Here is a 57,671-nt window from a genome sequence, read left to right as displayed (position 1 = left end):
AATCTCAGGTTTGCAGCATTAATGAATAATTTCATTGTCTGTTAATGTGTTTTTCATACGTGGCGTTGCGCTGCTGCTAATTATTCCGGTTCCTCATAATCCTGCTGCCACCGGGCGCCACATTTGATACTTTGATGGAATTGTCTATTGTATTCTTATTTCCGATCAGCTCATTATCCTGTATGTCCAGGTCTTTCAGCTGATTGTTATAACCGGGGCTTGTTTTATCATCTTCTCCTACCAGATTGATCACATTGGTGGATGTACCATAAAATTTGTTATTGGCAATACGGATGTTTTCTCCTGTCGGGATATTCCTGAACCGTTTCAGAAAACCATTGGAGGAATAGGCTGGTCTGCCGGTGTTACCGAATTGTCCGCGGATAGCCAGTTTTGCGATATCCCTGAACTCATTGCCTTCGATCACGTTTCCATTGGTATTTCTCATATAAATACCTGACTCTTTCACGCCGAGGATCTTATTATTCCTGATTGCCGTATCGAAACCATAAATACAGACGATACCATATCTGTTGGAATTGACGATGGTGTTATCCTCTACCGTACAACCCACGCCCCCACTTACCGTAATAGCGCCTCTTCCCAGCGTTTCTGTATTGTCTGAATTGATCAGTGTATTCGTCACTTTATTCCCCTTCACGATCGCACCGTGCGTTTTCATGACATAAATACCCATTCCCATGTTATTAGTAGTACCGTCTTTTGCGCCGATATTGCTGATCGTGTTATTGATAATAGAAGTCGTGAATAAAGTGGAATCTTCATAACTGGTTTCGTAAGAAATGATCCCATAGCGCAGACAGTTACTGATGGTGTTACCAATGATCTTATTCCCGGAGCCATGGGTCATTACGGCAATACCATGTCCCAGTGTCTGTGCGCCGTCAATGTTATTATTACTGACCTCATTATCTGTATGCGCATATCCTGTTCCGGAATACCCGATCATAATACCGCTTCCATCATACCCTTTGGGGAGTGATAATGCAGGCGACTTAATGGTATTTCCTGTAATTACGCATTGGTTACATCCCTTATTGGCGTTTCTGTTCAGGAAAATATTAAAGCCGCTGATACCGGTAAAAATGCAGTTCTTCACCGTACTTCCTGATACGCCATACAATGAAATACCATATCCCTGATACAGATCAGGGGCAGACTGACCATTTCCCTGTAAAGTGGCATTTTCAACACTACAGTTATCATTCACTATAACAATACCCCCATTGGTGTTATTGGCCAGTTTCAATGATGCGCCTTTTGCAAATACCATCCGTGTACCAGCAACAGCCGTCCTAAGCGTCCTGCTGATCAGATATTGTCCTGCGGGGAATGACACGATCTTGTCACTTGCTGTCGCTGCCTGATTCAATGCCTGCTGAATCGCTTTTGTATCATCTGTCGTACCATCACCTTTTGCGCCAAGTGCCTTCACGTCAATTGCAACGGGTTTATAGACTGATAATGCGTACGTTTTACCGGCGTCTGAAGTACATACGAGAGAAAAAAATAGCAAAAACGCCACCTGCACGATCCTGATAGTCATGATATTATCATTTAAATTGAGTATAAATAGATATCATCTTTACCAATGCAAGTTTGAGGCCTATTCCAGATAACGCTCTGCAATACTCTTCCAGGACATCTCGTTCATGATGAGCTCCCTGCTGCGCTGACCCATTGCCTTTCTTTCCGCTTCATTATTGATCAGGAAATCATAAGCATTAATGAGGTCCTGCATATTATCTTCCTTAATGGCGATACCGTTATTGTTCTTATAACGCTCTGTCAGGAAGTCACAGCAAACGATGGGTACGCCGCAGCTACAAGCCTCGATCATCGACATAGACCCCTGTCTTGGCCAGGAAGCAATATCACTGGCGGAATAGATCGCCACCAGCTCTTTATTGGTCACAGCAGGCAGCATGATCACTTTTACCCTGTCTGCTACCTTGGCGGCATGTAACTCCAGCTCTTCGCGATAATTAGCCTCCATGTTACCTACATAAAGGGCAACGATCTTCTTATCGCCCAGCTTGTCTCTTAACTGATCCAGCGCGACCAGTGTATAATGCGGTGCTTTTTTGAAGGTATGTTTACCGGTGTAGGTAATCACGATCGCGTCCTCATCTATCCCATTACGCTTTCTGAAGGCAGCAGCCTGTTCCTTTTCAAAACGGAAGAGGTTTGTATCTGCGCCCAGTGGTATCATCTCTACCCTGGATTTAGGATAGCGGTAAAAGTCAACGATATACTGTACGCACTCATCTGCTACACCCACGATCCTGTCGGCGCTTTTGTATACTTTCTGGAAATTGAAGGTCTTGTAGTAAAGTTTTCCGAGGATCGAACGGTTGACTTCAGACATCAGCATATGGTCATCTACCAATAGCTTAAAGCCCATGGTTTTCTTCCAGCTTGACACGCGCAGCGCGTTGAAGTTGCCGATACCATGACACACCACCAGGTCTGGCCGGAGTCTTCTCAGGACCCTTTCCAGCCCTTTTAACCATACGCGTTTGCTGACTTCGAACGCGACAGGCAGTTTGATCACCCGGTAACCTTCCAGGTCATATTCACCTGGCTCATGGATCCTGTTACCGAGCACTGGTTTTGTCGTATTCTCATAGTCAGGGAAGGGAAAATATCGCTCGGAGGTCACCACCGTTACTTCGTGACCCATCTTGGCATGTTCAATTGCTAAAAAATATTCCTGATAGCCAAGTTCCGGCTGGAAGTAATTGCATAAGTGTACGATCCTCATATGTTCAGTATTATGTGACTTAATAATTAATTAAACAATCCGGCTACGATCTTTTCGGAAGCGTCGCCATTACCATACAGGTCGAGGGAAAAGTCATTGTCTTTGTGCAACAGCGCATGATAGGCTTCCAGGATCTTACAGGTATCGCTGCCTACGCATACCGCAAATCCATTGTCCACCAGTTCTACCCATTCCGTCTCATCCCGGAGTGTTACACAGTTCTTTTTAAAGTAAAAGGCTTCTTTCTGTAATCCGCCACTGTCTGTCATCACCAGACTACAATGGGTGATCAGATTCAGCATATCAAAGTATCCTACCGGATCGATCATATCAAAGTTGACAGTGATAGCATGCTTAGCCAGTATATTACGGGTACGTGGGTGAATCGGTACCACGACCCTGATACTACCTGCTATCTCATTAATAGCGTTTACGATGGAGCGTAATCTGTTGAGATCATCTGTATTCTCTGCACGATGAATAGTGCAGAGTATAAATTTGTCCAGTCCGAGTGTGTCAATAATGGCCGATCTTTCTTTTGCTTTCTGCGAATAGAACAATGCCGCATCCAGCATCACATCGCCGGTTTTATGGATCTGTCCGTCCAGTGCCGCATAGCCTTCCCGTAAGAGATTATCGACGGCTGTCTGCGTCGGACAATACAACTTATCAGAGATCCTGTCTGTCAGGATCCGGTTCACCTCTTCCGGCATCCGGATATTGAAACTGCGGAGTCCTGCTTCTACATGCGCCACTTTTATATGGATCTTTTTAGCGGCCAATGCACCGGCAATAGTGGAATTCGTATCACCATAGACCATCACATAGTCCGGCTTTTCATTCAGCAGAATGCTTTCAATCCCTTTCAGCATTTCACCCGTCATAGCGCCATGCGACAAACCATTTATGTTCAGATTATAATCAGGCGACGGAATCTCCATTTCTTCAAAAAAGATCTCCGACATATTTTTATCGTAATGCTGCCCCGTGTGGATGATCACTTCCCGGATACCCGCATTTTTCAGCATTTCCCTGCTCACAACGGCGGCCTTTACGAACTGCGGTCTGGCCCCTAAAATGGTAACGATCTTCATTATATAACTTTAAACTGTTCGGTATACTCAAAGTCAGACGGGCCTATATAAATCCTGCGACGTCTTCTGTCGCGCAGGAAATAAGCCAGTATCGGCAAAGTAATCAGACCAAATCCTATCAGCGATGTGATCAGCCCCGAATTGATCATGGAGAAGATCCCGATCAGCAGTGCCGCCATCAGTGCTTTCTGCAGGTAATTATTTTTGCGGTATAACAGGAAGTCGAGGTACGACAGCAGATACCCTACAAAGATGGATTGTATCACTACACCGAAATAGGAGAAGTCTACATACGCATCTGCAATAAACATCGCATTGAAGGAGGCATGTTCCAGTCCGCCGGTAACTGCCACGTGTGCCGGCACATAGTTATCAGACGAAAAGAAATCATGTACCAGGCGGATGTTCATGCCATTGGTAAATGGTAAAATATCCGGATAAAACCTGGGATAAAGCTGCAATACGCGAATCGGTTCTACAAAGATCCTGTGTCCGATCAGGTCCAGTGCCGTACCGGCATCACCTGCGTTGGTCGCTACCAGGTAAACACCTATCAGCAGTGGAATAATGAGCGAAACATACAGTAAGGACTTTTTGAAGTTGATCCGCACGTTAAAGAACAGCATCATGAAAAATAACAACTGGCAATAAAATACAACGAATGACGACTTACTCATGTTGGCCAGATAGGAAATACTCAGTAATACGGCAAAAGCAAATGCGGCAAATACCAATATGGGATTTTTCTTTTGCAGTGCCAGTCCGATAAACACGAAAGCCAGCAACCTGCCAATTCCGGAGGTAGTATACACATAAAAAGGCGCGATCCAGCCGGTTACACCTGCGTCCTGTCTCAGCTGCTTGATCAGCTCAGCATCCGCCAACGGGTTACTCATCAGGGTACCCAGTGAAGAAATGCCGCCATACAAAAAGAGACCAGCAAAGATGATTGCTGCACTAATCAGCAGCAGACCGTAAAGCAGTCCCTGTTTTATCTTCACTTTTTCCTCTGGCAGATAATCAGTCCAGTTACTGTAGTTGGTGTATGCTACGCGCCTTTTACCCTTTATTTCCCGGAATAAAAGCTTCCCTATGAAAAATCCGATAACAAAGCAGCTGAGCATATTCACGGATGTAATGGCATAATTCTTTTCAAATAGCTTCTCCGAAGCATTGTATATAAAGAATGCCGGACCGTAGAAGAGTAAGAATAATCCGAAGTAGATATTGAACAAAGAGAATCTGACCCCTGCTTTAGTGTAAGCGAGGATTACAAAAGATAATATGACACCGTATATATAAAACGCCATAGCGCTATCAGATTTTATACTGCTCTTTCGAGTACTGATAAGTGATGTAGATGGACACCAGACTGAATACACAATTGCTCAGTGTAAACAGGCTGATAGACATATACGCATCGTTAAAGAACTTCGCTCCTGCCCATAGTGCGCCTACACCGATCACGGTATTGCACAGTTGCAGCCGCATGTATGCTTTCTGCCGGCCGATCACATTGAACAAAGTGCTCAATGGCGTTGCAATGAAATCAAGCGCCAGCATGATACAGATGATCCTGGCGAAATAACCGGAAGATTCCCAGTCCTTGCCAAAGAAGATCACGAACAAAAAAGGCGATACGATCCAGAGCACGAGGTAAATAGGCACCGACAGTAAGGTCAGCTTACGCAGCGTGGCCTTAAATAGCTGGTCACAACTCCCTTTATCCCGGATACTGTCGATGGCATCATTCCTGAACACATTTCCGATGGAGGTGGTCAGTACGATATTGGGCACCCGCAGCATCCTGTTGGCCAGGGAGAAGAAACCGACTACGATTGCATTGAAAAGGAAAGAAAAGATGATCGGTACGACCTGTTGAGATGTAGTCAGCAGCACGCCTGAAAATGTCATGTACTTCGGAAAGTTGACAAAGCGTACCGCTACTTCTTTGATCCTGGCTGCCTTTACTCCCCGGAAACTTTTTTCCCGGATCATACCAAACAGCAAAAAGGTATTTGCGCCCAATTGTCCCATCAGCAATCCTGCTATCAGTCCCCAGGCACTCAAACCGATCAGGCCAAGAACGATATTGATCACAGTTGCTACCACTGCCTGTGTCACCAGTGAGGTAGAGATCTCCTTATAGGACTTCCGCCGCTGATTCCAGTAGGTCTGTGATGAATAAGCGGCCGTCATAAAGGTGTAGACCGGCACCAGGAAGATGACAGGCTGGTGTAACAACGAGGAGGACTGTAATACGGACCAGCTGCTCTGCCTTAACACCAGGATCAGCAGGACGTAAAACATCGCCATGATGAATGAATTCAGCACGGTCAGCGCTACTACATTGATCGCTTCTTCATCCTGCTCCGGCAGGCCGATTGCCAGCTCATACCTGCCGGTACTGAGGATGGCAGCCAGCATACTGACGCTGGTAAACAGCGCCAGTACACCAAAATCTACCGGGCTATAGATCCTTGTCAGAAAAGGAGATGCTCCGAAAATGATCAGCTGACTCAAGACCGTGCCTGCTGCCAGTGTAGAGACATTCCTTAAGAAAACCGAATTCCTGACCCGGGATATATAACCGTTTAATGACACACTTTTCAAGTCCTTTTTGTTTTTAACACCCTGTTAGCATTGCTGCGCTGCTGCATAGATCCGTTCGATGATATCCACTACTTTCAACCCTTCCAGCGCGTTGGTCGTAATAGCAGCCCGCTCTTTCATCACATCCACCACATTTTCTATGATGTAATGGTGATTGGCAGCAGAACCTTTATAGGAACCGTAATCATTACCCGGATTGGTTGGCGGCAGCGTTGGCATGGTATAGTCCCTCACCTTGCAGATCTCGACTTTATCCATGTACTGCCCACCGATCTTGATAGAACCTTTCTCCGCGATCACTGTCAGTGAACTTTCCAGGTTCTCATTCCAGATGGAAGTGGAATAGTTCAGCGATCCCATACCACCGTTCACGAAGTTGAAGTTCACAAATCCGCTGTCTTCAAAATCGATCACACCTCTGTGACTGAAATTGGCGCATTTGGCTTTGATGTTCTCAATGTCTCCGAACAGCCAGTACATGATATCGATGAAGTGAGAGAACTGTGTGAACAGCGTACCGCCATCCAGTTCTTTGGTACCATGCCAGTTGTTCGGCGTATAATAACGGGAATCCCTGTTCCAGTAACAGTTGATCTGTACCATGTAAATTTTACCCAGGACGCCCTGTTCGATAACCTGTTTCATCCATACTGTTGGCGGGGAATAACGGTTCTGCATTACGGCAAACAGGTGCTTGTGTACATGCAGTGCTTTGAAGATGACACTTTCTGCATCTTTCCTGTTCAGCGCCATTGGTTTTTCAACGACGATGTTCTTTTTAGCTTCCAGACATTGCAGGGCCTGTCTGGCGTGATAGCCATTGGGGGTGGCTATGTTGATTACATCGAGACCTTCTGCTACTTCAGAGTACAGCAGATCGTCCAGTGAGGAGAAAAATGGGACCTGATACTTCTCGATGCCCAGCGTGTGTCTGGGACTGTTATCGACTAAAGCGACGAGTTCAGCTTCCTCATTCCGGAAGATCATCTCTGCATGTCGCTTGCCGATGTGACCACAGCCGATTACGGCAAATTTTACTTTGTCACTCATTTTATTTTATCCTTTTTATGGCATTGTTGACTAGCTCATATTGTTGTCCGCTTTCCGGGCAGACCGCAATACTTTGCTCATTAAAAGCGAGCCGGTGACCGTATTCGCTGATCCAGCCGACCTGTCTCGCCGGATTACCTACTACCAGTGCATAGGGTAATACTGTCTTTGTAACCACTGCACCAGCTCCAATGAAGGCATATTCACCGATATCATGTCCGCATACGATCGTGGCATTGGCTCCTATTGAAGCACCTTTACCGACGTGTGTTTTACGAAACTCTGATTTGCGAACAATAGCACTCCGGGGGTTGATCACGTTGGTGAAAACCATGGAAGGCCCCAGAAAAACATCATCTTCACAGATGACTCCTTCGTAGATCGATACATTGTTCTGCACTTTTACATTCCTGCCCAGTACGACATGCGGAGAAACCACTACATTCTGTCCGATGTTACAGTTCTCCCCTATCTTACAGTTTGGCATCACATGCGAGAAATGCCAGATCTTTGTACCGTCTCCGATCTCACAGCCTTCGTCGATAACGGCTGTTTCGTGTGAAAAAAATCCCATCTTATAATTTATCGTTTGAAAAAATCCTTTATCGTATTCGTAATGGTCAGCTGTACTTCTTGCGTCAGTTCCGTGTGCATGGGTAAAGACAGGATATCGCTGCACAACTGTTCTGTCAGTTCCAGTGTACCGATCCTTCTTCCTACGCCTTTAAAGGCCTCCTGCTGATGTAAAGGCACCGGGTAATAGATCATGGCCGGAATACCGTTGCTTTTCAGATAAGCCTGCAGTTCATCTCTCCTGCCATCTTTCACACGCATGGTATACTGATGGAACACGTGGGTGGAAGAGGGGTTCCGGTAAGGCAGTATCAGTCCTTCCACATCTGCCAGTAATGCATCGTAGAAGTTAGCGGCTTTGTTCCTGGCGTCGTTGTACTCATCCAGGTAGTCCAGTTTCACACCCAGTACTGCTGCCTGGATTGTATCCAGCCGGGAGTTACAGCCGATATAAGTATGATAGTATCTTTTCTTTTGTCCATGGTTGGCGATCATATGCGCTTTTTCTGCCAGTGCAGGATCATTCGTGAACATCGCACCGCCATCTCCGTAACATCCCAGGTTTTTTGAAGGGAAGAAGGAGGTACAGCCGAAAGTACCGATGGTACCCGCTTTACTACGGCTGCCATCTGCATGGATATATTCCGCACCGATTGCCTGGGCAGTATCTTCCACTACATGCAGACCATGTTTTTCCGCGATGGCCATGATGGTGTCCATGTCAGCACATTGTCCGTAAATGTGTACCGGTACGATCGCTTTTGTTTTTGGAGTAATTGCTTTTTCTATTTCAGCCGGATCAACGGTGAAGGTCTGCGGATTGACCTCTACCATTACAGGTGTCAGTCGCAGGAGACCGATCACTTCTGCGGTGGCGACATAGGTGAATGCAGGTACGATCACTTCATCACCTGGTTCAAGACCGAGGGTCATCAGGGCGATCTGTAATGCATCTGTACCGTTACCGCAGGTCACCACTTTTTCAACGTCCAGGTACTGTTGCAGTTTGGTGGCGAAGGCACTCACCTGCGGACCGTTAATAAAGGCAGTGGTATCTATGCACTCCTGGATGGCTTTATCTACATCTGACTTGATCTTCAGATATTGTCCTTTCAGATCTACCATCTGAATGGGTTCCTGTATGATATCAGCTTTTAACATATTCTGCAGTTTATTTTATTTGTTGAATGCTTACCGGTTATAGCCTGGCATCTACCAGATTCCTGTCCAGACAGGAGCGTGTATCGAAAATGACGGCGTTATCGCTTTTGATCTTCCCGTAGTCCAGCGTCAGAAACTCATCATGTGCAACCGCTACGATGATGGCGTCATAGCTCACCGTCTGATCCAGTTCGTTCTGCACATCCACTTCATAGACGTTTCTGACCTCTTCCACATCTGCCCAGGGATCGTAGATATCTACTTCGAGCCCGAACTGTATCAATTCTCCGTAGATATCGACCACGCGGGTATTGCGTACATCCGGACAATTCTCCTTAAAGGTGATGCCCATGATCAGGGCCCGGGAGCCTTTGATCTTATGGTCTTTCTCTATCATCAGTTTCACCACCTTATTGGCCACAAAATTCCCTACGGTGTCGTTCACCCTGCGGCCTGAGAGGATCACCTGCGGATTATAACCAAGTGCCTGTGCTTTATGCGCCAGGTAGTAAGGATCAACGCCGATGCAGTGACCACCTACCAGTCCGGGTTTATACCTGAGGAAGTTCCACTTGGTACCTGCCGCTTCGATGACATCGCTGGTGTCGATTCCTATGCGGTCGAAGATGAGTGCCAGTTCGTTGACAAAAGAGATGTTAACGTCGCGCTGGGCATTTTCGATGGCTTTGGAAGCCTCTGCCACTTTGATAGAGGATGCCTTGTGCGTGCCGGCTTCAATGATGGAGCGATACAATGCATCTACTTTATCTGCGATTTCCGGCGTAGACCCGCTGGTCACTTTTTTGATGCGGGTCAGGGTATTCACCTTATCGCCCGGATTGATCCTTTCCGGCGAATAACCGGCGAAGAAGTCCTTATTGAATGTCAATCCGGAGGTTTTCTCCAGTACCGGCACACAATCTTCTTCTGTGCAACCAGGGTATACAGTGGACTCATAGATCACGATATCGCCCGGTTTCAGCACGTTACCCAGCATTTCAGACGCTTTTAACAGCGGACCCAGGTCGGGCGCTTTAAACGCATCTATCGGTGTCGGGACGGTGACGATGAAAATGTTGCAGGCATGCAGGTCATTCTTTACAGCAGACAGTGTCAGTCCTGTTCCTGATGATCCGGCAGCAGCAGCGGTTACCCGCTTCAGTTCCTCTATATTGGCTTCTCTCGTCCTGTCTTTACCCACTGTCAGTTCCCGTACTCTCACTTCGTTGATATCAAAACCGAGTGTGCGGTACTTTTTTGCAAATTCGATCGCCAGGGGCAAACCGACATACCCCAGGCCTATGACGGCTATACTGGCGCTGGCTACCGTATCTGATTTTTCGTTTTGACTTATCCCTGATGACATTTTCTACATTCCGTTATTAGTGTAAGCAGTGCAGCTGCAGCTCCGATTATTTTGTAACCGGCTTTCTGACTCTCCTGAAAATCCCTTTGCCCGGCTGATCGTTACCATATCCATAACCGTATCCATAGCCATATCCGTAACCATAACCGTATCCGGCGCCGGTTTTCACGTCATTCACGATCAGATTGATCTTTGGCATTTTCCTATGCTGATACAGGTCTTTGGTAATAGTAAGCTGTTGTTTGTAGGTGAAACCCTGTCTTACGAGATAGAGGGTAGCATCTGCAAAACGTCCGAGCAGCTGTGCGTCTGTTACGAGACCGATCGGCGCGGTATCCACGATGATATAATCAAAGAGGGTACGCAGGTGACTGAACAGCTTCTGTGTTTTATCCATGAGCAGCAGTTCTGCCGGGTTGGGTGGTATGGGACCGGAAGGGATCAGCCAGAGTTTATCACTGACGCCTGAAGGCTTGATGATCTCTTCGAGGGTACTTTTACCGATCACGTAGGTGCTGAAACCAATAGAATTATTATTATTCAGCATCTGCGAGATCTTGGGTTTGCGGAGGTCCATTTCCATGAGCAGTACTTTTTTGCCTGATAAGGACAGTACGGCTGCCAGGTTGGTCGCTACGAATGATTTACCTTCACCGCTCATGCTGGAGGTCAGCATGACCACTTTATCCCCTTCATTGGAAAGAATAAACTGGAGGTTGGTTCGGATAGCCCTGAACTGCTCTGCGATCGGCGTTCTGGATTCGCGGCCCACCACGATGATGTCTTTGTCCCTGTTATGCCCGATTTCCGCCAGAATAGGCACCGGCGTATTGTTGAGGATATCCTGTTTATTGCTGATACGGCGTCCCAGCAGGCCCTGGAGGTAGATCCACAGTGTTGGCGCCACCAGACCGGCAATAAAGCCAATGATGTAAATAACAGAGCCTTTCGGTTTAAAGGGCACAGGATCGCTTTTACCGGCATCTATTACTCTCGCGACTGCTATATTGGAAGACTTAGAGATCGCCGATTCTTCGCGCTTTTTAAGCAGAAACAGATAGAGCTCCTGTTTTACTGCCTGCTGACGGGAATAATCGAGGAAGATGCGTTCTTTACCAGGTACCTCCCGGATTTTCTGGCTGATTTGGCCATTATTGCGTTCCAGTTGGTCGATACTGACCTGTATCCCCTGTTTAAGGGAAGCAAGGTTGTTCCGCAGGTCTGCCCGCAGACCGCTCAGCTGCAGGTCCATATTCTTCACAACGGGGTTGGACTCTGTATTGGACATCAGCATTCTTTCCCTTTCGAGAAGCAGTGCGTTATATTTTTCTACGATACCCAGGAAGGTAGGATCCTGTACGATGAGAGAGGACGGTACGACCCTTCTGGCATTCTGTTCGTCCCGCATGTATTGTTCCAGCGACTCAACCACATTCATTCTTACCTGCTGTTCGGTGAGCTGTTTCATGTAGTCGCCTGTATTGGAAACAAGCAGTTTGGATTGTTCATCCAGGTTGGCCAACTGATTGGATTGTTTAAACTGTTCAATATCCTTTTCAACGCTGGACAGTTCACGGGTGACGATCCCAAGTCTGTTATCGATGAAAGAGATGGTACTGTCCACGATCCTGTTCTTGTCTTCAACGCTGGCGCTGAGGTAAGTCTGGAGCAGTTTATTGAGTATCAGTTCACCTTTTTCCGGGATGGCATTCGTCAGTACCAGGTTGATGGTGCTGGCCTGTTTATTTGGGATGCTGATGTCCAGCAATTTCTGGTAAAGGCCGACAGCATAATCGAAGGAAGTGACTCTGATCTGATATTCCTTATTCTGGATGGGATAGAATTCATTGCGTTCCAGTTTCACGATGCCTTCCGGTAGGTGGAAGGTATCATTCCAGGCAGCTTCCCTGTGAATTCCTTTGGTGGTGAGGCTGAGTTTATTATTGTCAAGTATTTTGACTACATAACTCGACTGTTCCAGGGTATCTTTGAGGTATAGCCATTTAAACTTGAATGGCAGGCGGAGGAACTGTTCTGTTTTCTTGACGCGGCCTTCTACGAAGTAGCTAACGTTCAGGTCGAGGTCGCGGACTACTTTTTCCATAAGCGAGCGGGACTTGAGGATTTCGACTTCATTGTCCACGTTACTTTTACTGGAAAACATTTCCAGCTGTTCCAGAATTTCGGCGCCGGGCACATTACCGTTCTTTTTATCATCCTGTACAAGTACTTTGGCGCTGATCTTATAGCTTGGTGTAGCGTAGCGCATATAGAGGACAGCGCATGCGATACCGGCTATGATACAGATCACGAAGAGGTACCAGTATCTGATCATCTTATCGACTACCTTTCTGAGGTCGAGACCTTCTTCTTCGTTCTCGAACTCAGCTGATGATGCTTGATTATTTCTGAAGGCTCCGTTTTTATGAATATCGTTCATCATATGAAACAGTGATAAAAATTTAGAAATTGATCCTTGAAATCACAACTACCAGCAGCGTCAGTACTGACGTGATAACGGCGATCCGTTTCACCGAATTCGTATCTGTCCCTGACACCTTGTTCTTATCTGGCTCAACGTATACAACATCTCCCTGCCGCAGATAGAAATAGGGGGAAGTAAATATTCTGCTGTCGTTCAGGTTGAAGCGAACGAACTCCTTTTTGGCGCCCGCATCTCTGATGAGCATCACATTTTCTCTTTTACCGTAAATGGTGAGGTCGCCTGCCATACCGATCGCATCGAGCAGGGTGACTTTCTCATTAGGCACGATGTACGTGGAGGGGCGTGTTACCTCTCCCAGTACGGTGATCTTAAAGTTTGCAAACCGAACATTCACAACAGGATCTTTATAGTATTCCGAGGCTTTTGCGCGGATATCATCTCTTACTTTATCAGTGGTTTTTCCTTTCACGAGAACCTTTCCGATGAGGGGCAGTACGACGTACCCATCTTTATCTACCAGGAAACCGCTTACATTGGAAGCCGCTGTATTACTAGCTGGTTGCGTTCCGCTGGTTCCGGTAACAGGCCAGGAGGCGGTATTTGTCTGATTCAGCATGGCAGTTGACGCCGGATCGAGGGTCTGGATAGTTACCTGCAGGATATCATCTACCTGTATTTCGGGCGTATAATAAGGCGCCTGGTCAATGGATCTTCTCAGCACCGTATCAGGAATGTCTCTGAAGTAGGTCACATTCTTTGGTGTTGAGCACGACATAAACGTAAACAGGGAGATAGCTGATACAAACAAGCGTAACAGAAAAAAGGGATTACTGAAATTGATTTCGCAATTACTGAGTCTCATTAGAAAAATATCTGTTTAAATAACGTACCTCCACGCTCATAGTATAATCTATGTCGCAGGCGCTTTTGTTTATAGATGGATTACAACTTGATTATATCCTTGTCCAACTGTTCGTATGCAGAATTTTTACTAATGAATTCCGGCACCAATTGTTTCATCAACACAACGGTTGGGGTGATGTAGTGCTTCTGGGCAGAAGCGATCAGTTTTTCAATATGGTCGTTTACCTCAACAAAATCATATTCACGTACCCTTGCAATCAGTATCTTTTCATGGTAGGTACTCAGCGTATTTTCTGCTGTATTGAGCAGTTCTTCATACAGTTTCTCACCTGGCCGCAGACCTGTATATACGATCTGTATGTCTATGCCAGGTTCTCTGCCGCTCATGCGGATCATCTTACACGCCAGTTCGGCGATCTTCACCGGTTGTCCCATATCGAAGACAAAGATCTCCCCTCCCTGTCCCATGGCGCCGGCTTCCAGTACCAGCTGACAAGCTTCGGGGATTGTCATGAAGTAACGGGTGATATCCGGATGGGTAACGGTAAGCGGACCACCTTTCTCCAACTGATGTTTGAAGCGGGGGATCACGGAGCCGTTTGAACCCAGCACGTTTCCAAACCTGGTGGTGATGAACCGGGTGGGTGCGGGATTATATCCGGAGTTAGATTTTTTATACTGACGATTGACGTGTGTATTATAAGATTGTGTGAAGATCTCAGCGATTCGTTTAGAGGCGCCCATCACGTTGGTGGGGTTGACCGCTTTATCGGTGGAGATCATTACAAATTTTTCGACGCCAAACTCCACAGACAACTCAGCGAGCAGCTTGGTGCCCAGTACATTGTTCAACACGGCTACGGAAGGATTTTTCTCCATCATTGGCACATGTTTATAGGCAGCGGCGTGATAGACAACAGAGGGTTCGTATACTTCAAACAGTTGCTGCATACGGATTCTGTCGCATATATTGGCGATGTAGGGTACGATGGTTGTTGCAGGACACAGCTCAGCCATTTCCAGTTCAAGTTCATGGAGTGGCGATTCTGCCTTATCACAGAGCAGGATAACGGAAGGTTCGAGTTTAGCGAGTTGTCTTACGAGTTCGCTACCGATGGAACCAGCGGCGCCGGTGACGAGTATAGACTTCCCTTTATTCTCCCGTGATACCTGTTCATTGTTAATACTGATCACTGATCTGTCGAGGAGGTCTTCGATCCTGATGTCCTGTAGTTTTGCGGGGCTCCAGCCTGCATTGATCCATTTATCGACCGGCAGCACCTTTTGTACTTTTATATTTAAGGCAAAGCAATTGTCAACGAGCTCGTTCAGGATCTGCGTATCGGGTGTTTCATCAGCCACGATGAGCAGCTTGATTTTCTCCTGTTTGACAAGTCTTTCGAGTGATCTTCTGGAAGTGGCGAAGATGGGTAATCCATCCAGGCGTTTGCCCGCGCGGGTTAATTTATCATCCATGAATCCGGCGATGCGTATACTACCTGTCTGATCTTCGTTAATGGCTTTACGAACGACGAGTCCGGAATGACCTGCATTATATATAACAGCCTTTGTTTTATTAATGACACCATATCTGCTATAGTAGCGGAAGGCCCATTTGACAAAGAGTCTGTAGGAAAGGAGGAAACAGGTATTGATAAAGAAGTTGATAGCAATGACAGAGAGCGGGAACATGTTTTCTGTCGTATAAGCGACGGCAGCGACGTTGATATAATAGTATATCACAGCGCTGATAAGGCTCACACAAGAGATGCGGCCTATATCAGCCATACTTGTATAACGTACGATACCGGTGTATGTACGAAACAGTAGTGACAGTAATAAGTTCACACTCACAACAACAATAACAATATCCTGCATGGGGTATCGACCAAAGTCTTCGAGGTTGAAGTTAAGCCTTAGTAAAAAAGATAAGCTCATTGCAACAATCGAACACCCGAGGTCTAATAACAAAATCAGCCAGGACGGGGTAATCCATGATCTCTTAGTCATCAGTTTAATTAGATAAGGTTAAAACTTGTATCAATGTTTTTCAACAACTTTCGGAATCTCTAAACAATATGTTTTTCAGTGGATTATGTCTTAACCTGCGTGCAAAATAAATACATAAGTTTAAATTTTATCCAATTTACAGATGAGTTTAACCAATGTTTTTATCTCTAATATCAATATTCCATCATATTAGAACTGCCTTGTTTTTCATAATTCTTCTATACTGTGTATCTCCAAGCTTTTGGTGGTATAACTATTTTTCAAATTTCGTGGAAGCAACAAATAAGCATAATCTAACATTGCGTATAAGTACGCAGCATTACATTATCATATCACAAAACACATATATCCAAACACATCGTTATGGTGGAATGATGACAGCCTTTAACGTGGGCTCTTCTTAGAAACATAAAAGTATTAACATGATGCAAAGCGTCTTTCATGGCATGTCAGTTGACCTGTTTGGTATTACTCTAAAGATGTTTTTAAAAGACTTTAAAGTTATGCTTGCGATCCTGATGTTCAGTGAAGACAGTTGAAACAAACACTATACCAAAGTCGGGCGACACCATTTTTCCTATTCCACTGCATTTGATAACAAATAGGAAGATACGTTTGTTTTAAAATTCTGAAATGGGGAAGCTCAGCCATTATATTTAAAGGAAAAGGAGTAACAAATATGAAATTATACAAATTCGATTTTCTGTAATTATGAATCGTACAGATAATCTGAAAAAAAAATACCCGATGCCGTTAATCGCATCGGGTAATCTTTACTACAAAAAAATATATGTTTTTACGTTATTCCACAGTTAGTGTGCCGGTATGGCCACAGGTTTGGGTCTTACGATTGGTCTAGGTGTTTCAACACGTACCTGTTGTTTCTTAGGACTGTGTAATACATAGGTTGTCTTCAGACAAGAGTAACACATGTACTTACGCAGCGGTAAAAATCCCAGGACATATTTAGCGAAGAAACCACGAGGCAATCTATCTTCCAGTGACCCGTGTTTACATTTAGGGCAGTCATGCAACTCTATTTTTTCAATCTTGGAGTTGGAAGTACCCTGCATCAGGATATAACTCATAGGTAAAATCAATTAGTTTTTAGGGATGTTAAGTCCGACCTACAGACTCAGCTATAAAGGTACGAATATTCTTTTTATTGTATGAGTAATTTTTCGTGTTTGTTTAATCTGTAATGTGCAGATGATTTGGAATCAGGCTCCTGGTGGGAAAAGCAAAATGCCCGGGACAAAAAATCCGGACATTTTCACTAACGATTCAGTGGAGAAATTTACTTATATAAGTAAGAAATCGCGGGTAATCTGATTGCCTGGAATATCGTTGGCGGCGATCACGATACGGGTACCTGGCAGACTGCTGTTAGCGGCTTTGCAGGTGTATGCCCATTCGGTGCTTTGAGCGATCGCCCTTCCTGTTTCCAGCACGGTATTATCTGTTGCGATGATCACTACTTCCACTGAATCGAGTTGCACAACATCTCTTGCCTGTATGTAGATAACATTTCCCACTTCTCCTTTATAATGGTTAGTAAAAATGTCCCGGATCTCGGGGATTGAATGTGCGTCTTTACACAACAGGGCATAGGCGTTCTTTTTACGTTTCTTTGCGATCTCCTGGTAGATGCCTTTCTTCTCCGGATTTTTCCATGTAGCTGTCGCCAGTTTTGTTGCAATTCTGAAGCGTTCCAATACGGCTGTTTGTTTTCGGGTAGGCGGTGTCGTACTCTTCCCTCTTTTCCTTCCTACAATTGTCTTACCGTTTACCTGGCGGATGGTCAGCTGATCACCGATAGAGCCGCTTAAGCCCATCAGGAGTATGTTGTTGTTATTAATTGCCATGATAATTGTTTTTAGGTTTTTAAGAGCATCCCGGCTCATTACCGGGATGCTGTTTACTGATTTAAGAAATAGTGATCTCGCGGGAGCCTTTGTTGCCCGGAACATCAGTTGCTTCTACACGAATGACGGTACCTGTCAATGCAGCATTGGCTGCTGTTACGGTATACTTCCAGTAACGTTTATGGTCATCCGGTAATGCGTCACCGTTTTCCAATTCGACGCCGGCCTGTGATAAAACCGTCACCTTCACTCCCACCGGTGGTAACACATCGTGTGCGTTGATGGTGATGATATCGCCTGTCTGTCCCTTATATGCGCTGGTGTCGATCAGCTTTATTACCGGTGGTAAAGCAGCATCTCTCAACGCAGCATTATAGGCAGACTGTCCCCCTTTCGCGGCTTTTTGATAAGCCGCTTTCAACACGGGATCCTGTATGGCGTTCTTTGCGAACGTTGCTGCGTCTGTAAATTTGTTCTGTACTGCCAGTTGTTCTTCTGTAGGCGGCAGACTGTTTGGTCCGCGTTTGACACCTACAATCGTTTTTCCTCTACGTATACGCAGTGTCATTTTCTTTCCGATGGTACCGGATACACCGCTGGTGAAAATGTTATCCTTTACGATTGCCATTGTTTTACATTTTTAGATAAAAAATAGATTGTCCTTTGCAACCCCGATCATTGGTCGCAACCGGAGGCGCCCCTCTCCTGTTGCAGGCGCAGTACCGTTGATTGCGATTGCTGAGACAATATTAGCAAGGATTCCGGCTCACTTTCGGGCAATGTATACGGACGCAGGGAAAGTTTTCACGAGCGTCTGCATTCCTGTTATGAGCGTATGGTCATAATTGCTTAAAACAGGCGAAAACGTCTTTTTTACGGCGTTCGCTTAAAGGCACGACATCACCATTCTTCATAGTAATCTCCCCTTCTTTCGTTTTCACGCCATCTATTTCAACAGAAATATCCCTTCCAACACTGTCAATGTGCTGGATAGAGACGATGTAATTCCTGTGTGTACGGATGAAATCTTGAGAAGGAAGGTGTTCTTTGAATTCGGTAAGACTGTATCGGGCAGGTATAGTGCGGTTGTTAACAAGCTTCAGTTTTATATAATTAGCGTCGACCGTGACATAAACGATCTCCCTGGGGGAAACCACCTTCCGGCTGCCGTCCTTTGTGATAATTAAAAAAGGTTGTTCCATGGGATATAGCAAATCGGTTAACTAAAATGAATGAATGAATGGAATAATGCAGTGTGAGTGGTAGTAAGCCACTAAGTCGGGCTGGTAGGACCTGGAGTAGGGAGAGAAGGGATAGGAGAAATTGGGTAGTAACGGGACTAATAACAATGGTCTTGGTAGGGAAGTTTTTCATATAATTTTTGATTTAAAAATGAATGTGTACCATATGTGGTAACTGTAGATTAACAGTATACAAGTTAATGAAAAATAGGCGTTTAGCCAAGAGGTTTCCGTATGAAAAGAGTCCGGATATACTTAGTCTGCGTTAGTGTTACGATGGCAAGGCAGCACTAAGGTATAGTAAGTATTACCTGACTATCAAGTGGATAACATAAGGGGAAATGTACTGTACTGCGTAGGGTCTTCAGTGGGATATTGACTATAATAGCCGGGGAAATTTCAGGAAAGAGTGGTTGGGGTGGGATATCATGAGCAGGGGGCGCACCTGCTACATGAAATGGATTATTGCTGCATATAATCCTTAATAGCGCTGTGGTAAACGGAGGAACCCGGATGTGCTTTATAAGCGGCTTTACGTACGGGGTCCTTTACAATTTCCTGCGCATACTTCACGGCCTGAGCAAAGCGAGATTTTCCCTGCATTTGCAGCGGCGATGGTTTGACATTGCTCATGTCGGGGTACTTGCTTAAGAAGTATTTACCCTTTCTTCTTCTGATGACAAATTTCTTGTCAGATAATTGTTTGCTCACCTTTATCCCGGTGAATAAGGGATTGTTTGTTTCTGCCATAGTGTTTTTTTGGCAAAATTAGGAGATTTGGGGTTGCGGGTTTTACGTGAATTTTATTACTAAGCTTTCCTTTTCGACTTACTTTTCTGTGCCTTGCGGAAGAACGCGATCATTACATCAAAATCAACTTTAAAAAGAGATGCTAAAAAATCTATTTCTTCAAGGGTGAACGTTCCGGGGCTTGCGACTTTTTTGGGGAATGCATAAAATGATGTACCTAGAAGTATTTGAATTGTACTTTTGGGAATAATGGCAAACAGCTGGTCAAAATTATCTAAAGTACCGCCTAAAAGCGCATTGTGTATTACGGTGAGTTTATGCTTACCTTCTTCTGTTTTAGTTAATTCGCTATATAGCTGTTCGTAAGTCTTTGCCATCGGATCTATTTAATCTTCGAAAAGATAGAAGAAACATCATAGATGTCAATGAAATACTAATTATTCAAATATTTATACTTAGATTTCAAATACGAAAACTTTGTTTTCAAATATTTTGATTATATTTGAGTATGATTCGGTCATTCACACCGATTATCTACATCTCTTTCCCCGCACAGTTTTTTTACTCCCTAAATAATATGCTTATGGCGCTTCAGGCGTCGCAAAAGCCAGTGACTATTGGAATTAAACATTCATTCGTAAAAAATAGATTTAGGGTATGGGTAAGCACACTGTAATGCAAAATTTTAACTATCTGGAAGTAAGTAGCGACAACAGCAACTTATTGAAAACGGTTCACCCGTTAATGACGCATTTACCTATCATCATACGTGATCGTATCTGCCAGGAATGCAACTGGAGTACGCCTACGTTTTATAGAAAGATCAGGTATGATAAGGTAGGTTCTAGTTCTATCAGTAATGCTGAAAAGGAGAAAATTATGGAAATTGTTTATCAGGAGTTAACTGCGCAGGCGGAGCGGTTTAAGCCAGGGAGGTGAGTGTGATGCTCGTTATTGGTAAGAGGTCGTAACGATGGTTATACGGCCTCTTATTTTTTTATAAAGGCTACTTTGGAAATTACCGCAAACGGCTGTATCTATTATGATACAGCCGTCTATTATTCGTAAAATCTCTATTGTCCATCTTAAATAAATACTCTTTTGATTCATTTAACTATAGCATTTAGATAATATATAAAGCCCATTTATTTCGCAGCGGCAACTATCACCTCCGTTACCTTTTTAGGTTGAGAAAGCATAATGGCATGGCTACCTGCGATATGATATGTTTTAGCATTTATTCTCTTCGCCATATAAGCTTCAATCTGCGGAGGTATTATCTGATCCGCATCTGCAACAATATAATAACAAGGCTTATTTTTCCAGGCAAGGTTTGATACAGTTGCAGTGATGGTACTTACATGGAACCTACCTTGCGTAGCCGCAATCAACTTAGCCTCTGAAGCCGGCAGGTCCTGTGCAAAATATTTCAAAACTGTAGCCTCTTTCAACCGGATAAAACCATCACTGACAATCCGGTCATTATCCTTCACAGGTGATTGTGGGTACTTTTTAAGCTCATAGCCGTCTTTGCTGATACTGGCGATACTTTCCCCCAGATCCGGCGCGAATGCGGCCACATAGACCAGCGCTTTTACTTTAGGGTCATTTCCCATTTCAGTGATCACGGTACCAGCCCAGGAATGTCCTACAAGTATCACATCTCCGGACACTTCTGCCAAAACACGTTTTACGGCTGCGACATCATCTGCCAGAGAGGTTAGCGGATTCTGGACGGCGATAGTTTCATAACCTTGTTTTTGCAGGATTGGTATAACCTTATTCCATGATGAACCATCAGCCCAGGCACCATGCACCAATACAATCGTTGGTTTGGGATGAGTTGGTTGCAATGAAGCATTCTGGCCGCGACTGGTAAAAGCGGTAAGTATAAGTACGAGAAGCATCGTTACGCTAACCGCAACATTCTTGAAAGAAGCATTATTTGTTTTCATTTGTTTGGATTATAGAGTTGAATTTTTTTTATTGGATAATGTTTGTGAGTTTAAAAGACATTCAGTATACCAGGGTAAAATGCATTTATAGTAAGGTATATTTAGTATGACTGCTTAACTATCTCCAGCACATCCGCCGGAGTTATATTATTTCTTTCACCAAGAGCGGTCCATCCTCTCTGCTCAAAGGTTTCTGCAATAGTTGCTGCCGTAGCCTGATAGTCTGATGTGTACATTGATAATTGTGTCTGGATATCAAGGGAATGAAAAAAGGCCACTGTATGTTCTATTGCCTCTGAAGCCATTTCCTCTATCGTTCCCTGTCTGACATGCCATACACTTGCTGCATATTGGGCAAGCTTTTCTTTCTTCGCTTCAAAAGTGTAGCGATAATAGCTACCAGCTAAAATAGCCAGTGTCCGTGCATGATCGATATGATGGATCGCAGTCAATTCGTGACCGATCTTATGGATGGTCCAGTCGGAAGGCACTCCCTGTGCAATCAGATCATTTAATGCCAGGGTACTGCTCCAGATAAAATCGCACGCAGCCTCATAATTGGATGCATCTGACATGATCTGCGGAGCAACATTTATTATTGTCTGGAGAATACTTTCAGCAAACCGGTCCTGCAGTAAGGCCCCGACGGGATAAGTTAAATACTGCTCAAGTACATGCATAAATGAATCCGCCAGACCATTGGCCAGCTGATTTCTGGGCACAGAGCGAATGACGGAAGGATCGAGTATGGAAAAAACAGGAAAGAGATGATCGTCCTTTATGGAAAGCTTTTCATGGGTTTCGGATCGGGTGATGACTGCTCTTGGATTCATTTCTGAGCCTGTACCTGGCAGGGTCAGGACAGTTCCAAAAGGTATGTTACGTTCCGGTACTAGTTTTTTAGATAAAATATCCCATGGGTTTGTTCCCTCATAGCAGCTGGCTATTGACAGGAACTTGGTCCCATCTATTACTGATCCGCCGCCTACACCAAGTAGATAGGTGATCTTTTCGGACTTAATAATATCAACTGCCTTTAGTAATACTTCATATTCGGGATTGGCAGTAATACCTCCGAACTCAATTACAGTATGACCGGATAATGCATTTTTAACCGAATCGTATATTCCATTTCTGAAGATACTCCCTCCACCGTAAATCATCAGGACCTTCGCGGCAGCAGGTATCAGCTGTGCAAGATTTGACAACTGCCCTTTGCCAAACAATATTTTGGTAGGATTCTTAAACTGAAAGTTTAGCATAGCATGCACATTTATGTTTGCTCATTGATTTTCTTATGCAAACATAAATGACCCTTTAGCGAGAAAAATTGATCTATGGTAAGAAGTGAAAGCTCGCTGTGCCTACTGAAAACTGATGAATGTCTGACTAGTGTCCAGATAGTAAGCACCACTAATTTGTAATGACAAGTACAGCATCTAAAAGATATGTTTCAAGGTCCTGAGCAAGATACTCCTCACCTTCCCTGCATTTATGAAAGCGAATCGTACAGGTTTCTTCGTCGTATGAGAGAATCACGTTAAATTCCCCTTCATTTAGTTGCGCTAGCTTTTTTGATAGATGTTTAGCATATGAGATCCCATAATCTAGCAGCTTGTCAGAATCACGTTCATCCAAATAGTCCTCTATGTGTATTTTATTAAAAAAACATTCATTCCCTGTGGCATCTATGAAATAGTCAGAATATGCAATATCGTTTACTAACGACTCATAAAAGTAACAATTGTCAAAGAGAACGATCGACTGACCTAAGAGAGAAATTGGCAGTTTACATTCTTCCTCTCTTTCCAGCTGATAATCGCCACCAAACTCGACAAACTTTTTATTGAACCTATATTCCATTTTCATTTTTCTGGGGATCATCCCTACTTCACTTCCAGCCAATAATGATAAAACTCCATAGCAGTCCGAATTCCGGATGCATTTGACGAATTATTTATGATACTAAGCAAAATCGAAAAATACTCATCTAAAGCTATTCCAGCCGATGATTTCCATACATCCTTATTAATTATTATCTCTTCAAAAAAGCGTTCACCTCTTCGTCTTGAATTAAATGTATCACTTCGTTTATAACTAATCGAAAAATCCTCTCTACTCAAATTTTTGAGGTGTAGCACATTTCCTCCAGTGGTTTTAACTATTACATCATCAGGGTGATTTTCGTCAATAGGAAATATTCCGGATGCATCCTTCCCATGGACCAAGAAGAGGCTGTGAAGCAAAAAGTTAATGCATTTAAATAAATAGTGAAAGTCCACTGAATCAAAAATAACACAATAACCGTCAAGCACTATTCGTATCCCACCTGATGAACCCCAAAATCTATCTATTTCATAGTCTTCAATATCCATCATATTTCTATCCTCGATCAAATCAATGAGAGGGACTACGGCACCACCCATCTTTTCATATAAAACGAAAATCTCCAACTCTTTCATATATTATTTCATCTTTTTAAATGTTGTGTCATAAGATGTCTTAGTGGTTTCTTTTCATTAGCGCTGCGTTTCGACGCTTTCATATCCTTTGGACAAACCAGCAATCTTTGAAGTTACTTTAAACATTCTCATCGATGACTTTCTACAGATACAAATACAAGGACTGAATGCAGCTATTCCTTCGTAGGCGCTTCTGAAAAACTCCTCTGCCATTTAAGCCAATATTCCCATTGCTCATCAATAGTTGCTATCATGTTCAGATCATCGGTTGGATCAAAAATCAAACATAAATCTTCTCTGGCACCTGGTTTTCCCATCACTAGTTTATATGCTTTAAAACTGTACGCCATGAAACTTGAAGGATAAACATCTAACCTGGAGCCCTTACACAAAATCTTAATCCCTTGTGGCTCAAGTATGCGCCTTAAGGCTGTCAGTGCAAAAAACGGGTAGTCTTCTTCAAGCTCAATATGAATTTCCTGTGTATCGAATTTCAATTGAATTTTTCCATGCCCTGTAACGATCGAGATAATAGCATCTAAATAAACCCAACCGTTATGACACTTAAGCGGATAATGCTTCATTTTCTTTTGTTTTTAATATGTCTCTGCCTTTCCAATCTACCCTCATCGCTTAAAGCCGGCTTTTTTAGAAAAGAAGACAGGGTTACAGCTTCACTTCTATTCGATATTATCATTTCAGGTGTTTCTGGTTAATTTTTTGTCAACTCAACAGCATTATAAGGGTGTGCGATCGCGGAACATTTGGGCATTCAGTACAGAAATTGATTAACCAGGAGTCTCCATAGCGTATAAATTTTCTGATTTAGACTAATAGCATTGAATAACTTCTCCCCTGATATTTACCATCTCATCAACATCTTCCGGCAATTTAAAACCCGTTGCCAATCTAATGTATAACAACTTAGTCAGCAAATATTGCGTATACTTCCTTTCTATCAGGCTTAAGCCCAAAGGCTTATCTTTATTCAACTTTACATGTTGTATAAATTCATCCGGGATAGTTAACCGGGGGTATTTCTTTAAATAAACGCTATAGTAGGAAGGCCATATCCAAAGACCATCTGAATAGATAATATTAGGTCCAATTCTTTCGCCTTCCTCATACAAATCAGATATAAGACTAATGACAGGCACACCTTTCTCCAAATAACTTACGATCATAGACAACTCAACTTCGTTTATTGCTTCATTGGAGAAAAAATCGTTAATATCCTTGGAACATTTAACATCAGGATGATGTGTTTTAAAAAACCCGACAGCATTCATCTATTATTTACTTTAATATTAAGACAACAGTTTACCAATTGCTTTAGAACAGGTATATATATTCGTCGTTAACAACTATATTATACATGATTTTGACGGATTTCTCCCTCGAGAAGCGCGATCCTCATGATACGTCCCGTTTCAAGGTCAAATAAAACATCACTCCCCTCTTCCACACCAATCGAAACATAGTCAAGATGATTATCCCGGTATTTTGAAGACCAACGCAGACCAGCATAATTTAAGATATGTATAAACTGATTCATCTTCATCTCTCTATCAACATGTTTAAGATCCTCCAGTCCTTCTATCTCAATTTTAAAATGGGGATCTTTGTCAAATGTTATAGCGACTTCATCGATGTAGTCACCAAAGTATCCTATTCTTATATCGCTATACCTTAAATATCCTGCATTCGAATCTCCAATTACTTCATCCGCAAACCCGTATATGTTCTGTAATTCCTTAAGTAACATTCCAATTGAAATATCTAAACAGGCTAATCCATGTTTGAAAACATGTAAAATTTCATTTATTTTAAATTTCACAGTTGGTTTATTGATGCTTTCGCTACGTGTAATGCTGAGTATCCATATTTATCTTTCTCATTAATATTATGTCCGTCACCTATTAGATCTTTAACCAGACTAAGGTTATTTGCCTCTACAACACTACTTAATAACTCATCTTATTTCATGTTATTATTATTGCTTATCAAGGTGAAGTATCAACAGAATATCGTTAAGGAATAAGCGACGAAAACAATAAGCCCTCATCATACCAAACGTCCTCATATTGCTTGTCATCAAACAAAAACCGCCATCCAGGCGGCAAGCCTAAATAGCGCAGTGCCTGAGGGCATAGCTCCAATAAATGGCTGGTATGCACTGGCTTAAAAAAATCATTTACTTCTGAGTATTCGCCGCCCCATATGTACCAATTGGTTGATTGAACAGACTCAATAGGATGTCTTAATCCATTTATAGGCATTTTCGCTCTATTACCTAAAGTTTCTATTGCCACACCGATTATTTTATCAAAGGATGACGGCACATATAAAGCTCCATATTGTTCACAAATAATCTTCTGTTTTATTATTATCTCATTTTCAATCTCCTGCAGTTGATTTTCCATCTAATACAGTGTTTATCGGTTAAGTACTCTCTATTCTCAATTTTTGTTTTTAGTATTTAGTATATCTTATCTTCTTCAACGCCTTATCTAATAATTTATAGTTATCAGTTGACACTTTCCCTTCCACAACTTTGTCCATCCATTTATCATAGACTGTTTTTATAGGTAAATATCCTTCTTGTGTTAAATCTGACACCATTATCTAGTATCCGATGTAATCTCTGTACTTCCACCATTTAATGGTTTAGTCGCCAGCCCATTCATTTTTAAATATTTAATTATGCATTAAAAAAACCTGTAGAAAAAACTGGCATCGAACTCGTAATCTCCAGGCATTCAAGTATGCTTTATGTTTATACATGCCCATGACGACCGATAGCCTGGACATGGGTTCGATTCCCTCCGACTCCATAAGCAGATCCCCATGAGCTAAATACGTTATTTAAGGCTGTAGGTAAGTAACTACCAAAAGTATTTCTCAATAGATAAAAATCCAGCCTTAGTAACTAGAGATTTATTGCATTAAAAACTTTGCACCTAAAATAAAATTAAAACCTTATGCGTCATCTCTTCCATATGTCAATAACACATTAGCTATTTGGATATCAGTCAACGTTTTATTCTCACTATTTTTTGACTCTTCAATCGTATCTAAAAAATAATAAAAATCAAACAGATTAAAATATTTCATCTCTTTAAAATGGTATTCAACCTTGCCTTCTGTTTTCTCAATTTCAAAAAAAGCAATCTCCTTATTTAAATCAAATGGCTTTTCCATATACACTTCTATAACTTCTGATTCTAATTCCAGTGATTGAGAACGACAAAACTCCTCATAAGAACCATCATTTTTAAAATAATGAACCAAATCCACAAGTTTCATAATTTATAATTTATTTACCGCATATTGAATACCTTACCGACTGAAGTCTAACCGCTACATATATTTTAGGCTCTTTTACCTTCTAGATAATCTTGCTGACTCGCCCCTCCCTTCACCTCATTATCATTCTCCTTACCATTGAACCCATAACGATAATCCCAACCTTTGCCTCTGCATCAAGGACATCTCTTCCGATCTACAATACCTCAAATAAGCTATTATATACTAATCTTTATCTATCAATACTAGCGACAACGAGTAAATCATCTCTCTATAGCTTAAAAAAACAAGAAGCCGCCTCAAAAAATTGGGGACGGCTTCGTTTTATGTAAAATTTGAGACAGATTATTAGAAAACTAGATAATCATATTTTCAATCAAAAGTGCTTGGGCAAAATCCGATTACTATATGTAAATTTTGACTTAAGTACCGTACGCTTAACTCTGTCATAATTTATTTCAATTGTTAATATACCATACCCATATACTAGTGGAACTGCTATCTTTTCTCCGTTGAAAATAATTTTATATTGCCTATTTTTTCTTCTCCCAATAACCAATCTAAAATCTTTACATTTTGCGAAAGGCTCATTTATAAACTCATCACTAAAAGTAGTCGCAATACACGAAGAAATCTTAACACTTCCTCTATACAACTCAACTTTATCATTATTATAGAAACCAACCATATATATGTTAACTCTATAATCATCATCCCCTACTTCTTGAAAAGAAGTAGTATCTACCACCAAATTTACCATGCTTGAATCAACCAATTTACGGGGCACTTGACAATACGAGAATTGTACTCCTAAAATCAAGATAAACGACAAAAAAATTATACGACTCATATCTTCTTCTGTTCAAATTTAATTACTTTATGAAACCATCCATTCTGTCCAGGTGTCATTTCTTTAATATCTGAGAGATTTGAAGGTGGTAAAGCTATATTTTCTCCTGTATTCATGAAATTTCGTTTTATTGTTTCATCGGGAACACTGCTCCTTTGAGGAACGCCTTTCTCATCTTTTAAAATCTTGCCATTCACATCAGTAAGATATTGTGCTATATCAGGGATTCGCTCAGAAAACGGATGGCTCAGTCTAGCTCCATGCCCTAATTCATGGTTCACAATTAAAGACAACAGATTATTAGAGATTTGAGAAAAATTAAGTTTTCCTGCTTTGACGTCAATACTTATTAGGTCAAACGTGCTAATCTCAATTAGCCCTTTTTGTGTATCTGACTTATTGTTCCCTAGTGTAATCTGTTGTCCAGACTTCCACTGAGCAATATTCTTTGCACGAAAATCACCGAAATCAATCACTAGGCTCTTCTCTTTCTCTGTCTCTATACTTGTCTTTTCAATTAATGTATATTCATAGGAAACGTCATACATAGTGTTCAAGCCACCAGATGCAGTCAAGGCAGACTTCATATAATTCTGTGCATCTCGAACAATAGTATTGACATCATCATCGGATAAAATACCTTTGGAGATTTTTAAAGTTAAGTGATAATTTATTGTTGTTATACCTGTATTTGCGTCAAAAATTTCCGTAGTACTCCATTCTTTTCCATCCTTATCTATTCCGTCGATAGGTCTATTACTTGCAAACTGATACGGCGTTAACTCAGGATATTTTCCAGTCAACGGATCCACACTCAAGAACTTCCCAACTCTCGGATCATACACCCGCATTCCATAATCCTGCTGATTCCCCTCACCCTTCACCTCATTATCATTCTCCTTCCCATTAAACCCATAACGATAACCCCCTGCTCTAAACCCTCTCCCCGGCATCAACATCCCAAAAGGATAATACTCCTGCGCCGAAACCACATCCGCGACCGCGTTCCCCGACTGCCACCATCTCTTATCACTTACCGTAGCCAGTACGTTCCCAAGATGGTTCGTTAATTCAAAGATCTTTCCTCCTCTCGTGAAATTAGTATAAAATCCTGAACCTAACCCAACAATCGTCTCAGCATTCACCGCTGCACTATCCTGAATATTGACACTCAATAAATTAAGCCCTAAACGACTTGATCCATAAAGATCAGATTCTATCTTAGTCAGCTTACCGGCATTAACCCCGGCATCTCCCTGGGTATAAACAGCCATCACATTACCACTCGCATCACGGACATACCATGTATACACGCCATTGGCATATTTACTCACCCTGTTACCACTGGCGTCATAAGCATATCTGATGACGGAACCATCCTCTTTAGTGATGCTGCTTATTTTTCCATAAACAGTCCATTGAATATCAGCAATTTTTGCTGTACTATCCTTGATAAGATTACCTATACTGTCATACCGGTAGTTACCCGCAAACTGACGATCGATATCAACATCATAATAAGTAGAATCGACGCTATCATGAATGTAGTCAAGCTTATTGGTACCCGTCTTATAATGATAAGTCAGATCATCCATCTCCAGGTGCTTCTTCGCAAATGTGGTATCTCCCTTACGGTTGTAAGTCAGGATATTACCATTCGCGTCATAAGTCACCTGTTCTCTGAAGTCCGGTAACTGAACTGCATTCCAGGTATTCGTAGCAGAATCAAGCCCTTTATAAGCAACCATTCCATGTAACCTGTTCAATACGTCATAGCTATACCTGTATTGCAGGGAAGCACCTACTGACGGAATTGACTGACTGATCGCCGCTATGTTCCCATTATATAACGGACTAAACCCGGTACCAGTTGCCGACGCAAACGGACGGCTAAGACCTATCGGCTTGTAGTCACTGTTTCCATAGTAATGTAAAGCAAAGCCATACACGTCTTTTGCCGCTGAATGCCCATCAACGCCCATATCAAAGTCACTACCCGCAGAAGTGCTATTCACACCCTTCAACCAACCTTGTAATGTATAGGCATAATCTGTACCCTGCACCTGCTGCTGACCCAGAATAGTACGTGCCAGCGGACCGTGTTTATAGTACTGGTAAAACGCATCGTTCTCCCAGTACACACTATCCGTACTCGTTTCCACACTTATCAGCCTGTTCTCCGCGTCATAACCATAACGATGATATACCGCATCTGAATACCCCGGCTGATAAGCCACATGGTTCACCTTACCGCTGATCAGGTCATATTTGTAAACAACCTTCTTCCAACGGCTCTGCAAATTCTGCAGCACACCTTTCTTATAGTCCTGCATGAGGGTATCCACATTACCATGAATGTCATAGCTATAGAAAGTACCAACTGCATAATCACCCGTTAACTGTTCTGGTGAAGAATCAAACAATGCCGTCCATGCCACACGATTCCTCAGATTTTTTGCAAAGAACAATTCCGGTGCAAAGAAGTCAACGCGTGTATCGTAATAAGTATGTGTGATCTGTGTACGACTGTTATTGGCATTGACAAACCAGCTCTGTAAACTGGCAGCGCTCCGGCTGATCGTATTGCTCATAGCAGCACTACTGCCGATCTCTCCCACTTCCGTCGTTCTTCCTAACAAGTCATACTGCGTATAACTATACCTTGCCAGGGGTTGCTGTTTTGCATTCTGGGAAACAGACAACCTTCCCAGCCGGTCATACCAGAAATTGCTGACACCCGCATCAGGCGTATGTTGCGCAATTACCTGATTCAGGGTATTGTACCGGTAATTAGTGACCAGCGTATGTGCTGGTTTGAGGGACTGTTTAGCCGCTCTTGCCATTCTTACCCGATAGAGCCAGGAAGCAGAACGATCAACCACCACGCCGGCAGGAGGCACTGTTTTCACCAGATTACCGGCCTGGTCATAGTAATAAAGCGTATAATGATACTCACTGAGTTTATAAGCTACCGTATAGATCTCACGCTGCCCCGCCTGCATACAGCTATCTGCATACGCATTACCAAAGCTGTTCTTAACAGAATCTACATAAGCGTTATACAAATCAGTTCCCTTGCTGACAGCAAAGTATTCGTTATCAGAACAATTATCGATATTATCAGTAACTGGTCTGAATATCGGATTGACATTACCACATAAAAGCGGTCCACCGCGGATCTTGTAACAACTGTCAATACCGCCACAGAAGATAGGAACACGTGACAGTCCAGTGTTAAGCGCTGTAATCGTAATGGGCAATACCACAGAATCTGCCCCACGTATAATATTGATCGGCAAAGGACTGTTCCTGTTAGGTGTCACCCTCAGAAAGATCAGACTATTTGCTATCTCCGTATTCTTACAATTTACTCTTCCCGAAGGAGGCGTCATCATCAATAAACCATCTCTTCCATAACTACCCACACCGACAAATCCACCACTGGCGCTTTGAACAATACTGTTCAGGGAAGCAGAACTATCCAGCATGATCATATCAGACCACGCGATCGTACTATCACGGGTGATCCTGTTTAGTATCAGACTGGTACGTGGCGACGTCAATGCATTTTGTGCGATGACAAGTCCCAGATCACTGGTGATCGCCATCGGCATTTTCTCGGCAACAATGGTATCCTTCCTGACGGCAAATTGTTTCGAAGCGAGGATAGTACCAGTATTGGATATCCAGGCGATAGAGTTCACCGCCCTCCTTCCAAAACCATTAGTAGCACTGAACACATACCCTTCAGGTGTTTTCTCAATAACACCCGGATAACTGTCACTCGTGATCGGGGCGCTTCCGAAGTCATACCGGAACACCCTGTTCGTCACACCAGTGTATTTATTGAGTTTCGCAATGATCAGGTCATAGTCATGGTACACCCCCGTATGTTCCATCAGGAGATTTCCCATTACCACCAGCGTATCATGGTCCTCCAGCATTGAATAGGTCGCATCGATATTCGAACTACCCATCTGCCGGATCCATCCGCCCATACCAACTGTATCAAGTGTACCTACGATCCAGTCACCGGTACTGTCAACGTTATTGATATTAGACCTGCCGGAAAAGGCGAAGTTCCCGTCACTCAATTCCAGGATATCCACCCCGGTATCTCCATTCTGTGTATTAAAACCGATTTTACGGCTCCATTTTACATCACCGATCGCATTCGTCTTTGTAATCAGAATTTCAGAACTGTCATGTCCTATTCCCCATACAGCACCGATCGCAATGATGCCTCCGTCACGGGTAGGCTTCACACGGGCAAAATAATCCCTTGTTCCTACCGGATACTGCTTCGACCATTCAATCGCACCGTGTGCGTTCACTTTTGTAATAAAGGCAGTTGAATCCAGATCAATAGTCGGACCTACAGCCGATGCCCTTTCATTACCCGATGCTGATGCAAAAGTGATAATACCAGATTGCTTTCCTTTTAAGATACCTCCTAAAAGGAATCCGTTATCTGGTGTACGGGAAAGGTCAGAAATAATCACACTTCTGCCGCGGGAATCGATATAGGTATTATAAATACGGTCGGTTACCTGACAAACATTTTCGTCTGCTGCAAAACCGGCCTGACAGGTATCCAGGAAATTAAGGTATTCCCAATACTCCTTCGCAAACCCGAGTTTGTTATTCATATAAGCGGCAAACAGCTGATTCTTCAGCTCCTGCTGCCCGTTATTCGTTGTGTCATCTTCCAGCTTAGGTACAATACCCGGAAATTTCGCCTGATAATCAGTATAGGCTGCCCTTACTTCCGTACAGGACGCACAGGGAGGCGCGGTATTACACTGGATAATAACCGGTATAGCAACCGGCTGTGACAGATAAGTACAGGAACTGCCGGACGTATTACATGCATTCAGCAAAGTCTGTAACTGACCCTGACTTAAGGAAGTTCCTCTGGTCCTGTTCAGATAAACCGCAAAACTGGTATCGCTGCTTTTCTTACTATGATTATACTCTGTTTGCAGTACGCGTAACTGATTACACTCGCAATCATTCGGCCCTGTATAGGAAGGCTTGTCGCCATAGGCCGGCTGTTTATCATATGTCGCCGGTGCCGTGATCAGATAGCCGTTACATACCAGCGGACTGTCAATACCATGCGCACTGTTATATTCTTCCAGTACATCCTGGAAGCTTCTGTACCTATAACTGCTTGAAGGCTTTACAGAACTTGCACCTAATGGATGATCGACATCTGAACCTTCTTTACAAACGCTGATCAGTTTCCGGGATAATTCAGCCCAGGCTGTTGAATCATATTTACAAGGCGCCAGCTGCTTCAGCCAGGCAGATACATAAGCCCTGCAGTTCGCATCATAACTAGCAGCCAATGATGCATTGATTGAATCTATCAGCTCTTTTTCGGTCTTATCAGTGCCCAGGTAACTTAAGTTGTTTTGTTTTATAGCCGCCGCCGCTGTATTAAAACGTGGTGACTTACGGGCGTCAGTTAATTCCTGACTGCTTACCGTACGTACACCAGCCGGCGCACCAACATTCGCCACCTCATCATCCAGTATATTACGACGATAGCTCAGGTACAACTGTCTGAATGTACGCCATGCCATATCCAGATCTCCTGTACATAAGACCGCTTCGTCAAACGCCTTCGCAGGAGTACGGTACAGATCTGTACAAACAGGTATTACCTGGTCACATTTTATCATGATCGTCGCCGCACTCCACATAGAAAGCAGCTTCGCCGGATCACCTTCATTGTTATATGATGACAATGCCTGGTATAACTTACCAGCTACCAATGCATCTCTGTCAGCAAGCGGATCTTTATTCGCATTTGCAATAGTGAATGGAAATGCATTACTGGCAATAGGATTCAGATATCCCTGTGCTTTCGCTGTTGCATAATCATCTATTGACTCTAACTTCCTGCCCCAATCATACGCTGGTTTGCGTTGCAGATAAGCCTGAAACTTGTAATATTCAGGATGGAAAGGCAACAAGGCCTCTGCCCAGGATACTTTGAACTTAGCCGCAAAAACAGCCGGAGATAATTGCTGTGGTAATACATATGTCTGCGTTTCGTCATTGTACACCATATCGGGTAAACCCGCTTCATCTTTGTACACGATATCTGTACGCTGATAAGCAGGAAGCGACATATTATTCTTCCGGTAGAAAACCGAAAAAATGCTTGTTGTATCACTTACATCAGCATACTGTCCCGAAGGGGCCGATACGTCTGCCAGTAATGACGCACGTAACTCATTTACCGCTGTGGTATCCTTACAAAGTGCGTCACAGGCTGCTATTGCCTGCGCATAGTCTGCAAGTGCCTGCGCCTTATAAGAAGAGGAATCTGCCGCCGATTGTCCGATACGGTCAGGATATTTAGCCCAGAAAGTCTCCCAGGTACCTACACTGTCTGTACAGGACTTACAATCCGGTACACACTGTGCCTGCGCCAACAGCGTACGCTGTTGCTGAATCAACTTTTCCAGGGTAACACAGGTATCCTGCTTCATGAAAATACTATCCCGATAGAGCGCCAAAGCATGCTGGTTAATGGTCAGCTGCTTGGTGATCTCATAATTCCCTCTTGGCAACCATACATTGAAAGTCTCGTCAAAATCACGGGGGGCAATGCTACAATCAGCCCTGATACTATCCAGGTTATAATTGCGGAATACGAATTTCAACGGCGCACCACCGATACGCTGGTTGTACGCATCATCCGTAATAGTGATCTCCAGATCATACACCCCATTAAAACAAAGCTGCTGATTACAACCGTTGAATCTGATAACTGGCGCTTTCAGTTTATACCTGAAAGCATAGTTACCATCAATTGTTACCAGCTGACTCTGCCTGTTCTCCAGCGTAAGGTCCTTTACTACATTGCTTCCGGTATGTGATAAGGTATCAGTAATGTCCTCCTCTTTATAAGAAGAGATATCTGACAACACACTGTTATCTGGTTTACCGGCCAAAGCTGTAGCAATCGTACGGCCATGCATATCTACATAGCTCACTGAATACTGACCATTCGCATCCCTCACCATATTCTTAAAATAGTGGGATTTATCTCCTGCATCCGTACCAAACAATGCATCCAGATCACCTTCACCCGGAGAACCATAAAAATATTCCGTTTCATGATGACTGCCCAGTCTGAAGACAGGCCCTACGCCACTCTGCCGGCTAATCCTGCCGGTATTATCCTGCGTATAGGAAGTCTCCATAAAAGCATATCCTTCCGCATCCGGAATGAAACGATTAAACCCGGATGTATCAGGATTATCAGGTGAATAATACTGATTAGCCCCACTCTGCGTAGACATCGCATTCGCGCTTGCCGTCAGAAATGCTGCCGGCGTGGGCAAGGTATCATATTGTCCTTTGTCATACTCCGGACTGTTAATTCCCTTATTGAATCCCGGTGTATATTTAATAATAGTGCTTAAAGTAGGCGCAGGCATAACCTGGACAACCGGGCGTCCCTGATAGTCATAGAACGACTCTCCTACAACAGTGGTTTTAGTAGTGTTATCTTTTGTAACCGTCTGACGGCCTCTCAGACTACCATCATAGTACTGTATCACAGACTTTCGCTTACCTTCTTCTGCGAAGGAAGTCGTTACCTGCCAGTTCAGCGAATCCTGATGACCATCATAAGCAAAGCTGCCTAATCCACCTGATTCAGTGCTCCAGGGCGTTTCTATGCGCACATTATTCGCTTTCTCCTGTACACCCCTCACCCTTAAATAAAGCATGCCTTTCTTGTCATACAACAAGGGAATGTCATAGCTAAGGTCTGCAATCGTTACGCGTGAAGCGTTGTTTTTAAATAATAGCCTGGTATCTATCGGATTACCATATCTGCTGACTGCGCTTGAATCGATATATGTCCATTCCAGGTCATATACATCAGCGCCGATCAACTGGTTCCATGTCACATGGAGTTCACTGGCAGCATTTACCGCAATCGAACTGAAGCCACGTACAGCATCTGTTGTGCAGGACAACTTATATACAGGACTTACCTGCATCTCATTATCCAGTAATAGGAATGGTTGCACATTTGTAGCGCCGGTTATCGTAAGACTGACAATTTTTGCAGTTACATGGTGCGCATTATTAAAGACGTAACTACTTCTGCTGATATATTTACCTGTATCAGCATGGTTGACAGATAACGTCTTTTCGATGGAATCTATCTGGTTATCAGGTTTTGTGTAAATAATCCGCACTACTGCCGTTGCCTTAAATGTGGCGGGCAATGGCGTAGTGGTATATTCGTTGATCTTCAGGGTAACTATATTCCTGACATTCTCTACTCTTTCCAGTGAAGGGATCCTGTCTGCACCGAAATAAATACTGTCAGGCACGACCGCAAAGGAATCCTTTGCCAGCTGTCCTTTGGCGCCGTCCAGCATCGTTTTCAGTGTAACAACTGACTGCGCACGACCGGCCAATGTCATGACCAGCAACAAACACATGAGTGCAGCTGTCCTGTAGCGGGTGATCTTTTTTACTGCTGACATGATCAAAGTATCTAGGGATAATAAAAATGGACTCATTGATCAGAATTTTCTTTTAAAAGTGCGCTCCTTGTTTCCGTGATGGTTTTAATGCCACGCTCTGTTTCTTTCTTCAGACGGATCAATGTACCGTCATCATCATATTCATAGAAAGTGGCGTAGTTATTCTCATCAAGCTCCGCCATGAGACGCAGGTCATAAGGATTGTACACGTATGATTTCATATTGGCGTTATAGGGATGTATCCTGATATCATCAAAATAGGCGGCATGTCCCCCGGTCGCTTTCATAACTATTGCAACAGATACCGCATCATCAGGTACAGCGATCACTTCCTCATAGCGTTGCCATCCTTCAATGATCGCGCCCTGTGGCTGTGCAATGATCGTACTGCTGTCGTTTAACTGTTTCACCACTATTGCAAACTGGTTATCTGTATAGGCGCCACCTTTACACTCAACCGCCTCCTTCACCCAGGCACTGATCACAATTGTTTTGCCTGCTATCGGAGAGAAAGAGGGTAATAATGCAGCTGCATCTGTTTTTACTGATGATAACCCGGGGATGGTTTCTCCGCAGGATACACCCGCCTTATTAAAGGTCAGTCCGAAGCCGTATTCAGTCATCCCGCCGACAGGAGATGTAATACCCGCATTCGCTCCTGCATCTACCCGAAGACTGAATAAGCCGGTATGCTGTTGCGTAGTATCCAGGTGATTTTTATAGAAGGAGAAATCAAAACTTTTAGGTACCAGACAGGGACCATCACAAGGTGTTATCTTAAAACCGTAGTCCTCAAATCCTTCAAAGGCGATTTCCCTGTAACGGGCGTTCTGTGCAGCTGCCACCGGCAAGGCATCGTCATATCCGTATAATCCGGCGTTATACCGTCCTAAAGGATCATGATTCTCCAGTTCCAGCCCTTTACGATTTACAAGGGTCAGCTCACTATTCCAGACCCATACAGCAGTATCTGCTGACGTTTCTGCCATGCCCGTCAGTTTACCATTTTCAAATTTCCAGTAACTCTTATATCCTTCAATAGTACCTGCTGTGTTTAACGACAGGTCAGTTTTAGGGTTCTTTTCCTTCCGGTCCCCGTAATAGGCATAAGAACGATAAGGACGCCAGTTGCCCGATAATCCATAGAGATAGGGATTAACAGAGCGCTCTGTAACCGGACTATAACAGGAATAAACTGCTCCAACATCCTCTGCACGGCAATTAAGACAGGAATCCACCTGCAGGTTAGCCACTAAGGTGCTGTTGGTTTTTGTGCGGTATGATACCGTGCCGGTCGTTCCACAGGCATTACTCTGCAGATTGTTGAATGTAATGGCACTTGCGTTAACCGAGCTTAAAGACACCGTACAGCCGCCGATGACCGCCTGGTACTTTGTGGCACTCGCAACACTCTTGATTTTTGCATAAAACTGGCCATTTACGTTACGGGACAATACCTGACACTGTGTATAAGATATCGTGTATCCCGCATTCCTGGCATCCTCCAGTATGGAGGACACCAGGATACCATCTTCCGGCTGGATGAACAGCCGCTGTGAGGCGATCAGGTAATCGAAGAATGGTTTCAGGCCTTCACAGGTGCAGGAGCTGACATTGCCCTGCGCCATCGTTTTACTAAAACCGCCGGCCAGCAATGCCGTAATCAGTATTAAGCTCCAAATATATAATTTCATAACTCATCTTTTATTTTGTCAGTCTGCACTTCCTATGGTTCCCGCATTGATGTAGCCAGTACCATTTTTAAGGAAGTAGAAGGCGCTGTAGCAAGGGTTCCCACTTTGCCCGTTACTGTTCACAATAGGTTTCTCAAATCGATCGCTTGTTCCGTTAAATATTCTTGAATAAGAGATATCATCCGTATCACCATTACACCAGTTTCTTGTACCCCCTATATTTACGCTTAGGTTAGTCACCGAAACAGGAACAGTCAATGCCGAATCTGAGTAAAAATGCATCATCAGGAACGCATATGATTTTACACCATCATTTCCAGCAGGCGTGATCTCAAGCACCGCATAAATACCCGGCTGACACAATCCGTTCGCATTTGCATAAGCCTGTGCACTGTCCTGCATGTCTTTGTGTGCCATGGAATCCGCCGCAAATTGACTAGTCACCGACTCATATTTTCCAGCAACAAGCTGATAAAGTACGTTTGTACCGATACCGGAACTACAATCGTTCTTTTTAACTGTCGTATCCATCGCCACGCTCTTATATAAACAACCACCTTGTTGCCTTGCTATTTCCTTTGCATATGCCCAGTAAGCATTACGCGCCTTTATATTAGCTGCCTCCTTACTAGTCATCGACGTATCCACTCCTGCAGGTATCTGCACCCAAATGCCACGGCCAGTACCGCCATTTTCGCAGGTTGGATAAGCAAGAATACCCGTTGTATCATTCTTATAATAGCAACGGCCATTTCTGTCCGCCACCACCTGCGCACTATCGAGCAAACGTAGTTTCACCTTGGCGTCAGCATCCTCCTGACTGATATTAGAAGTAAATGCTTTCGCAGGTACGATATATGTGTAAGGCAATGGGATGGCATCTCCCTGACAGGGATGATTTAATATAGTCACACTATCTATACGACTATTATAGGTAAACGTACAGGTACCACGGGCGTTTGCATAGCTCTGCCCGAAACTGTCAATATCTGCCTGTGCCATAGAATCGGCTTTCGCCTGACTGATATAGGAAGTATACCTGTTAGCATCCACCTTATACAATATCACTGATCCCGTCGCCCCGGTACCACAGTCGTTTTTCCTGATGGACTTGCTCTTCGCTACGTTTCCATAGTAACGTATACCACAGTCTCCACCAGCTCCGACATAATCATTGTAAGACTGCGTCACACATACAACTGATGTATCCTGTTTTCTCTTGTCGCTTACTCTCCAGAGCTGCTTATAGGCAACTGCGGATGAAGAGATGATCTGCCGGCTGCTATCCAATACAAGGGTTTTTCCCTGTATGGGGTTTTTCAGTGATACCACTGTTCCAACGGCGCCGTTAATATTACGTCTGCCGGAACGCACGATCTTCAACGAAATGTCATTCCCTGTAAACGGATTCCCATTCTTATCTACAAAGTAAAGATCCGGTGTACCGCCAGTCAGGACATTAGCATCCACAGTGTAAATAAAAGCGGATGCAGGGAAGGTCGCTATCTCCGGACTACAAGCTGTACCTCCTGTCTTCTGATGAGACCAGATCAGGATTTCATCACCGGCAGCGAAATATAACGAAGCACTTTCTGTCAGTCCCGATGCGATACGGCCATCCTTCATGGTGATATGATCCAGTTCAACACCTATATTTTTGTACGCACCACTCATCCCATCATAAGCCCATGCGGCCGGATAAGTAAAGGAATACAGCGAGTCATTGAATTCATTCAGCGTTCTTGTCAGCAATGGGCTACCAGTTTCCGCATCATACAGCAGGTTGCTGGTTGTCACCCGGCTACCTTTGTCAATAGCTAGTACACTATCCAGGATACCATGACGATAAACAATCTTTGTAGCAGCAACCGAACTGTATTTCGTTTCTTCCCGTTGTACCAGGTTGAGTAATACAGGAATGAACAATACCGGCGGCCAGGCGAACTTGAACATCATTCCGTTCAGGTTAAGACTATAACCAATTGTAGTGGAATGCTGCTGTCTCATGTCCAGCATCAGCTCAATATCCTTTCCAATAGAGGCAGCAGCAATATTCCCCTGTGGGGAGATCACTTTTACGGTGTCATTCAGATGCTTATTTAAAGCCTGCTGGTTATCTACCTTATAGAAATATTCTGTATAGGTAATTGGCTTCTCCGGATCAGCCTCTCCATAGGAAGCCTGCGATTTAATCTTACCCGTCATGTCATTCAACTCCACTTTAAAGCCCTGGCTTAAGCCCAGGTAATGCCTCGCATTAATACGCAGCAGATTGGAGAGAAGCGGTTTAAAGCGTTTTTTGCTGTCACCCAGATTAGTGACATCTGTCAGAGTTGGGAAATCGTAACCGGTATAGAAGCAGGTTTCTTCGTATCCATTGGCGGAGCGACGCTTATCAGCATGGATCGTTCTCACACGCACCTTACTATAACCTACTGATGGAGCCGGGAAGAATCCTTCACCATACGGCAGTTCAGTATAGCCTCTGTCTACGGGTACCAGGTTAGAAACCTGCAGATTGTATTCAACAGGTATCTTCCAGGGATTTTCTTCTCCACCGATCACCGGTTCATAAGCAGCTACACCACTACTGATCAGTTCTTTTCTGCCATCTATATCTTTTATCGTCGTGTACTGATATTCCTGACCATACAACGATTCTTTCTGCCCTGTCATCTTATTCCAGTGGTCATATATCAGGACTTTCTTCACGCGGTACCCACCGCCATATTTCTTATAATAGGGATTGTTAAGTCTTACGAAACTTCTGTTGAGATCAACCTTTCTTGCCCAATGTTTCACGCGTGCTGCTGTCTCAAAGGTGAGCAGCATATTATTCAGGTTATCGGCATGTGATAACAAGATCTTTATGGCATCTACCATATCGATATCATCGTCCCCCAGGTCTGAACCGGGATAGGCTTTTGAACCAAGGTTCAGGCGAAGGAACTGGAAAGCAGATTGCGCCAGCGGACTAAACACGCTTTTCGGCGTATTCAGTTTTGCGCCCGGGTCAATTGCCTTGAGGCGTAACCAGATCGTCGATTTATTGCCCTGATTGAAGAAACCATAATTACCCGGGTCTACCGTTGCATAACAGTTCACGTACTCATTCCCTTTCCCGAATTTGTCACCAGGCATCTGTACTGACAGCCGGAAAAAGAGCTTATCCATATTCTGCAGATAACGGTTATATACCTCCTGATTGCTATTCACCTTATACGGCACATCTACGGCCACATACAGATAGTCAATGATGCCATACAATTCCGGTTTCAGATCGTTCAGTGAAGAAGGGACCGAAGGCGAGAAACCTGCAATTTTGAAAAGCTGGGCGGCACGTTTGTTCTGCACGAAGGCATAATCATCGCTTTCGTAAGAAATCTCCATTCTTCCGCCGGAAGGCAGTACGATCTTATCCAGGGCCCAGGCAGCGGCATTATCCGCAGCCTGCGTACTATCCTGTAATGCATACGGATAGTCAGCGTTTGTCAGCACATTGCCCGGTATGGAACCCGGGTTTTGCAGCTGATCTTTGTAGTTTCCCCAACGATCACTGGAGTTGGTCTTATAAGAAGGATTGTTTTTATTATAGCTAAAAATGTAAGGATTACGTTGTCCTTTATTATTACCATTGTAGGTAAACCAGATCTTTTTAAGTGTCAGTTTTCCTTTGCTGGGATTTCCGCTTACACCAGGACACAGCTCATATGAATACTCAAAATGTACTGTTTTTACCGGCCTTGGATGACTGCTTCTTGCAAATTCCGCCTTGGTATAGAGATTGATCTCTTCCAGTCTGCGGGTTTTATTCTCTGCAAGTCTTACACCATTTTCATCCACTGCGGGAAGATCATCTCTTTTTACCAGTTTGAAAGTCGCGATCATATTCTTCGACTCAACTGAATGCAGGTACCAGAGTTCTTTTTCGCCGTGCACATAGCTGGCTTTATCATCCCTGTAATCGGTCTTTAAACCCTCGCTATAATTGGCAGAATCAACCCCCATCGGCACCCTCCATTTATAGGTATTCCGTATGCCGGCCGTCCTGGTATAATTGAACTTAATCGCATCTCCCGGATCATCCGGAGAGATACCATCTCCTGTCAGATCCTGATAATCAGGTGAGAGGATGCCGGTCAGCAGAAAAGAGTGCGCATAAGCCGGTATCTGTTCGCTACTGAAATAATGATCTACGCCATTCTGATTAGCCGTCGTATTATCTGTGCCACGGGCGTAATGAACCAGTCCGGCTACTTTATCTGCACCATCCTGCGAAGCAGCAAATGTGACCTCCCTTTGCTGAATATTATAAACCGGAATACCGTAAACATATCTTCTGCCATCAGCGTTCAGTACATCAATCTCCGAAAGATGATTTTTCTTACGGAAATCATTGATCCTCATTTCACGCACTACGGAACCGTTTGTTGCCAGGAAAGTATCTTTCTCCGGCATATGATAGAGATATTGCCTTGGAATAAAAGCCGAAGGCAAACCGGCATATCTCCATGCCAGCGCCATCACTGCCCTTTCTTTATCCTGGCGGTACTCCAGACGTATGTTATAAAACTGGTCTGCCACGAGGTTCACAACAGCAGAATCCAGCGTCGGCGGGTGACCACCCCAGTTATCTATCAACAGGGTATCATTGATATAAAATCTTACCCCATCATCTGAAGCTGTCGAGAAGGTGTATTTACCCGTTACCGGCGCTTTAATTCTCCCTGTCCACCGGGCAGAGAACGAATAATCAAACCTCCCCACAGGAGCGCCCTGCGGTATGTTACGGTTAAACAGCTCTTTATCTGTAAATGCGATGATCGTGTCCTCACGTTTGAACAGGAAGCGCTCCAGGCTACCCGCATAATACTCCCCTATCCAGCCACTACCCACTCCCTCTGCGCCATTGGGAAAAGCAACGTCACAGTTATTAATTTTGAAAGAGTCTTCTACGTAATTTTCAATATATCTGTTCAGACCTGCATGACCTGCTTCTTCAGCTGTCAGATAAGAAATAACCTGCGTACGCTTATCGCGGTTATCCTTTTTCATATTTCGCGCACCTGCTACCTTTTTACCTACAAAACGCTGATTACGATAGCGGTTCAGCACATTGGTAGTACGGATATCAGGACCGCTGATCCCTCCCTGTTCCAAGTTAACAGCCACCACATCATCACCACCGATGTTCTCATAAAAGGCGGTGTCATTAATGGCCATCTCTCCCGGATTACGGAAATAGGCAGCTTCATGTAATTTATCAGAAGAAGAAAAAGCCACATTTGCAGCTAGTGGATTTAATTCTTTCCATGGGCCAGTGGTGGTGGTAGATTTATTATAAGTCACATCCAGACCTGCATGTACAATGTCGCCGGCACCAAAATCTATACTCGCATTTTTAGAATTGTCTTTTGTCCTCATGGCGTGATCGAACACATATCCTATATCACCGCGATAAGCCCTGAACATACCACCTGTTCCTTCTCCGGATATGGAGAAAACGTCGTAGGTATATGCAGGAATACCAATATTTGGCACTTCTGGTTTTTCCCGGTATGGGATATCTCTCTCCCGGTTAAAATCAAGCAATGCGGCCGTATTGGAGCCGGCCTGCTGATAATTAAGATAACCATAAGCTGGTAGAGACATACGAATATCCTCATCTGCAATAAACTGCTTAGAACCATATCCCTGTACAAAGAAATTCGGGTGAAACACTTTCTTCGTTGAGCCGGTCTTCAACGTTACACTCAGGGAAGTGCTTGTATAAGGAAGGCTGATATCCGGAAGATAAGAAGGATAAGCAAAACTCAACATAGCGGATGGAGATAGCCTGTCCAGGCCGGAATTGACAAGCTGTCGCATGTTATTATTACTGATCCCATACTGTCGCAGACCAGCGCTTAGCTGCAATGCCTTTAAACCCGACCGGGAACTATATGTAGCACCCACCGCTATATTACCCCCAAAACCACCGACTTTTTTTGATAGGTTTCCAAACAGGCTATAACTAATCGTATTACGCACAGTCGCCCCTTCCTGGGAGTTATTGGCGAGCGACAAACCACCTGAAAATTCTCCCATACTTAATGAACCGGCATTCAGACTGGAATTAATCGTTACCTCTGTACCAAGCCCCTTGTAGTTGTTATAGAATATACCTGCGGACGCCGTGAGTTTGACACTGGCGCTAAAAGTGGAATCACTTGACTTCGGCGCCGCAGAAAAACCCGCTAACTCAAGATCCGCACCTATCGATCCTCCATAGGTCTCATTAGGTTTTATCTTTGTTACTTTCTGTATGGAATCTGCTGTTCCACTAAAGTCGTCCGGTAATCCACGCATATTACGCATGATCGTACCGGGGTTAATGTTCCAGCCGAGCCCCACCCAACTGGCTTCCTGATCCATTGAGATACCGCTGTTATAACCGATGGTAATAGGATAACCGCCTACGTCCAGCAATGGTATACTGTAGGAAAAATCACCAGTAAAGAGATCTACCATATTCCCATTATTGACAGCAGCAAAAGACTGCATTTCCGGTTGCGTAGGACCACCGGTGAATGCTTTTGCATTCGTAAGGGAATGCGTCTCTTTTAACGGAGTAACTGCCTTGGGTACACTATTTAGTACACGGGGGTTAACATCCTTCTTTTCTGCGGAGAAACTGTAAACAGTCGCAGATCTGGCTACTGCGAGCGCATAAGAAGGAATCACTGTTTCAAAATATAGCAAAGCAAGTAACAGGAAGGCAATCGTCCTCTTTCTCTTTGCACTGATTTGCAGGATCATTTAGGGATATATTTGAATGTTACGTTATTACAAAAGAAATGACAATGGTTGTTTTTCACATGCACACAAGACTCCACGCGACAGCGTGTTGCTGACACAGACATTTATTTAATGATGCATATAGATTCCCTGTACCGTCGTTGAACGACGGTATACGAACAATATTTTCACAATTGTTCAATCACCCCCAAATCTGGATATAAGCAGCTATGACAAAGCAACACAGGGGAAAACAAGTGCTAATAGCACCGATAAAGTTTACGAGAATAAATACATAAAATAAGGATTACAACTTCTACACTTTTAATGAATTGGATGCACTACGAACATTTGTGTGATCTCTTCACAAATCACTTTTACAGATAACTAAGGCCAACAAATGTTTTACTCTAAAGATCCCGCTCTACGGTATAGGTTACTCAGCGGGCTCATTACGAAACAAACATACATCGTAAAAATTATTCTGCAAACTTTTTTAAAAAATTCAACTCTTTTTTTTGATTTAAAGCACATATCAGGAGCGCATAAAATGCAATACCAGCAATGGATCAGAAAGCATATATTTTTCTTTTCATCATTTCTCTACGATAACATTTGCTTTCTTACTTCATTCAAAAAAAATTTTACGACATATGTTGTTTTCCGAAAAAAGACTATGTTTGTGTACCATAAAAAGGGCAATATTTAGTCATTGTTGAACGATTGTTAAGTGTAGTTTATATCCCATTTTCAACTTTAGTTACCAATTATTAAGATGTATACCTTATAGGCCAGTTCACCTTTTATATGTTCGATATTGTTTGACATCCCGACCAATAATTTATCATAAGAATTTCTCTCATCTGCTGGTTCTTCTGAACAGATTATTGCTACGGATATTGTTTGATCCTATATACCGTGAAACAATTTATACCAATTTTCCTTTTTTCACTGCTTGCAGCGACAACCGTTTGTGGTCAATCCGGGTTCAAAATGGGCGTTGCAGACTATTATTCCAAATGGAAAGTGAAAAGTACCGGAAAGCAGCAGGAGCCGCAGTTAGCGGATAGTTTTTATTATTTCGGCAATGCAGACAACAGGTACCATCCTGTAGTCATTGTACCTTATGTTCCTCAAAAACAGGACACGGTTGTCGCGTATTTTGAGCATGTACGACAGCGAAGAACAGCATTGGCTCCCATTAAAAAGGAAACACTGTTAACCGTACATGGTAACGTGATCTACGATTTATTTTATCAGTCGAATGTCGATACTCCTTTTGTGCAGAAAGATGTATATCAACATACTGTTCAGACAAGTCTGGAGTTAACATACAAGGACAACTACCCTATCCGGATAAACTTCACAACACGGATGTCTAATTCTTCGCTTTTCAGGAACCTCACAGATTTTAATCTCCAATATACCAGCAGGGACTTTAAAAATTCCATGCTGCAAAAAGCCAGGAACTGGGATGCAGGGAAATATGCACAACTGGAAAAACTGCAGCAACTTAAATCACTGATAGACGCTAAACAGCTGGAACTTGACAGATATAAGAAAACAAAGGTAGCTCCTTCTTTGCTGCAGCAGCTTGTAGAGGCACGGGAAAAGGCATATTACGCCAGGATCAAGGATTCGCTTGCTGCGATTGCGGAACAACATCAAAGTCCGCAACCGGCATTTGCGCCGCCGGCCATTGGCAGAAAAGGCCGGAATGAGCTGCAAATTCCGGAACAATATACCAGCAAAGGGCAATCAGAAAAAGAAAAGGCAGATTCGGTATTACTGCGCCTCAATGAACAATACAATTCACTCAGCAAAAAAACGGATTCCGTCCAGAGAGAATTATCAGGACTACTAATCAGTTACAGAGAACAGGAGAAAATATATAATACCAGGAAGAGTGCATTAACTGATATACTGGCACGTAGTAAAGACAATAAAGAGCTGGCCGACAATCTCAAAGCAATGAATCTCCCCGACTCAGTGTTGCCGGCAGGCTATAAACACCTGTTGGCGATACGTACTGTCGGTATTGGACGGATGCTTGTGGATTACTCAGAACTCACGGCAAAGAACATCAGTATTCTTGGCGGTCAGATCGAATATAACCCTGGCTACTATTTTGCTTTTACCACAGGTAAAGTTGATTACCGTTTCCGGGATTTTATATTCAATGAAAGCAAGTCAAAGCAATATCTCAACCTGATACGCGTAGGTAAAGGAATGAGAAACGGAAATAATGTCATCCTTACTTATTATACGGGTAGGAAACAGGTATATAATTTCAATACTGTTCCTGATGAAAATACAGGTACAGCTAATCTCAGTCAGCAGATCAAGGGACTTTCTCTTGAGGGAAGATGGCAGTTGAATAGCAACAATTATGTTACCGGAGAAATTGCGAAGTCCTCCTTACCAACTTATGCTGTCATGCCATCGGAACAACACGCTGCGCTGGATGGTATCTTCAGATTAAGTGATCACTCTAACGAAGCTTATTCTCTAAAAATGGGTTCCTTTTTACCCCGGACGGGCACCAGGATCACGGGTGTGTATAAAATGATGGGCGCCAATTTTCAATCATTCAGTCTCTATACAACAGGATCAAAACAAACGGGATGGTCAGTGGGTGTTGATCAGTCATTCTTTCAGCAACAACTGACGATCAGCGGTAGTGTCAGGAAAAATGACTTTGTGACAAGCTATCAGCAGACGAACTTCAGAAGCAATACGGTTTTTAAAAGCATCCGTGCTACTATGCGTATTAGAAAACTACCGGTAATCACGGTAGGATATTTCCCCAGTTCACAGCTGACAAAAATGGACGATGGCAGCTATACAGAAAACCTGTTCTACAACCTCCTCGGTACCGCCAGTCACTCCTATCACTGTAGAGGACTACTGATGAATACGATCCTTACCTATACGCAGTTCTATAACAAACAGTCTGACAGCAGCTTTCTGTATTTCAACAGTAAGAATTTACAGTTGAACCATACCATATTTGCCAACAGATTGACTATCACCGGTGGCGGAGCGTTTGCCACAAATCCCGAGTATAACCTGTATAGCGGAGACGGTAATCTGCAATACCGGATGGCCAGTTGGCTGAATGTAGGTGCCGGCGTAAAATATAACTATCAGACGGTTTATCGTCTTTCACAAACAGGCTATTCGGGTAACGCGAGAGTGGTGATACCCAAATTGGGAGAGATTGCCGTTATGGCGGAAAAAGCCTTTGTTCCGGGCATGCAGAAACGTCTGCTGCCCAGCAACAATGGAAGATTAACATATACAAAGACTTTCTAAATATGATCAGCAACAAATTTTTATTTTCATCCCTGCTTTCGTTGGCACTTGGTGGCCATGTGGCAGCACAGGTAAATATCACAGCACAGGTTCCACCAGAGGGTGTGCTCATGAAAGCGCAACTCTGGAATGTAGCGCTTATATCGGTATCAGAAGCCCCTGTTAGTGTTACTGTCATGATGCGATTAATAGATAGCAAAACCAGTCAGCCAGTACTGACGGGCGTTACAAGAAATATCGCTTTAACAAAAGGGACCAGGCAACTGAAAGCAGCAGACGTGTCACCTATTCAATATGAATACCTGACAGCAGTTGGTGACAGAACACCAAATGGCCTTTTACCTGCCGGCACTTATCAGGCGTGCTATAGCGTATTTATACAGAACAGTCACAATGGCGACCTTATGTCTGAAGATTGCGTACCTTTTTCTGTATCCCCTGTAGGTCCTCCCCTGTTGAATACGCCGACAGATCAAAGCATTATTGAAACATATAATCCTCAGTTCAGCTGGTTGCCTCCATCTCCGGTAAGTATCTTCGGTGACCTGAACTACGAACTACTGCTGACGGAAGTCCGCTCCGGACAATCCTCAGTAGAAGCAGTGCAGCAAAACCTGCCGGTATATCATCTACCCTCAACAAAGAACCTGTTTACTAACTACCCGTCGTCTGCTATGTCGCTCGACACCGGGAAACTATATGCATGGACAGTTATCGCGAAAAATGGGAATACCTTTGCCGCACAGACAGAGGTATGGACATTCAAGCTGAAATCGGATATCGTAAAACAGGAAAAGCAGGAAAACACGTATATCCAGCTAAAAAAAGACCTGGATGGATCTGTGGCAGCTATCACCGGTACTGTACATTTCAACTATACAAATGCCGTGAATGATAATGAGGTATTCTATGAGCTTATGGCACTGGAATCTGGTAATAGCATCCTTACATCCGGCCAGTTGAAGGTGATACCAGGAGACAATATGATATCTCTCGATATCAAAAGAAAGTGGGATCTTCAGAATGGGAAAAGCTACCTGCTACGTGTAAAGAACTCCCGTAACGAATATTTCCAGGTAAAATTCATCTATAGTAAATAATAAGTAGAGACGCAATGAAAATATTGAAACGAATACTTTGCCTATGCCTGCTCATGACATACATACAGGCATTTGCACAGGAAAAGAACGACAGCATCACTTTATTTAATACGCTCAGCGAATTACAAAACTTATACAGGCAAAAGGAGATTGGATTTGATATCAACTATACCTATGCCAGTGAGCTACACCCGGACGTCACCCTGGACTCCCTCAGTGGGCACCTGGATATTGCAGGTGCTAACTACCACTACCAGATGTCCAATATGGAGATGACTGCCAATGGGCGTTACATTATTACACTGTTCAAAGAAGACAAGGTCATGTATCTTTCAAAACCTTCAGCTGATAGTATCAACCCACTGGAGCAGATGTGGCTTTCACTGAAAATGATGGGAATTGATCATTGCTCTTTCGGAAAATTTTCGAACTTCAACAGTATAACGATGGTATTTAAGCCTGGTGGTATCTATAAAGAGATGAGGATGGATCTTGATAGCAAAACCGGCTATCCAATAACAATGCGGTACGTAATCAGGACAGAGATGTTGCTGGCGCCCAACGAAGAATCAGCAGACGTAACAAAAGAATATGGAGAGTATGCAATTGTATCCTGTAATTATAGTAATTACAGGCCATTAATTGCACAGTCGGGCATGTTTGACGAAAAGTCTTTTTTCTCCCAAAAAGGGAAAGAATTCGAACCCGCGAAAGCATTTGAGGACTATCAGGTGTTTATAGGTTCACCGAATTTATAATGCTCCGGGTAGATAATACTATATTTCAGGAAAAGGACCACATCTGGTCCTTTTTTAGTTGTTACCCGTTGGAATGAAACTAAATCTTCCCTGAGTCGTCTTCCTATAAATCGGGAACTAAAATGACTCAAACCAAAAGTATATTCGCAGGCCTTTTTATAGTATGTCTGGCACTATTTTCAAAACAACTATACCCCCAGAAAACACCTGACAGCATTGACCTTTTCATTCAAAAAAAGATGACCGAACACAACATCCCCGGCGTTCAATTAGCGGTTATCAGAAATGGAAAACTTGAAAAACTGGGTAACTATGGTTTTGCCAACCTGGAGTATAAAGTCCCTACAACGGCCAGGAATATCTTCTCCATCAATTCAATGACCAAAGCGTTCGTTGGGATAGCGATCATGCAATTGCAGGAAGAGGGGAAACTAAATATAGACACCCCTTTCTTCAAATATCTCACAGATGTACCGAATGAGTGGAGAAGCATTAGTATCAAACAATTACTCAGCAATATATCAGGCTTACCCAACAATATTGACCAGACCGAACGGGTTTTAGGAGATGGGAGCGAAAATAGCAACTGGCAACTGGTAAAAAATCTCCCCATGGAATTCTCTCCCGGAGAACGGTTCAGCTACAATCAAACAGGGTATCTGATCCTGGGGAGAATAATTACCCAGCTGACTGGCAAACATTTTACTGATTTTATCAGGGAAAGACAATTTGCACTATCCAATATGACGTCCACTTACTTTGGAGATTGCAATGATATTATCGCCAACAATGCCGGAAGTTATTCTACAATAGTAAATATTGAAGGAAAATGGATAAACGATGGCATCTTACATAACAGCTTTGCTGCGTTTCCGCTATTCTTCAGAGCATCAACGGGCATATATACTACAGCCGAAGATCTCGCTAAATGGTTAATTGCATTGCAGACGGGAAAGCTGTTAAAATCCCAGCAAAGCATTGATCAGATGTTCGAAACAGCAAAGCTTAACAATGGCCAGATCGGGGGATTCAATAAGCTGACGAATGGTTATGCATTAGGCTGGCCTACTGTGGTAAGAGACGAACATCCTGCTGTAGCACCTGTCGGAGGTATGCGCTCGGCATTATTCCTATATCCCAAAGATAGTCTGTCTGTTATCGTGTTAACGAACCTTCAGGGCGCTAATCCTGAATGGTTCATAGACGAGATTGCGGGGTTTTATATACCAGATATGAAGGCCGAAAACGGCTTTGGATTAAGTCCTAATCTAAAATTATTAAGACAGGAATTGATAAAGAGAAATTTCAGGGATATCAAAACGGTATTCAAAACGCTCAAAAACAAGAATAGTAGCTTTCAGCTGGAAGAAGCGGAGGTAAATGGCTGGGGCTATCAGCTGATCGGAGAAAACAAGAAGAATGAAGCCCTGCAGGTTTTTGAGCTGAATACCTGTCTTTTTCGAGACAGCTGGAATGTCTATGACAGTTACGGAGAGACGTTAGCATCGCTAGGGTTCAGGAAAGAGGCGATCGTTAATTATAAAAAGTCGTTGAAACTGAACCCGGAGAATACAGGGGCTATTAAGTTCCTGGAAGCGGCAGGTGATAAATAACCAGATCTTCAAGCAGGGCATTTTCCGAAATTAGAAGGGCTAGCCATTCGGTTAGCCATTCATCTTACTTCTTATCGTTAAAACTACTTTTTAGCCGCTGCATTCGTCCAATATCTAATTGGATATCTAATTGGAAATACGTTTATACCATAGTCCCCTTAGCAATTCCCAATTATCACCATATGCGCGGAAACTATTCCCTTTGGATTCAGGCATCTTCATCAAATTAAAATAATGTTGTCCTGTTGATGCTAATATTCTGCCAGAATCAATTCCTATAAATGCGATACGCCAGCTCTTTAAAGTCAATGCGGCCTTTATCGCCCCAGCTGTATCGATTGCGCAAGACGTGTCACGTTGGATAATACACCTAAAGTCCCTTAAACGATCCGAGTTCTTATAAAAAACCACCCTATAACTGTTGCTACAGGCTGATAATTGTCCCTCATTCTCATGTACGAGGAGAATGGAGTCTCCTTCATCAAAAGACCGTAAAGACGCACTATATTTTGAATAAATACCCGGTAACTGATCTCCGTGTTTTTCAATAAAATCGTTGATTGCTTTATTTTCTTTTTCAATGCGGCTTGTGTCATTACATTGCGTAAAAATTATCGAAATGAAAATTCCCATTGCCCGCAACAATAATGTGCTTATCAGGCACCAGCCAGATTTATTCCTTATCATGTCGTTATATTTACCTTCCTAAACTTGAAGGTATTGAAAATAGTGTATCAATTATACCGCTACCTTAGAACTGCTTCCAATATGAGGACGCGGGATTATTTCGCTTATTGATCTCAATCATCAGATCAAAATCAATATCAAGACCTTCCTTACCATATCGAAACGCACCATTCTCAAAACAAGCTATAATAGTAGACAACATTGCCGTGATTGAATCACAATATGTCATCATCGGATCCAATGACAGTGCACTTTTTGAAAATAAAAATAGCATTCCATAAGTTGGTTCATCAATCCTAAGATCATACAGCAGATAGTCTCCTGAATAATTACCTACAAGAGGGAATAAATATTCGGGCCATAATCCATAGGATTTAAATGAATCAGATAGAGAAACCGCAAAGGATAGTGGCAGAAAAACACCCTGGGAACTAAAATCATAGCGTAACGTATAGTCAGACACATTATACGGGATTCCGTTCTTCCAGGCGAAAAATTCTTCCAATTGAGGATCGAAGGCATTACAAGTACTTAAAAAAGATTGTATCATCGATGGTTCTAACGGAACTTGTAATTTCTGATATAGAAACTCAGCGTTTTCACACAATATCTTTTCCAATTTGTTGGCTAAAAACCAAAAGTCATTCATATAATTATTCTCGCAGCTTGATATTATAACTTAAAACCGCTATACTTATTCCGTTCGATGTAACTCATATCGTTCTGTGTAAGCGATAATACAGTTAGAAACACACCTTTCCGGCACAACAAATATAATTCTAAATAATATATCATCACCAGCCACACGAACAACACAACAAACAAAAATTGAACACCACAGCAAAATAGCCAGTCCCAAAATCCGGGACCTTTGTAAGGTTAATAAGTCAATATGGAACAGCACAAAGAAACAGTACTCGTCACCGGCGGCAGTGGCTTCTTAGGTAGCTATTGCATCCTGCAGTTACTCCGGGAAGGCTACCAGGTAAAAACGACCATCCGTTCGATCAATAAACAACCGGAAGGCATCCGGCACCTACAAACCGGGGGTGCCACGCATCTGGAACGGCTACAATTTATAGAAGCGGATCTGACAGATGACCGCAACTGGCATGAAGCAGTAAAAGGATGTACCTACGTTTTACACGTAGCCTCTCCTTTCCCCGGCAATACGCCTAAAGATGAAAACGAACTGATTATTCCGGCCAGAGAAGGCACAATAAAGGTATTGCAAGCTGCCCGGCAAGCAGGCGTAAAACGGGTCGTGATGACATCTTCTTTCGCCGCTGTCGGATATAGTAGTAATCCTAAAGAACATCTCTTCACAGAAACCGACTGGACGGATCCCAACACATCGCTGCCAGCCTATATTAAGTCAAAAGCGATCGCGGAAATCGCGGCATGGGACTTTATACGCACCGCTGGCGAAGAACTACAGCTGACAGTGATTAATCCTGTCGGGATTTTCGGGCCGGTTCTGGGAGAAAACTTCTCCAGTTCAATTAAGATCATAGAACGTATTATGAGCAGCAAAATGCCCGCAATTCCGAATATTTATACAAATATTACAGACGTCAGGGACGTTGCCGATCTACATCTGCGTGCCATGATCGCTCCGCAGGCTGCCGGACAACGTTTTCTGGCACTAAGCGGAGGGAGTATGAGTTTTACAGAGATCGCGCAGACCATCAGAAACAATATACCAGCGATCGCCGATCGTATCTCCACCAAGACAGCACCTGACTGGCTGCTAAAACTAATGTCGCTATTCAAAAAGGAACTGAAACAGGTAGTACCGCTGTTAGGCGTCGTAAAAGAAGTCAGCAATGAAAAAGCAATACGGTTATTAGGCTGGCAGCCCCGTTCCAATCAGGAATGCATCCTGGCAACCGCACAAAGTTTACTGGATCAGGGCATCGTTAAAGTATAATGTAGTATGAACAGAAAAACATTCATTTTATCATTCCTGTTCCTTATAAGTAGCATCACTTTCTTTATGAGTTGCAATCCGGTATTTAAAGCAGTAGAAAGACAGGATCCGGATAAAAGAAAAACGGAAAATAATAATCCCGTCAGTATCATGGTCTCTGAAGATCTCGCCTACGGACAAACCTGGCTAACGCAACGCGGTATTGATACCTTAACGCTTATCGCAACTGATGGAAGCCGCCTGCAGGGATACTATCTCCCCGCATCCTCGCCGTCCGGTAAACTGGCAGTGCTTAAAGGCGCATGGAGCACGTATCATTAATCTTTCATCACGGGGACACAGACTGGGAAACGTAAATTTCGACGACATCAATTTCCTGCATACACCTTATGACGGTATGCGCGCCTATGCCCAGACAAAAACGGCCCTGTCTCTTTTAAGTGTGAAGGAAGATGAACTCTTAAAGGCTGATAATATCCGTGCCTTTGCTGTACATCCCGGTCCGATCCCTACCACGGATCTCTTTGCTGGCTCTATGGTCGGCTACGCACCAGGATGGAAAGTATGGCTGAACAAACTGATGGCCAGGGGCCTGAGAACATTCTATGCTACCGAACTCCTAAATTTCCTGCGTCATCCTAAAAATACCGGCGACATTTATAAAACCGTTCAACAGGGTGGAGCCACCACTGCATGGGCCACAGTAAGCCCACAGTTGACCGGGAAAGGCGGACTATACCTCGAAGATTGCAATATCGCTCCGCTAGTACCAGATGGGAGCAACCCTCCCTTTGGCGTGCGCCCCTGGGCATTGGATAAAGAAGCAGCTGACCGTATCTGGCACATCTGCGAACAGATGACCGGCGTCCAATATCATCCCTGATATACGATATCTTTGGACATCAGACATAAAAGCTGGTCCAGCGATCATCTGACACCAGGACTATCATACATTTAAGCAACCTGCACACATGGAACCAAAAGCAGATCACCCCGGTATATTGATCTCCTGTTACTATAAATCTTCCGTAAAAGGTGAAAATATCATCCTCAAACATGCATTTGCTTACCAGTTATCTGGCCGGCTGATCGTCCAGGATGGTCAGGAAACAATGGTCTTTGAACCAGGTGATTTCCGCTTCAATGTCCGCAATAAACTCGCTAAGTTCTGCAAACAACCTGAAGGTGATATCCCTTTTCGTTCGCTGTCGCTGCAGCTTGACGAAGAAGTGCTGAGAGAGTTTGCCGCAGAACATCATCTGTCATCTGTGAGCAAACCGCAGACAACTCCTTCTTTTCAGTTAGCCAGACATCCCCTGCTACAAACATTCATGGATTCATTACAACAATCCCTCAAATATTTCGCTACTGACAATCGTGAACTGGTAAAACTTAAACTAAAAGAAGCGCTGGTCGTACTCTTACAGGTACAACCAGCGCTAAAAGATATATTGTTTGATTTTGATCCACCAGGAAAGATCAATCTTCAGGTATTTATGGAGCAAAACTTCCGTTATAACTTAAGTATTGCCCGTCTGGCGTATCTGACAGGGAGAAGCATCTCTGGCTTCAAAAGAGATTTCTTCCTCTCATATGGAGTTACACCGGCTAAATGGTTACAACAGAAACGACTGGAAGAAGCGCATTATCTGTTAACAGAAAAACAGATGCGTACAACTGATGTTTATCTGGAGGTAGGGTTTGAGAACCTCTCCCATTTCTCTTATGCCTTCAAAAAGCATTATGGCTTTACACCTGTACAGGCGATGAATGGGCGCTAATTAACGTTGTTTCCGGTAAGCTACCGGCGTAAGCCCCGTCTCCTTCCGGAATAACCTTGAAAAATAAGGTGGATTTTCAAATCCCAATGCATAAGCAATCTCTGACACCGTTAAATCCGCACCTACCAGCATATTCTTCGCCTCCGCAATCAGGTAAGCATGAATATGGTCTAATGCCGACCGACCAGTCTCTTGCCTCAGCAGATCACTTAAATAATGCGGGGACATTTTTAATTGCGCGGCAATAGCGCCAACCGTCGGTAACCCATTCTCCTGCAATGCACCATTTTCAAAATACTGCTGCAACGCTGTGTTAAATTTAGAGATGATCTTTCCGGATAATTCACTCCGGTTGAGGAACTGTCTTTTATAGAAACGTTGGGAATATTTGAGAATAGATTCGATATGCCCTATGATGATCTCTTTGCTGTATTCATCCTGGTTGTTATAATACTCTGTTTCGATCTTCCGGTACAGCTCCCACATGATCTCTTCTTCGCGAGGCGATATATGTAATGCTTCATTAGTCTCGTAATCAAAGAAGCTATATTTCTTAATCAGCTGGTGTAAACGCTGACCGCTGAGATAATCCTGATGGATCATAATGCTGAACCCATCACCTTCCAGTTTGATGTTCTTTAGTTCGACCACCTGACCAGGTTTGATGTAAGTCATAGAGCCTCCATTATGGTCGAACTTCGTCCGCCCATAATAAAAGCTGCCGGAAACAACTTTTTTTAACCCTATGATAAAGAAATCGGTGGTGAATTCATCGTCGGTTAATCCGCACGTTTCCACACAACCAATTAAACTTAACAGCGGCTGCTCCGGCATGGGCATCCCACTGGCTTTGTGCATCTCGCTTAAGGACCTAAAATGTTTCATCCTGTATAAAGGTACAGCATTCCCGTATGGGAACACTGTACCTCATTTTATGTGTTAATTAATGACCGTGCGCGGCGGTTGATACCTCTTTCCAGGACTCCCATACCGCCAGTCTGTCTGCATATACATACTGTACCTGTGGTAAGGCCACTTTTCCAAGCAATAAACGCAGTGGTGGATTTTCGCTATCTACCAGTTGCAGCATCGCCGGAGCAGTT

Annotated in this window: 44 protein-coding genes and 1 pseudogene (2 of these 45 running past the window's edge); 8 read left to right on the top strand and 37 right to left on the bottom strand. The window is 43.4% G+C overall.

Translation table 11 applies throughout. From position 1 onward, the window contains the following. The 33 genes and pseudogenes from BMZ72_RS03290 to BMZ72_RS03130 form a co-directional block, all read right to left on the bottom strand. Positions 1 to 35 carry the beginning of a glycosyltransferase gene (locus BMZ72_RS03290; RefSeq protein WP_089805214.1) on the bottom strand. The gene continues 1,102 nt to the left of window position 1, outside the view, so only the first 35 of its 1,137 coding nucleotides appear in the window; its start codon is at positions 33 to 35; its stop codon lies beyond the left edge, outside the window. A 41-nt stretch (positions 36 to 76) separates the two neighbouring features. After that, complete coding sequence (locus BMZ72_RS03285; RefSeq protein ID WP_089805212.1) at positions 77 to 1,567, bottom strand: right-handed parallel beta-helix repeat-containing protein; 1,491 nt, start codon at positions 1,565 to 1,567, stop codon at positions 77 to 79. Between the two features lie 60 nt (positions 1,568 to 1,627). Next, positions 1,628 to 2,785, bottom strand: coding sequence for a glycosyltransferase family 4 protein (locus BMZ72_RS03280; protein WP_089805210.1), 1,158 nt, complete (start codon positions 2,783 to 2,785; stop codon positions 1,628 to 1,630). Positions 2,786 to 2,811: 26 nt separating this feature from the next. Further along, positions 2,812 to 3,879 (bottom strand): non-hydrolyzing UDP-N-acetylglucosamine 2-epimerase, encoded by a 1,068-nt coding sequence (gene wecB / locus BMZ72_RS03275; protein WP_089805208.1) that lies wholly within the window; start codon positions 3,877 to 3,879, stop codon positions 2,812 to 2,814. Further along, positions 3,879 to 5,189, bottom strand: a complete 1,311-nt coding sequence (locus BMZ72_RS03270; RefSeq protein ID WP_089805206.1) for an O-antigen polymerase — start codon at positions 5,187 to 5,189, stop codon at positions 3,879 to 3,881. Before BMZ72_RS03270 ends, wecB begins: the two co-directional genes overlap by 1 nt. A gap of 7 nt (positions 5,190 to 5,196) precedes the next feature. Further along, complete coding sequence (locus BMZ72_RS03265) at positions 5,197 to 6,483, bottom strand: oligosaccharide flippase family protein (protein ID WP_255373147.1); 1,287 nt, start codon at positions 6,481 to 6,483, stop codon at positions 5,197 to 5,199. A 33-nt stretch (positions 6,484 to 6,516) separates the two neighbouring features. Then, positions 6,517 to 7,542, bottom strand: coding sequence for a Gfo/Idh/MocA family protein (locus BMZ72_RS03260; RefSeq protein ID WP_089805202.1), 1,026 nt, complete (start codon positions 7,540 to 7,542; stop codon positions 6,517 to 6,519). Position 7,543: 1 nt separating this feature from the next. Next, the gene (locus BMZ72_RS03255) at positions 7,544 to 8,116 is read right to left on the bottom strand and encodes an acyltransferase (protein ID WP_089805200.1); all 573 of its coding nucleotides are present in this window, start codon (positions 8,114 to 8,116) and stop codon (positions 7,544 to 7,546) included. Between the two features lie 8 nt (positions 8,117 to 8,124). Next, entirely contained in the window at positions 8,125 to 9,276 is a 1,152-nt protein-coding gene (locus tag BMZ72_RS03250) for a DegT/DnrJ/EryC1/StrS family aminotransferase (RefSeq protein WP_089805198.1), read from the bottom strand. Between the two features lie 37 nt (positions 9,277 to 9,313). Next, the gene (locus BMZ72_RS03245) at positions 9,314 to 10,642 is read right to left on the bottom strand and encodes a nucleotide sugar dehydrogenase (protein WP_089805196.1); all 1,329 of its coding nucleotides are present in this window, start codon (positions 10,640 to 10,642) and stop codon (positions 9,314 to 9,316) included. A gap of 46 nt (positions 10,643 to 10,688) precedes the next feature. Beyond that, complete coding sequence (locus BMZ72_RS03240) at positions 10,689 to 13,085, bottom strand: GumC family protein (protein ID WP_089805194.1); 2,397 nt, start codon at positions 13,083 to 13,085, stop codon at positions 10,689 to 10,691. Between the two features lie 19 nt (positions 13,086 to 13,104). Then, on the bottom strand, positions 13,105 to 13,950 hold the full coding sequence (locus BMZ72_RS03235; RefSeq protein ID WP_089805193.1) for a polysaccharide biosynthesis/export family protein: 846 nt from the start codon (positions 13,948 to 13,950) through the stop codon (positions 13,105 to 13,107). A gap of 80 nt (positions 13,951 to 14,030) precedes the next feature. Continuing rightward, positions 14,031 to 15,890 carry a polysaccharide biosynthesis protein gene (locus BMZ72_RS03230; protein WP_255373088.1) on the bottom strand — a complete coding sequence of 620 codons (1,860 nt, stop codon included), beginning with the start codon at positions 15,888 to 15,890 and terminating at the stop codon, positions 14,031 to 14,033. A gap of 884 nt (positions 15,891 to 16,774) precedes the next feature. Continuing rightward, positions 16,775 to 17,050, bottom strand: coding sequence for a hypothetical protein (locus BMZ72_RS03225; protein ID WP_089805189.1), 276 nt, complete (start codon positions 17,048 to 17,050; stop codon positions 16,775 to 16,777). A 213-nt stretch (positions 17,051 to 17,263) separates the two neighbouring features. Beyond that, positions 17,264 to 17,827: a hypothetical protein gene (locus BMZ72_RS03220; protein WP_089805187.1), complete on the bottom strand. Its 564-nt coding sequence runs from the start codon at positions 17,825 to 17,827 to the stop codon at positions 17,264 to 17,266. A 61-nt stretch (positions 17,828 to 17,888) separates the two neighbouring features. Next, complete coding sequence (locus BMZ72_RS03215) at positions 17,889 to 18,455, bottom strand: hypothetical protein (protein ID WP_089805185.1); 567 nt, start codon at positions 18,453 to 18,455, stop codon at positions 17,889 to 17,891. Between the two features lie 211 nt (positions 18,456 to 18,666). Next, positions 18,667 to 19,029 carry a LytR/AlgR family response regulator transcription factor gene (locus tag BMZ72_RS03210; RefSeq protein WP_089805184.1) on the bottom strand — a complete coding sequence of 121 codons (363 nt, stop codon included), beginning with the start codon at positions 19,027 to 19,029 and terminating at the stop codon, positions 18,667 to 18,669. Positions 19,030 to 19,530: 501 nt separating this feature from the next. Further along, positions 19,531 to 19,818, bottom strand: coding sequence for a hypothetical protein (locus BMZ72_RS03205; protein WP_089805182.1), 288 nt, complete (start codon positions 19,816 to 19,818; stop codon positions 19,531 to 19,533). 59 nt (positions 19,819 to 19,877) lie between these two features. After that, complete coding sequence (locus BMZ72_RS03200) at positions 19,878 to 20,195, bottom strand: hypothetical protein (RefSeq protein ID WP_089805180.1); 318 nt, start codon at positions 20,193 to 20,195, stop codon at positions 19,878 to 19,880. A 768-nt stretch (positions 20,196 to 20,963) separates the two neighbouring features. After that, positions 20,964 to 21,773, bottom strand: a complete 810-nt coding sequence (locus BMZ72_RS03190; protein WP_255373087.1) for an alpha/beta fold hydrolase — start codon at positions 21,771 to 21,773, stop codon at positions 20,964 to 20,966. A gap of 101 nt (positions 21,774 to 21,874) precedes the next feature. After that, a complete protein-coding gene (locus BMZ72_RS03185) occupies positions 21,875 to 23,035 on the bottom strand; it encodes an iron-containing alcohol dehydrogenase (RefSeq protein WP_089805176.1) in 1,161 nt (386 codons plus the stop codon). 151 nt (positions 23,036 to 23,186) lie between these two features. Then, positions 23,187 to 23,642 carry a hypothetical protein gene (locus BMZ72_RS03180; protein ID WP_143087583.1) on the bottom strand — a complete coding sequence of 152 codons (456 nt, stop codon included), beginning with the start codon at positions 23,640 to 23,642 and terminating at the stop codon, positions 23,187 to 23,189. 17 nt (positions 23,643 to 23,659) lie between these two features. Then, entirely contained in the window at positions 23,660 to 24,235 is a 576-nt protein-coding gene (locus BMZ72_RS03175) for a hypothetical protein (RefSeq protein WP_089805172.1), read from the bottom strand. Positions 24,236 to 24,408: 173 nt separating this feature from the next. Then, positions 24,409 to 24,819, bottom strand: a complete 411-nt coding sequence (locus BMZ72_RS03170; protein ID WP_089805170.1) for a hypothetical protein — start codon at positions 24,817 to 24,819, stop codon at positions 24,409 to 24,411. Between the two features lie 246 nt (positions 24,820 to 25,065). Then, positions 25,066 to 25,524 (bottom strand): hypothetical protein, encoded by a 459-nt coding sequence (locus tag BMZ72_RS03165; RefSeq protein WP_089805168.1) that lies wholly within the window; start codon positions 25,522 to 25,524, stop codon positions 25,066 to 25,068. 80 nt (positions 25,525 to 25,604) lie between these two features. After that, complete coding sequence (locus BMZ72_RS03160) at positions 25,605 to 26,072, bottom strand: hypothetical protein (RefSeq protein ID WP_143087582.1); 468 nt, start codon at positions 26,070 to 26,072, stop codon at positions 25,605 to 25,607. Then, a pseudogene (locus BMZ72_RS37125) lies at positions 26,069 to 26,179 on the bottom strand (hypothetical protein); the annotation flags it as partial. The gene BMZ72_RS03160 and the pseudogene BMZ72_RS37125, both read right to left, overlap by 4 nt. Positions 26,180 to 26,265: 86 nt before the next feature. After that, positions 26,266 to 26,658, bottom strand: coding sequence for an immunity protein Imm33 domain-containing protein (locus BMZ72_RS03155; RefSeq protein ID WP_089805164.1), 393 nt, complete (start codon positions 26,656 to 26,658; stop codon positions 26,266 to 26,268). Positions 26,659 to 27,214: 556 nt separating this feature from the next. Continuing rightward, the gene (locus tag BMZ72_RS03150) at positions 27,215 to 27,541 is read right to left on the bottom strand and encodes a hypothetical protein (protein WP_089805162.1); all 327 of its coding nucleotides are present in this window, start codon (positions 27,539 to 27,541) and stop codon (positions 27,215 to 27,217) included. A gap of 376 nt (positions 27,542 to 27,917) precedes the next feature. After that, a complete protein-coding gene (locus BMZ72_RS03145) occupies positions 27,918 to 28,301 on the bottom strand; it encodes a hypothetical protein (protein ID WP_143087581.1) in 384 nt (127 codons plus the stop codon). 86 nt (positions 28,302 to 28,387) lie between these two features. Then, complete coding sequence (locus tag BMZ72_RS03140; RefSeq protein ID WP_143087580.1) at positions 28,388 to 36,913, bottom strand: RHS repeat domain-containing protein; 8,526 nt, start codon at positions 36,911 to 36,913, stop codon at positions 28,388 to 28,390. Positions 36,914 to 36,945: 32 nt separating this feature from the next. After that, positions 36,946 to 38,607, bottom strand: a complete 1,662-nt coding sequence (locus BMZ72_RS03135) for a hypothetical protein (RefSeq protein ID WP_089805156.1) — start codon at positions 38,605 to 38,607, stop codon at positions 36,946 to 36,948. 18 nt (positions 38,608 to 38,625) lie between these two features. Further along, positions 38,626 to 45,405, bottom strand: coding sequence for a DUF5977 domain-containing protein (locus BMZ72_RS03130; RefSeq protein ID WP_089805154.1), 6,780 nt, complete (start codon positions 45,403 to 45,405; stop codon positions 38,626 to 38,628). 972 nt (positions 45,406 to 46,377) lie between these two features. On the opposite strand from BMZ72_RS03130, the gene BMZ72_RS03120 reads away from it, so the two are divergent. The 4 genes from BMZ72_RS03120 to BMZ72_RS03105 all read left to right on the top strand — a co-directional run bounded on the left by BMZ72_RS03120 (position 46,378) and on the right by BMZ72_RS03105 (position 52,170). Further along, the gene (locus tag BMZ72_RS03120; protein WP_089805150.1) at positions 46,378 to 48,699 is read left to right on the top strand and encodes a hypothetical protein; all 2,322 of its coding nucleotides are present in this window, start codon (positions 46,378 to 46,380) and stop codon (positions 48,697 to 48,699) included. A gap of 2 nt (positions 48,700 to 48,701) precedes the next feature. Continuing rightward, a complete protein-coding gene (locus BMZ72_RS03115) occupies positions 48,702 to 49,799 on the top strand; it encodes a hypothetical protein (RefSeq protein WP_089805148.1) in 1,098 nt (365 codons plus the stop codon). A gap of 53 nt (positions 49,800 to 49,852) precedes the next feature. Further along, positions 49,853 to 50,557 (top strand): LolA3 family protein, encoded by a 705-nt coding sequence (locus BMZ72_RS03110; RefSeq protein WP_089805146.1) that lies wholly within the window; start codon positions 49,853 to 49,855, stop codon positions 50,555 to 50,557. A 122-nt stretch (positions 50,558 to 50,679) separates the two neighbouring features. Then, a complete protein-coding gene (locus BMZ72_RS03105) occupies positions 50,680 to 52,170 on the top strand; it encodes a serine hydrolase domain-containing protein (RefSeq protein WP_089805144.1) in 1,491 nt (496 codons plus the stop codon). Between the two features lie 126 nt (positions 52,171 to 52,296). On the opposite strand, the gene BMZ72_RS03100 is transcribed toward BMZ72_RS03105, so the two are convergent. Beyond that, complete coding sequence (locus BMZ72_RS03100) at positions 52,297 to 52,857, bottom strand: hypothetical protein (RefSeq protein WP_089805142.1); 561 nt, start codon at positions 52,855 to 52,857, stop codon at positions 52,297 to 52,299. Positions 52,858 to 52,921: 64 nt separating this feature from the next. Further along, on the bottom strand, positions 52,922 to 53,506 hold the full coding sequence (locus BMZ72_RS03095) for an SMI1/KNR4 family protein (protein WP_089805140.1): 585 nt from the start codon (positions 53,504 to 53,506) through the stop codon (positions 52,922 to 52,924). Positions 53,507 to 53,749: 243 nt separating this feature from the next. Between BMZ72_RS03095 and BMZ72_RS03090 the strand changes: the two genes are divergently transcribed. The 4 genes from BMZ72_RS03090 (at position 53,750) to BMZ72_RS03080 (ending at position 56,568) form a co-directional block, all read left to right on the top strand. Further along, entirely contained in the window at positions 53,750 to 54,787 is a 1,038-nt protein-coding gene (locus BMZ72_RS03090; protein WP_089805138.1) for an SDR family oxidoreductase, read from the top strand. Positions 54,788 to 54,793: 6 nt separating this feature from the next. Beyond that, positions 54,794 to 55,108: a hypothetical protein gene (locus tag BMZ72_RS36250; protein ID WP_143087579.1), complete on the top strand. Its 315-nt coding sequence runs from the start codon at positions 54,794 to 54,796 to the stop codon at positions 55,106 to 55,108. A 76-nt stretch (positions 55,109 to 55,184) separates the two neighbouring features. Beyond that, positions 55,185 to 55,670: an SDR family NAD(P)-dependent oxidoreductase gene (locus BMZ72_RS03085; RefSeq protein ID WP_143087578.1), complete on the top strand. Its 486-nt coding sequence runs from the start codon at positions 55,185 to 55,187 to the stop codon at positions 55,668 to 55,670. 88 nt (positions 55,671 to 55,758) lie between these two features. Further along, positions 55,759 to 56,568, top strand: a complete 810-nt coding sequence (locus BMZ72_RS03080) for a helix-turn-helix domain-containing protein (RefSeq protein WP_089805133.1) — start codon at positions 55,759 to 55,761, stop codon at positions 56,566 to 56,568. On the opposite strand, the gene BMZ72_RS03075 is transcribed toward BMZ72_RS03080, so the two are convergent. Next, entirely contained in the window at positions 56,569 to 57,453 is an 885-nt protein-coding gene (locus tag BMZ72_RS03075) for a helix-turn-helix domain-containing protein (protein ID WP_089807199.1), read from the bottom strand. Positions 57,454 to 57,511: 58 nt separating this feature from the next. Then, positions 57,512 to 57,671, bottom strand: partial view of an SDR family NAD(P)-dependent oxidoreductase gene (locus BMZ72_RS03070; RefSeq protein ID WP_089805131.1) — the 3' end only. 662 nt of this gene lie beyond the right edge of the window; the window shows 160 of its 822 coding nt (coding positions 663-822); its start codon lies beyond the right edge, outside the window; it ends in the stop codon at positions 57,512 to 57,514.

The organism is Chitinophaga sp. YR627 (assembly GCF_900114995.1).
Classification (GTDB): Bacteria; Bacteroidota; Bacteroidia; order Chitinophagales; family Chitinophagaceae; genus Chitinophaga.
This window is presented reverse-complemented; position numbering and strand designations above follow the sequence as displayed.

Bases quoted from the DNA above. Each gene is read 5' to 3' on its own strand.
- BMZ72_RS03180 (WP_143087583.1), bottom strand. From the start codon at position 23,642: ATGAAAATGGAATATAGGTTCAATAAAAAGTTTGTCGAGTTTGGTGGC.
- BMZ72_RS03235 (WP_089805193.1), bottom strand. From the start codon at position 13,950: ATGAGACTCAGTAATTGCGAAATCAATTTCAGTAATCCCTTTTTTCTG.
- BMZ72_RS03150 (WP_089805162.1), bottom strand. From the start codon at position 27,541: ATGAAACTTGTGGATTTGGTTCATTATTTTAAAAATGATGGTTCTTAT.
- BMZ72_RS03115 (WP_089805148.1), top strand. From the start codon at position 48,702: ATGATCAGCAACAAATTTTTATTTTCATCCCTGCTTTCGTTGGCACTT.
- BMZ72_RS03225 (WP_089805189.1), bottom strand. From the start codon at position 17,050: ATGAGTTATATCCTGATGCAGGGTACTTCCAACTCCAAGATTGAAAAA.
- BMZ72_RS03205 (WP_089805182.1), bottom strand. From the start codon at position 19,818: ATGGCAGAAACAAACAATCCCTTATTCACCGGGATAAAGGTGAGCAAA.
- BMZ72_RS03120 (WP_089805150.1), top strand. From the start codon at position 46,378: ATGGGCGTTGCAGACTATTATTCCAAATGGAAAGTGAAAAGTACCGGA.
- BMZ72_RS03140 (WP_143087580.1), bottom strand. From the start codon at position 36,913: ATGTCAGCAGTAAAAAAGATCACCCGCTACAGGACAGCTGCACTCATG.
- BMZ72_RS03110 (WP_089805146.1), top strand. From the start codon at position 49,853: ATGACATACATACAGGCATTTGCACAGGAAAAGAACGACAGCATCACT.
- BMZ72_RS03075 (WP_089807199.1), bottom strand. From the start codon at position 57,453: ATGAAACATTTTAGGTCCTTAAGCGAGATGCACAAAGCCAGTGGGATG.
- BMZ72_RS03185 (WP_089805176.1), bottom strand. From the start codon at position 23,035: ATGCTAAACTTTCAGTTTAAGAATCCTACCAAAATATTGTTTGGCAAA.
- BMZ72_RS03255 (WP_089805200.1), bottom strand. From the start codon at position 8,116: ATGGGATTTTTTTCACACGAAACAGCCGTTATCGACGAAGGCTGTGAG.
- BMZ72_RS03105 (WP_089805144.1), top strand. From the start codon at position 50,680: ATGACTCAAACCAAAAGTATATTCGCAGGCCTTTTTATAGTATGTCTG.
- BMZ72_RS03210 (WP_089805184.1), bottom strand. From the start codon at position 19,029: ATGGAACAACCTTTTTTAATTATCACAAAGGACGGCAGCCGGAAGGTG.
- BMZ72_RS03175 (WP_089805172.1), bottom strand. From the start codon at position 24,235: ATGAAAGAGTTGGAGATTTTCGTTTTATATGAAAAGATGGGTGGTGCC.
- BMZ72_RS03240 (WP_089805194.1), bottom strand. From the start codon at position 13,085: ATGATGAACGATATTCATAAAAACGGAGCCTTCAGAAATAATCAAGCA.
- BMZ72_RS03135 (WP_089805156.1), bottom strand. From the start codon at position 38,607: ATGAAATTATATATTTGGAGCTTAATACTGATTACGGCATTGCTGGCC.
- BMZ72_RS03215 (WP_089805185.1), bottom strand. From the start codon at position 18,455: ATGGCAATCGTAAAGGATAACATTTTCACCAGCGGTGTATCCGGTACC.
- BMZ72_RS03170 (WP_089805170.1), bottom strand. From the start codon at position 24,819: ATGAAGCATTATCCGCTTAAGTGTCATAACGGTTGGGTTTATTTAGAT.
- BMZ72_RS03190 (WP_255373087.1), bottom strand. From the start codon at position 21,773: ATGAAAACAAATAATGCTTCTTTCAAGAATGTTGCGGTTAGCGTAACG.
- BMZ72_RS03080 (WP_089805133.1), top strand. From the start codon at position 55,759: ATGGAACCAAAAGCAGATCACCCCGGTATATTGATCTCCTGTTACTAT.
- BMZ72_RS03270 (WP_089805206.1), bottom strand. From the start codon at position 5,189: ATGGCGTTTTATATATACGGTGTCATATTATCTTTTGTAATCCTCGCT.
- BMZ72_RS03155 (WP_089805164.1), bottom strand. From the start codon at position 26,658: ATGGAAAATCAACTGCAGGAGATTGAAAATGAGATAATAATAAAACAG.
- BMZ72_RS03100 (WP_089805142.1), bottom strand. From the start codon at position 52,857: ATGATAAGGAATAAATCTGGCTGGTGCCTGATAAGCACATTATTGTTG.
- BMZ72_RS03200 (WP_089805180.1), bottom strand. From the start codon at position 20,195: ATGGCAAAGACTTACGAACAGCTATATAGCGAATTAACTAAAACAGAA.
- BMZ72_RS03245 (WP_089805196.1), bottom strand. From the start codon at position 10,642: ATGTCATCAGGGATAAGTCAAAACGAAAAATCAGATACGGTAGCCAGC.
- BMZ72_RS03145 (WP_143087581.1), bottom strand. From the start codon at position 28,301: ATGGTAAATTTGGTGGTAGATACTACTTCTTTTCAAGAAGTAGGGGAT.
- BMZ72_RS03230 (WP_255373088.1), bottom strand. From the start codon at position 15,890: ATGAGCTTATCTTTTTTACTAAGGCTTAACTTCAACCTCGAAGACTTT.
- wecB (WP_089805208.1), bottom strand. From the start codon at position 3,879: ATGAAGATCGTTACCATTTTAGGGGCCAGACCGCAGTTCGTAAAGGCC.
- BMZ72_RS03280 (WP_089805210.1), bottom strand. From the start codon at position 2,785: ATGAGGATCGTACACTTATGCAATTACTTCCAGCCGGAACTTGGCTAT.
- BMZ72_RS03165 (WP_089805168.1), bottom strand. From the start codon at position 25,524: ATGAATGCTGTCGGGTTTTTTAAAACACATCATCCTGATGTTAAATGT.
- BMZ72_RS03260 (WP_089805202.1), bottom strand. From the start codon at position 7,542: ATGAGTGACAAAGTAAAATTTGCCGTAATCGGCTGTGGTCACATCGGC.
- BMZ72_RS03095 (WP_089805140.1), bottom strand. From the start codon at position 53,506: ATGAATGACTTTTGGTTTTTAGCCAACAAATTGGAAAAGATATTGTGT.
- BMZ72_RS03090 (WP_089805138.1), top strand. From the start codon at position 53,750: ATGGAACAGCACAAAGAAACAGTACTCGTCACCGGCGGCAGTGGCTTC.
- BMZ72_RS36250 (WP_143087579.1), top strand. From the start codon at position 54,794: ATGAACAGAAAAACATTCATTTTATCATTCCTGTTCCTTATAAGTAGC.
- BMZ72_RS03250 (WP_089805198.1), bottom strand. From the start codon at position 9,276: ATGTTAAAAGCTGATATCATACAGGAACCCATTCAGATGGTAGATCTG.
- BMZ72_RS03220 (WP_089805187.1), bottom strand. From the start codon at position 17,827: ATGGCAATTAATAACAACAACATACTCCTGATGGGCTTAAGCGGCTCT.
- BMZ72_RS03285 (WP_089805212.1), bottom strand. From the start codon at position 1,567: ATGACTATCAGGATCGTGCAGGTGGCGTTTTTGCTATTTTTTTCTCTC.
- BMZ72_RS03130 (WP_089805154.1), bottom strand. From the start codon at position 45,405: ATGATCCTGCAAATCAGTGCAAAGAGAAAGAGGACGATTGCCTTCCTG.
- BMZ72_RS03085 (WP_143087578.1), top strand. From the start codon at position 55,185: ATGCGCGCCTATGCCCAGACAAAAACGGCCCTGTCTCTTTTAAGTGTG.